Raw genomic sequence first — 53,969 nt, 5'->3', positions numbered from 1 at the left:
CACCTGGAACTCGACCAGCTCGTCGCGGTTCACGCGAACGGTCCAGGAGGAGTTGATCTGGGCGACGATGCCGCCTTCGAGCTCGAAGATCCCGTACGCGGCGTCGTCCGCGGTGGCCTGGTACGTGTTGCCCTGCTCGTCCACCCGGGCGGGGACGTGGGTCACGGCGCGGGCGTAGACGGACTGGACACGGCCGAACAGGTTCTCCATCACGTAGTGCCAGTGCGGGAACATGTCGAGCACGATGCCGCCGCCGTCCTCGGCCCGGTAGTTCCACGACGGGCGCTGCGCCTCCTGCCAGTCACCCTCGAACACCCAGTAGCCGAACTCCCCGCGCACCGACAGGATCCGGCCGAAGAAACCACCGTCGATCAGCCGCTTCAGCTTGAGCAGGCCGGGCAGGAAGAGCTTGTCCTGCACGACGCCGTTCTTGACGCCCTTGGCCGTGGCGGCCTCGGCCAGCGCCATCGCCTCCTGCGTCGACTCGGCGGTGGGCTTCTCGGCGTAGATGTGCTTGCCCGCCTCGATGGCCTTCAAGACGGCCTTGACGCGGGCGCTGGTGACCTGGGCGTCGAAGTAGATCAGGTTGTCGTCGTCGGCGAGGGCGGAGTCGAGCTCCGTAGTGAAATCCGAAATCCCATGCTTCGCCGCGATATCTGCCAATTTATCGGCATTTCTGCCGACAAGTACTGGCTTGATCTTCACCCTGCCGCCGTCCGAGAGCGTGACCCCGCCCTGCTCGTTGATGGCCAGGACGGAGCGGACCAGGTGCTGACGGTAGCCCATCCGCCCGGTGACGCCGTTCATCACGACGCCGATGGTGCGCACGCTCATTGAGGATCCCTTCAGGACAAACATGGGGAAAGCGCTTTCCCGAACCGTACGGCCGCCCCACCAACCCCGTCAAGTAGCCCCAACCCCCACACACCCGAAAACCCACCCCCCAGCCCGGCACCCGGGCCCGCAAGGGCACTCGGGCACGGTGCGTTCGGGCGCGGCGCCCGGCGGCGCAAGGGGCGCTTGGGCGCGGCGCTCAGCCCGGCGTTTGGGTGCGGTGGCCGGTCGGGCGGTCGGGCGGTCGGGCGCGAGGCGGGTGTCGGCGTCGTGGGTCGTTGGCGTCTTGCGGCGCGCCGGTGGGGCCGTGCGCGGGCCAGGCCGCGGGTGTGCGACGCGCCCCGACCCTCCCGGGTTCGGGTGGGTCGGGGCGCGTTGCGGTGAGGCGTGGGGCGCTAGAGGTCGCCGCGGGTCTCGAGGCGGCCCAGGGCCTTGGTGATGGGGTGGGCCGTCAGGGAGAGCTGCCACTCGCGGGCCCCGAGCTCGCGCAGCCGCTCCGTCACCGTCTCCTCGGTGATCTCCTCCGGCGGCTCCCAGGTGAGCCGCCGGACCGCGTCCGGCTGGAGCAGGTTCTCGGTCGGCATGTGGTGCTGCTCGGCCAGCCCCGCCACCACCGCTCGCGCGGCGGCGAGGCGTTTGGCGGCGGCCGGGTCGCGGTCGGCCCAGCGGTTGGGCGGTGGCGGTCCGTCGCCCGGGGTGCTCGGCTGCGGGAGCTGGTTGTCCGGCAGTCCGCGGGCCCGGGTGACGGCGGCGAGCCAGTCGCCCATGTAGCGGCGTGCGCTACGCCCGGTGAATGCTGATATTTCGGTCAAGGCCTTCTTGGTGCGGGGTCCCTCCAGCGCGGCGGTGACGATGGCCGCGTCGGGCAACACCCGCCCCGGCGCCAGGTCGGACTCCCGGGCGATCCTGTCGCGCATGGTCCACAACTCCCGCACGATCGCCAGCGCGCGTACGTTCCGGACCTTGTGGATGCCCGACGTACGCCGCCAGGGATCGGACCGCGGCACGGGCGGCGGCGTGTTGAGCACGGCGGCGAACTCCTCGCGCGCCCACTCCAGCTTCCCGCTGTCGGCCAGCTCCTGGTGGAGCACGTCGCGGAGCTCGACCAGCACTTCCACGTCGAGGGCCGCGTACCGCAGCCAGTCTTCCGGCAGCGGCCGGGTGGACCAGTCGGCGGCCGAGTGTCCCTTTTCCAGGCGCAGCCCGAGCACGGTCTCGACCATCGTGCCGAGTCCGACCCGCTCGTAGCCGAGCAGCCGCCCCGCCAGCTCCGTGTCGAACATCTCCCGCGGCCTGAACCCCACCTCGAGCAGGCACGGCAGGTCCTGGGAGGCGGCGTGCAGCACGATCTCCGCCTCGGCCACGGCCGCGTCGAGCGCGGACAGGTCGGGGCAGGCGATCGGGTCGATCAACGCGGTCCCGGCCCCGGCCCGGCGCAGCTGTACGAGGTAGGCGCGGTTGCCGTACCGATAGCCCGAGGCGCGTTCGGCGTCGACCGCCACGGGACCCTTGCCCGCCGCGAAACGCGAAACGATTTCAGTCAGCGCGTCGGCGTCCGCGATGACCGCTGGAATGCCCTCGCGCGGCTCCAGGAGCGGCACGACGGTATGTTCTTCTGTCACGAGTTCACCGACCTCATGACGCTTGTGCTGTCTTGACTGGTGCCCTCACTTCGTACGGTCACTCTCCGGATCATCGCGGCGGCGGGGAAGGGCGGCCACGTCGGGCGGGAGCGGCGGGATCCCCGCCGCCAGGCACATGAGGTCGCACCAGGCGGCGACGTGGCCGGAGAGATCCTCCTGCGCGGGTGACCAGGACGCCCGTAGCTCGAGCTCGGTCGTGACCGGGTCTTCGGCTTTGTTGCCGAACCCCTCTGACACGGCTCTTGTCACGGTACCGCCAGCGGCGGAGTAGTCGGCTTGGTGGGCCTCCAGAGCCTCCGTCAGCCAGCTCCAGACGACCGGCCCGAGCAGCGGGTCGGAGGTGATCTCCGGCTCCATGTCGGCCCTGACGTAGGCCACCAGCCGGAACGGGCCCTCCCACCCGCGCTGGCCGTCAGGGTCGTAGAGCAGGATCAGCCTGCCCACGGCGAGCTCTTCGTCGTCGCGGTAGACCGACGCGCCGATGGCCGACGAGTAGGGGGCCAGCCGCTGCGGCGCGGGCAGCTCCTCCAGCTCGATCTCCGGCCTGACCTCGGTCAACCGCATGCTCTCCGCCGCGCGCGTGAACGCCGCGGGCGGAGGAGGCTGGTCACTGAGTGTCATAGCGGAAGCGTAGGTCGAAGTCGGACGGAAGGGGACCACAGGGGTGCTCATCCTTCGTGATCAAGCCGCTGCCGTAACCAGCTGGCGAACCTGTCGGACGGACTCGGCGGTGCCGATGACGATCGCGTGACCGCACTCGACGCAGGCCCACTCCGGGCAGTGGCCGGGCTCGTGCCCGTCGAGGCACGGCGGCTGCTCGAACAGCCGCTCGCCGGCACAGGACAGGCAGCGCTCATTGCGGCGCTCTGGGGAAGTCCACAACGCGGTAGTCGCACGAGTCATCGAACCGGGGCCTTTCTTCGGGTCGTGGCTCCGACGTTGGCACGAGCCGCTGACATTTCCCCGCAACGCGCTCGGCGTGTCCCGAAAGTGGTCTCTGAATCGATGCCGCGCGGGGGGTTGGTGAACATTTGGCCCAGTCGAGACCGGCACTCTGGCCGGGCATGGGGTGTGTTCGACCCTCGTGCGATGCCGATGCCGAGCAGACCGGTAAACCTTCATCTGGCTATCTGATCATGACTTGGGGTGTTCGATCGATGTTTTTCCGACACCTCGCACCAGTGTCGGGACCGCCGCCCGGTCATGGCACCCTTGTGGAGTGAACCTCGCCGACTCAGCGTTCCTGCGTGCCTGCCGCCGCCAGCCCGTCCCGCACACCCCGGTCTGGTACATGCGCCAGGCCGGGCGGGCGCTGCCGGAATACCATAAGGTCCGCGGGGGCGTGCCGATGCTCACCGCCTGCGCGAGGCCCGATCTGATCGTCGAGATCACCATGCAGCCCGTGCGCCGCTACGGCGTGGACGCGGCCGTCTTCTTCAGCGACATCGTCGTCCCGCTCAAGGCCATCGGCGTCGACCTCGACATCAAGCCGGGCGTCGGCCCCGTCGTGGCCGACCCGATCCGCGACGCCAAGGGCGTCGACGCGCTGCGCCCGCTGGAGCCGGACGACGTGCCGTACGTCACCGAGGCCATCCGCGCGCTGACCGGCGAGCTGGGCGGCACGCCGCTGATCGGCTTCGCCGGGGCGCCGTTCACGCTCGGCTCCTACCTGATCGAGGGCGGCCCGTCCAAGAACCACGACCACACCAAGGCCATGATGTACGGCGAGCCGAAGCTGTGGCACGCGCTCATGGAGCGGCTGTCCACGATCGTGCTGGAGCACCTGCGCATCCAGATCGCGGCGGGGGCCTCGGCGGTGCAGCTCTTCGACTCCTGGGTGGGGGCGGTGGCGCCGGCCGACTACCGGGAGTTCGTCCTGCCGTACACGCGGCGGATCTTCGAGGGAGTGACGGACGTGCCGCGCATCCACTTCGGCGTCGGCACGGGCGAGCTGCTCGGCGTGCTCGGCGAGGCCGGGGCCGACGTGGTGGGCGTGGACTGGCGGGTGCCGCTCGACGAGGCGGCCCGCCGGGTCGGCCCCGGCAGGGCCCTCCAGGGCAACCTCGACCCGGCCGTGCTCCTGGCACCCTGGGAGGTCGTCGAGCGCAAGGCACGCGAGGTGCTGCGCCAGGGCCGGGCGGCCGAGGGGCACGTGTTCAACCTGGGGCACGGCGTGCTGCCCTCGACCGACCCCGACCAGCTCACTCGCCTCACCGACCTGGTCCACGAGGCGAGCGTCACCGGCTGACACCCGGCCGCAGATTCGAGGCCTGTCCCGCAGCGCGCGGGGCAGGCCTTTTCGCATGTCACGGAATGTTTCCCGGCGCGTCACTAGACTTGGATCGTTCGTTATCTTGTATAGTTCGTGTTTATGAAGACCACCGCCGAGGAGCTGCGCGGTGTAGGCCTGAGAGTGACGGCCGCCCGCGTCGCGCTGCTCGAGACCGTCCGGGAGGGCGATCACCTCGATGTCGAGGCGATCGCCTCCGGGGTGCGCGACCGTGTCGGCCATGTCTCCCTTCAAGCCGTGTACGAGGCCCTGCACGCGCTCACCGCAGCGGGACTCGTACGTCGCATCGAACCGGCCGGCAGCCCGGCCCGGTTCGAGGGGCGCATCGGCGACAACCACCACCACGTCGTGTGCCGCTCGTGCGGTGTCGTCGCCGACGTCGACTGCGCGGTGGGCGAGGTGCCCTGCCTGACCGCGTCCGACGCCCACGGCTTCACGATCGACGAGGCCGAGGTCATCTACTGGGGCCTGTGCCCCGAATGTTCCACCGCCCGCAGTGCCTGAGCACCGTGATCTAGTCCGGAAGGATTCCCATGTCTGAGAACCATGATGCAATCGTCACTGATGCGAAGGCGGAAGGCGCAGGCTGCCCGGTCGCGCACCAGCGCGCCCCGCATCCGACTCAGGGCGGCGGAAACCGCCAGTGGTGGCCGGAGCGGCTCAACCTGAGGATCCTCGCCAAGAACCCCGCCGAGACCAACCCCCTCGGTCAGGAGTTCGACTACGCCGAGGCGTTCAAGAGCCTGGACCTCCCGGCCGTCAAGCGGGACATCGCGGAGGTGCTGACGACCTCGCAGGACTGGTGGCCGGCCGACTTCGGTCACTACGGCCCGTTCATCATCCGGATGGCCTGGCACAGCGCGGGCACGTACCGGATCAGCGACGGCCGCGGCGGCGCCGGGGCCGGGCAGCAGCGCTTCGCCCCGCTCAACAGCTGGCCCGACAACGGCAACCTCGACAAGGCCCGCCGCCTGCTCTGGCCGGTCAAGAAGAAGTACGGCCAGAAGCTCTCGTGGGCCGACCTCATGATCCTCGCCGGCAACGTCGCCCTGGAGACGATGGGCTTCGAGACCTTCGGCTTCGCCGGCGGCCGCGCGGACGTCTGGGAGCCTGACGAGGACGTCTACTGGGGCCCGGAGACCACCTGGCTCGGCGACGAGCGCTACACCGGCGACCGCGAGCTGGAGAACCCGCTGGGCGCGGTCCAGATGGGCCTCATCTACGTCAACCCGGAGGGCCCGAACGGCAACCCCGACCCGCTGGCCGCGGCCCGCGACATCCGTGAGACGTTCCGCCGGATGGCGATGAACGACGAGGAGACGGTCGCCCTGATCGCCGGCGGTCACACCTTCGGCAAGACCCACGGCGCCGGCCCGGCCGACAGCGTCGGCGCCGACCCCGAGGCCGCCCCGATCGAGGCGCAGGGCTTCGGCTGGAAGAACAGCTTCGGCACCGGCAAGGGTGGCGACACGATCACCAGCGGTCTCGAGGGCATCTGGACGAACACCCCGATCACCTGGGACAACAGCTTCTTCGAGATCCTGTTCGGCTACGAGTGGGAGCTGTTCCAGAGCCCTGCCGGCGCCAACCAGTGGCGGCCGAAGGACGGCGCGGGCGCGGACACCGTCCCCGACGCCCACGACTCGTCGAAGAGCCACGCTCCGACGATGCTGACCACGGACCTCTCGCTCCGGTTCGACCCGGTCTACGAGCCGATCTCGCGGCGCTTCCTGGAGAACCCCGCCGAGTTCGCGGACGCCTTCGCCCGCGCGTGGTACAAGCTGACCCACCGCGACATGGGCCCGATCGTGCGCTACCTCGGCCCGGAGGTCCCGTCCGAGACGCTGCTGTGGCAGGACCCGCTGCCCGCGGTGACGCACGAGCTCGTCGACGCCGCCGACATCGCCGCCCTCAAGGACCAGGTCCTGGCCTCGGGCCTGTCGGTGTCGCAGCTCGTCTCCACCGCTTGGGCGTCGGCCGCGTCCTTCCGCGGCAGCGACAAGCGCGGCGGCGCCAACGGCGCGCGCATCCGCCTGCAGCCGCAGAGCGGGTGGGAGGTCAACGACCCCGACCAGCTGGCGGCGGTGCTGGGCACCCTTGAGGGGATCCAGAAGGCGTTCAACGGCGCCCAGACCGGCGGCAAGCAGGTCTCGCTGGCCGACGTGATCGTGCTGGCCGGTGCCGCGGCCGTGGAGAAGGCCGCCAAGGACGCCGGCTTCGACGTCCAGGTGCCCTTCACGCCGGGCCGCGTGGACGCCACGCAGGAGCAGACCGACGTCGAGTCGTTCGCCGCGCTCGAGCCGGCCGCCGACGGGTTCCGCAACTACCTCGGGAAGGGCAACCGGCTGCCGGCCGAGTACCTGCTCATCGACCGGGCCAACCTGCTGACCCTGAGCGCTCCCGAGCTGACGGTCCTCGTCGGCGGCCTGCGCGTCCTGGGCGCGAACTACCAGCAGTCGCAGCTCGGCGTCCTCACCGCGACCCCCGGGGCGCTGACCAACGACTTCTTCGTCAACCTGCTCGACCTGGGCACGACGTGGACGGCGACGTCCGAGGACGCGAACACGTTCGAGGCCAAGGACGACGTCACCGGTGCGGTCAAGTGGACCGGCAGCCGGGCCGACCTCGTCTTCGGGTCCAACTCCGAGCTGCGCGCGGTCGCGGAGGTCTACGCGAGCGACGACGCGAAGGAGAAGTTCGTGACGGACTTCGTCGCGGCGTGGGACAAGGTCATGAACCTCGACCGGTTCGACCTGGTCTGATGATCGACGTCCGGGTCGGCCCACGCCGGGCCGGCCCGGACGGCGTATCCAGCCTCAGGCCTCAGTACCCGGTCTCTGGGCGGTCAGGCCGCCTCGGGGCCGGGGCCCGGCGGGGGCGTGGGGACGGTGGGACGCCTGACGCGATTGCGCCGCGCCAGGTAGATCACCAGCGCGATCAGGGGCAGCGACGCGATCAGCCACGGCAGCAGCGCGCCGAGCACCGTCAGCGCGATCTTCGTGAACGACACCAGCGCCTTCCAGCCCGCCTTCAGCCCGCCCAGGAAGCCCGCGGGCTCCTCCTCGGGATCCTGGACCTCGGTGACCGGCCCGACCAGCCGGAGCGTCAGCGTGGCCATGGCCACCTGCGTGGTCAGCTCCTTCTGCTGCGCCTGCAGCGACTCCAGGTCCGCCTCGCGCGTGGAGATCTCCCGCTCCACCTGCAGGACCTGCCCGATCGTGTCGGCCTTCTTCAGCAGCGTACGCAGCGAGTCCAGCGACTGCTGCGCCGACTTGAGCCGGCTGTTGACGTCGGCCATCTGCATGGTGACGTCCTGGGTGCCCTGGTTCATGGACAGCTGCTTGCCCAGGTCCTTGCCGAGCCGGCCGAGCACCTCGGCGTACTTGTCCGGCGGGACCTTGAACTCCAGCATGGCCGTGTCCTCGCTGTCACTGGCCGAGCTGGTCTCCTCCTTGGACAGGTAGCCGCCCGCCGACGTCACGATCTGCTTGGCCTGCTGCACGGCGGCGGTGACCTGCTTGGCCCGCACGGTCATGCTGCCGGTGTAGATGACCTGGCGGTCCTGCTGGGTGAGCTTGACGTTCGAGACCAGCCCGCCGTCGTCCTTGCGCTGGGGTCTCGGCTGCTTGCCGACGTCCTGCTCCTGTGCCTGATCCGGCGCCGCGGAGGCCACGGCGGGTGCGGCCGCCCCGCCGCCCGCGTCGCTGGTGAGGACGTTCGAGCGGCTGCCGCCGCCGCAGCCGGCCAGGAGCAGGGCTGAGCAGGCGGTCGCGAGTGCGATTCCGTACCGGATTCTCCTCATGCCCATAAGACGGACGCGAGATAACCCCGGTTTGAGCGGATGAATCACGTTACGGTCACCCTGCTTATGGTCTCCACTCCGTGGAGACGGCGCTCCCTCGCACCCAAGGGGGGAGGCAGGGCGCTGAGGCGGTAGCGTCAGGAGGCGTGGAAGGGAATCGGGCCCACGTGGTCGTCATCGGCGGGGGGATCTCCGGTCTCGCCGCCGCGTGGTATCTCCGCCAGAGCGGGGGCAAGCGGGTCAAGGTGACCGTGCTGGAGGGCGCCTCGCGCATCGGCGGCAAGCTGTACGCCTCGGAGGTCGCCGGGGTGAGCGTGGACGCGGGCGCGGAGGCCATGCTGGCCAGGCGGCCCGAGGGCAAGGAGCTGGCCGGAGCGGTGGGGCTCGGCGACGACCTGGTCTTCCCCGGCACCGCCGGCTCGGCCATCTACAGCAGGGGCACGCTGCGGCCGATGCCGAAGGGCCAGGTCATGGGCGTGCCCGCCGACCTGACCGAGCTGGCCAAGTCCGGCATCGTCTCGCCCGGTGGCCTGCTGCGCGTGCCGCTCGACCAGATCCTGCCGGCGACGCTCGTCCGCACCGACGTGTCCGTGGCCGCGTACATCCGGGCCAGGATGGGCGCCGAGGTCGTGGAGCGGCTGGTCGAGCCGCTGCTCGGCGGCGTCTACGCGGGCCGGTCCGACATGTTGTCGCTGGAGGCCACGATGCCGCGGGTGGCGGCGGTGGCACGCTCCGAGCGCTCGCTGCTGACCGGGGCCAGGCAGCTCGTCGAGGAGGCGCCGAAGGACGCGGGGCCGGTCTTCACGACCCTCAAGAACGGCGTCGGCAGCCTGGCGGAGGCGGTCGCCAAGGCGTCGGGCGCGGACATCAGGACCGGCGTCACCGTACGCGAGCTGCGCAGGACCGGCGACGGCTGGCAGCTCGTCACCGGCCCGGTCCCGAGGCCCGAGGTCATCGAGGCGGACGCGGTGATCGTGGCCACGCCGGGGCCCGCGGCCTCCCGGCTGCTCAAGGCCGAGGTGCCCAAGGCGGCGAGCGAGCTGGCCAGGATCGAGTACGCCAGCATGGCCATCGTCACGCTCGCGTACCCGATCGACGCCTTCCCCGAGCCGCCCGCCTCCAGCGGCTACCTGGTGCCGCCCGTGGAGGGACGGGCGGTCAAGGCGGTCACGTTCAGCTCGGTCAAGTGGCCGCACCTGGCCAAGGACATGGTGATCCTGCGCTGCTCGATCGGCAGGGTCGGCGAGGAGCACCTGCTCCAGCGGGACGACACCGAGCTGGTGTCGCTGGCCTCCGCCGAGATGGCCGACGTGATGGGCACCAGCGGGCTGCCGCTGGACACCCGGGTCACGCGCTGGGGCGGCGCGCTGCCGCAGTACAACGTGGGTCACCTCGACCGGGTGGCCAGGGTGCACGCGGCGGTGGCCGTGCAGCCCGGGCTGGCCGTCTGCGGCGCCGCGTACGACGGGATCGGCATCCCGGCCTGCATCGGCACGGCGCGTACGGCCGCGGCCCGGATTCTGGACCACCTGTCCCCGAGAGGACAATAGAGGCTATGACAGAGGCAGCCCCGCGGCCCAAGGCCCGCGATCTCAACCAGGTGATCCGTTACACGATGTGGTCGGTCTTCCAGGTGACCGAGCCGTGTCCCACCGACCGCGAGGGCCTGGCGGGTGAGGTCGAGGAGCTGCTGGACCAGGCCGCCGGCAAGGGCGTCGTGACCAGGGGGGTCTACGACGTGGCCGGGCTGCGGGCCGACGCCGACTTCATGTTCTGGTGGCACGCGCCCACCGCCGAGGACCTGCAGGACGTCTACTCCAGGTTCCGGCGCACCGAGCTGGGCCGCCACAGCAGGCCCGTCTGGTCGGCCATGGCGCTGCACCGGCCGGCCGAGTTCAACAAGTCGCACATCCCGGCCTTCCTCGCGGAGGAGGAGCCGCGCGCCTACGTGAGCGTCTATCCGTTCGTGCGGTCGTACGAGTGGTATCTGCTCGAGGACTCCGAGCGCCGGGCCATGCTGGCCGAGCACGGCAGGATGGCGCGCGACTACCCCGACGTGCGGGCCAACACGGTGGCGTGCTTCTCGCTCAACGACTACGAGTGGATGCTGGCGTTCGAGGCCGACGAGCTGCACAGGATCGTCGACCTGATGCGTACGCTGCGGGGCGCCCAGGCCCGCCGCCACACGCGCGTGGAGATCCCGTTCTACACGGGCGCCCGCAAGCCGGTGCGGGAGCTGATCGCGGCCCTGCCCTAAGGCGCGGTGGTCGCGGTGCGGTAGAACTCCGCCGCGGTGACGGTGGCGGGGACGCCGAGTTCGGCGGCGACCGCGGTGATCGCGGTGGCGCCGATGGCGAGGTCGGCTTGGCCCTCGGTGGTGAAATACGGGGCGATGAACGTCTCGTAGTGGGCTCGGGCCTCGTCCGCGGTGTGCCGGCCGAGGAACGTCCGGAGGTGCCGCACCGCGGTGCCGGGTTCGTCGTGGATCACCCGCAGGGCGCGCCGGTGGGCTCGTACGACGGCCTGGACCGCGGGGTCGTCCGGAGGGATGTGGGTGGGATCGACGGCCACCCCGACGGTGGGGATCTGGAAATGGTCGCCGACCCAGGCCGGCACCCGCCAGCCGTTCTCGGCGGCCACCGCCTCCGGCGCCATGGTGCTGCCGACCAGGGCGGCGTCGATCCTGCCCTCGTGCAGCCGGCGCAGGTCCATGCCGTAGTCGCCGGGCTGGCGGACGACGGCGCGGATGTCGAGGTCCGGGTCGAGGCCGGCCCGGCGCAGCACGATCCGGGCGAAGCACCCCGGTGCGGTCTGCGGGGCGTGCACCGCGACCCGCCGACCGGCCAGCTCGGCCAGGGAGGTCAGACCGGCGCAGGCGAGGAACCAGAACAGCGGGCGGTGGGTGTTGACGTTGAGCGCGACCCAGGGCACGCCGTCGGCCAGCCGGGACAGCAGCGCCCGGCCGAGCCCGATGGTGGCGACGTGGCGCAGCCGCTCCTCGTCCCAGGAGCAGCCGTCGCGCAGCGCGACGTGGACGCCCTCGTCGGCGTAGTAGTCCTGCTGGTCGGCGATGTAGGCGACCAGTTCCTCGTGCAGGCCGCGCCCGACGTAGGCGAGATCGATCGTGTACATCAGTACATGGCCATCCCGCCGTTGACCGCGGCCGTGGTGCCGGTCATGAAGGCGTTGTCCTCGCTCGCGTAGAAGGCGACCACTTGGGCGACGTCGCCCGGGTGCGCCAGGCGGCCCAGCGGGGTGGCGGCCACCTGCCGCCGTACGAGCTCCTCGTCGAGCACGTTCGCCATCCGGGTGTCCGCGACCGGGCCGGGCTCGACGACGTTGACCGTGATGCCACGCGGGCCCAGTTCCTGGGCGAGGTAGCGGGCGAACTGCGCCAGTGCCGCCTTGGCCGTGCCCAGCGCGACCATGCCCTCCCGGGGCCGGCGGCTGAGGCCGGTGCCGAGATAGATGATGCGTCCCCAGCTCCGTTCGGTCATGGCGGGCAGGACGGCCTTGGTGATCGTGAACGCCGCACGCATCTCGTCGTCGAGCTTCCCGCCCAGCTCCTCCCATGTCATGTCCTGGAAATGCTTGATCACATATGGGGTGAGCGCGTTGTGCACGAGCACGTCGATGCCGCCCCATGCCGCCTCGACCTGCCGGATCATGCGCCCGACCGCCGTCGCCTCGCGTACGTCGGCCTGCGCGGCCATGGCCCGGCCGCCTGCGGCCTCGATGCCGGCCACGACCTCCTCGGCCGCCCTGGCGCTGCGGAGGTAGTTGACCACCACGCGCATCCCTCGCTCGGCCAGAAGGCGTGCGGTGGCCGCGCCGATTCCGCTGCCGGCCCCCGTCACCAACGCCACCCTGCCGGTTGCCTCAGCCACGGGCCCACCCCCTGCCCATCCAGCGGCCTGGACTGTCCCTGCTCTTCCTTGCTGCCCCCGGGGTTGTCCGGATAACGGCAGAAAGAGCGAGGCCGAAGTTGGCGATCCAGGCGACTTGATCTATCCGCTTTGTCACAATCAGGGAAATCCTCTGTTCGTACGGGCGGCTTGCGGTGGCACGTTCCAAGGCGCTCCGGGCGCTTGATGGCGGCGTCCCACGGTGGCGGGGAGGGCGGGGTGGTGGGTGGATCGGGAAAACGGGGGAGCCGGCGGCGCGGGGCAGGCCGTCATGTGGCGACGCGCTCGCGGCGGCGCGGTCTGGGCCGGCGGTGGGCGGTCGGGGCGGTCGGGGCCATGGCGCTGGCCGGCGGCGTGGCCGCGGTGCTCGGCGCGAACGGGACCTTCGGCGGGGCGCTGACCGCCGCCTCGTCCCAGCAGGCGCGAGCGGCGCCGCAGGCTCGGGTGGAGCCGGAGAACGGCTCCGCGGCACTGCCAGGAAAGGGCGGCGGCACCACCAGCGCGGAGGTGAGCGCGGAGGTCAGGACGCGTGAGCTGCCGAAGTCGGAGCCGCCGTCCCAGGCCGCTCCGAGCCCGGGTGCGGCTTCTCCCGGCACGGTCGAGCAGGGGCTGGTGCCGGGCACCACCGACGCGGAGGACCTGCTGGCGGGCGGTCCCGACCCCGGCGAGGCGGAGGGGTACAAGGCGAACGGCCCGTCGCGGCACACCGATCAGCAGGCGGCCGAGTATTTCCGTACGCACTGGGGCCCGGACGACAAGGCGCTGAAACGCCTCAAGGACATCCGCACGGTCGGAGGATATTTGCGCATTTACACGGATCTACCGGAAACGGCGGGGAACTCGTCCCAGGCGATCACGCTGTGCGAGCGCGGTCTGGCGTACCTGCGCGCGAGGGGCGTGGCCAATCCGGTCGTGTTCGTACAGGCCGAGTTCGGCGAGAACGGCAATCCCGTGCTCGCCAACATCCTCGGCCCGTCCGACACCAGCTGTCGCGTCACCCACCCCGCCCCTGACTAACGGACCCGGACGCGGGTCTTGGCGCACACCTCACACCGTTGCGTCACGACCCGCCCGATGGCCTCAATCGTCACCCAGCGATGGCGCAGATGGACAAAGCGCACACAAAACTCCTACCCGAGGCAGGTGATCAGTACGCGCTGTCGCTGGCCGATCACCCCTTGGGTTCAAGCCTAAGGGAGATCGAGTTGATGCAGTAACGATCGTCGGTCGGAGTGGGATATCCCTCTCCGTGGAACACGTGCCCCAGATGCGAGTCGCACCGCGCGCATCGCACCTCCGTACGCACCATTCCATGGCTGTGATCCTCGATCAGCCGGACCGCGTCGGAGTCGCCCGGCGCGAAGAAGCTCGGCCACCCGCAGTGCGACTCGAACTTCGTGTCCGACCGGAACAGCTCCGCCCCGCACGCGCGGCACGAGTAGACGCCCTCCGCCTTGGTGTCCACGTATTCGCCCGTGAACGGGCGCTCGGTCCCGGCCTCCCTGAGGACGTGGAACTCCTCAGGCGAGAGCTGGACCCGCCACTCGGCCTCGCTCTTGACCACCTTCTCCATGCGTCCAGCGTACGAGATCGGAGGCGATGAGAGATCAGGCAAAAAGAGATCTTCGCAGGCTGAAGCATCTGTTCTGGGGTGAATTCGCGTCTTTGTAGGCAAGGGGGTGTCATCGCCTCCTGTCAGGGGTGAGATCATCCGCAGATCCCGCCAGGCGGCACAGCCCACGCCCGTGCTGGAGCCGCTGGGGATCGCCACGGCCGGCCGGGTGGCGCGCCAGCGCCCGGAACGGCGGCGGGTGATCTAGCGGCCCGTCCCGTCGAGCCCTCGGTCCCGCCACCGAGGCGGCTCCGGGACGGGCCCACCTCGGCCATGGCACGCGAGCGCTCCTCCACGAGTGGAGAGTATGTTCGGTGCATGGCATCGCCGTACATCGAGCTGCAGGTGGGGGAGCGGACCGTCAAGGTCACCAACCCCGACAAGGTCTACTTCCCGGAGATCGGCGCCACCAAGCGGGAGCTGGTCGAGTACTACGTGAGCGTCGGCGAGGGCGCCCTGCGCGCGCTCAAGGACCGGCCCACCAACCTCAAGCGCCACCCCGACGGCGTACAGACCGAGGCGATCTATCAGAAGCGGATGCCGCCCAAGCACCCCGACTGGCTCCAGTCGGTGACGGTGCGGTTCCCGAGCGGCCGTACGGCGCAGTCGCTGCGGGTCACCGAGGTGGCGACCATCGCCTGGGGCGCGAACCTCGGCACCATCGACTTCCACCCCTGGCAGGTGCGGGCCTCCGACGTCGAGCATCCCGACGAGCTGCGCGTCGACCTGGACCCGCAGCCGGGCCTGGACTTCGACGCCGCCCGCAAGGCCGCGCTGCTCACCAGGGAGGTGCTGGGGGAGCTGGGGATGACCGGGTTCGTGAAGACGTCGGGCAACCGCGGCGTGCACATCGCCGTACGCATCGAGCCGCACTGGGACTTCATCCAGGTACGTCACGCCGGCATCGCCCTGGCCAGGGCCGTCGAGGACCGGGACCCGGGGCTGGTGACCACGGCGTGGTGGAAGGAGGAGCGCGGGGAGCGGGTGTTCATCGACTTCAACCAGAACGCCCGGGACCGTACGATCGCCAGCGCCTACTCCGTCAGGGCCCAGCCGCACGCCCCCGTCTCGGCCCCGCTGACCTGGGACGAGCTGGTCGACGCCGACCCGCGTGACTTCGACATCCGTACGGTGCCGGCCCGGTTCGCCGAGGTGGGCGACGTGCACGCGGCCATCGACGACGTGGCGTACTCGATCGAGCCGCTGCTGGAGCTCTACGCCAAGGACGACCGGGGCGACATGCCGTACCCGCCCAACTACCCGAAGATGCCGGGCGAGCCCATGCGCGTGCAGCCGAGCCGGGCCCGGAACGCCGACTAGCGGACGAGGTGGTGCGGGGCGAGTTCGCGGATCTCGCCTCGCCGCATGTAGACCACCCGGTCGGCCAGGCCGTTCTGCTCGATGTGGTGGCGGAAGTCCTCCAACGGTGAGCTGAAGGCGGCGTAGTCGTCGTAATGCACCGGTACGACCGCGTGCGGGTTGATCAGGTCGCACCACGACGCGCCCTGCTCGCCGTCCATCGTGACGAGCAGGAGGCCGAGCAGCCGGGTGCCGCCCAGGTGCACGATGGCCAGGTCGATGTCGGGGAAGCGGCGCGGGATCGCGTCCAGGCGGCGGTCGAGCAGCGTGTCGCCGCTGACGTGCACGGTCAGCTCCAGCCGTTCGTCCAGGTTGCGGAACTCCAGCATCGTGCCGATCACGGGCGGCAGCAGCGCCTCGGCCGGGCCCGGCGCGTGCTTGGCGGGCAGCGCGGTGATCCTGACCGTGCCGTGCGGGCCGCGTAGCTCGTGCGTGTGCCATTCCTCCAGCCCCACGCTGCGGCGGAAGCCCTGGAGCCGGAGTCTGCGGGCCGCCGCGGTCGTCGTGACGATCACCGTGCCCTTGTCCAGTTTCCTGCGGGCGACCCGGTCCCAGTGGTCACCGTGCAGGTGCGACAGCACCACCCCGTCGAGCGGCGGCAGGTCCTCGATCTCCAGGGCCGGGTCGGTGAGGCGGCATGAGGACAGGCCATAGCCCAGGTACGCCCGCTGGCCCCGGTGCAGGAAGTTGGGATCGGTCAGCAGCGTGAGGCCGTTGTAGCGGATCAGCGTGGTCGCGTTGCCGATGAACTGCAGGCTGCCTTTCACCTCGGCTCACCCCGGGTACGGTGAGCGCTGGTCGGGAGGCACGCCTCCGCCCTTGCCGCCCCCTTTGTTGCCCTTGTCCGTGGAGTGCGGGTTGTCGGCGCGCCTGGCGCCGCGCTGCTTGTCGGAGACGAGGTGGGTGGACTTGAACTCGGTGGGCGATTTGCCTGATCTGCGAATCTCGGGCTGCTGTGGATTGCTCATGGCATTTGTCCCCCTTTATGCGGTTATGTCCTGCCACATGGGGACGTGCTTAAACCCTCCGTGTCTGGCTGGTTTCACTTCGATCACATTACTTGACTCGTTATCTAATAATTCGCAAGGCTCTCTTGTGTATCGGGGGCGACAACCGATTCTGGAGCCTTCTCTCATGGCAAAAGCGCGACATCTCGCGGCGCTGGTGGCCGTCTTCGTGGTCGGAGGAGTGACCCTGGCGGCGGGCCCGTCCCATGCCTCCGCCCGCACCGGTCCTGACCTGCCGGTCGACCTACCGGTCGATCTGCCCACCTGCCTGCTTCCGCTGCCGCTGCTCTGCGACGAGCAGCCCGAACCCGAGCCTGAGGAGCCGAGCCCGCCGCCCTCCGCCGAGCCCGGTCCCGGCGAATCCTGGCCGGGGCCGGAGGAGTCCGCCCAGCCGTGGCGGCCCGCGGCCGAGAACGAGCACCGAGTGCCGAGGGGGCACCCGGAGACCGGTGGCGGCGGGCTCGCCCCGGACGACCCGATGTGGCCGTTCGCGCTGGGCGGGGTGGCGCTGCTGACGGGCGCGGGGCTGGCCGGAGCCGCGGTACGACGCCGCAGAGGTGTCGCCTAGCTTGGCCACAGCGGAAACCCCGAGCCGGGACCCATCCGCGCGCCGGGACCTGGGCGGTGGCCGGAGGTCCGGGCAGCGGGGGATGCTGGTCGTGGCCGGTGCGGTGTCGTTGGCCGGGGCGTTGCTGGTCGGGCTCGGGGTGAGCGGCATCGTGGGTGGGGAGCCCGAGCCGGAGCCCATCGCCGCCACGCGGCGCGGCCCCGTCGAGGGTGCTGCCCCGGTCACCGGCCTGCCGCTCGGCAAGGTGGCCGCGCCCATGCGGGCCGCCAAGCCGACCGCCGTCTACATCCCGTCCATCGGCGTGGCCGCCTCGCTCATGGAGCTGGGTCTGGACGCGGCGGGCGCCATCGAGAACCCGCCGTTCGACCCTCCGGACCTGGCCGGCTGGTACCGCTACGGCCCCGTGCCCGGCCAGCGCGGCGCCGCCGTGATCACCGGCCACCTGGACACCAGGTCCGGCCCCGCCGTCTTCGCCAACCTCAAGAACGTCAAGCGCGGCGACCAGGTGCAGGTGCTGCGTGCCGACCGATCGGTGGCCGTGTTCGTCGTCGACAAGGTCGAGCACACGCCGAAGCGCAGCTTTCCCGTCAAGAAGGTGTACGGCAGGCTCGCCTATCCCGGGCTGCGGCTGGTGACCTGCGGCGGGACGTTCGACCGGCAGGCGCACAGCTACCGGGACAACACGATCGTGTACGCGCACCTGGCGGCGCCGTACTACCCCAAGAGCTGATCACGGGTCGCGCGGCAGGCCGAGGGCGCGTTCGGCGATGATGTTGAGCTGCACCTCCGTGGTGCCGCCGCCGATCGTGAACGCCCGCGTCGCGAGGATCATGCGGTTCCAGCGGCGGCTCGCCGGGGCCAGCGACCAGCAGAACTCCGAGATCGCCTGAGCGTGCCGCATACCGAGCAACTTCCGCACGCTGGACGCGGTCGCGGCGTCCACGCCGGACAGCTTGGAGAGCGTCACGCGCAGGCCGAGTGCCGAGATGGCCTGGCCCTCGGCCCACAGCCGACCGGCCTGCTCGCGTTGCGACTGCCGGAGCGGGGGCAGCGTCGCGATCAGCTCGGCCATGTCGGTGTGCTGCGAGCCGGGGCCCCAGGAGTCGCCGAGCGCGACGCGTTCGTGGGAGAGCGTGTCGCGGGCCACCCGCCAGCCCTCGTCCACCGCGCCGACGACCAGGTCGTCCGGTACGAAGACGTCGTCGAGGAAGACCTCGTTGAACACCTCGTCCCCGTTGATCTCCTTGAGCGGCCTGACGGTGACCCCCTGGGACGCCATGTCCACCAGGAAGTACGTGATCCCGTTGTGTTTCGCTTTTTCGGGAGAAGTCCGGGCGAGGCAGATACCCCAATGGGCGAACTGCGCGAGGGACGTCCAGATCTTCTGACCCGTCAGCGACCAGCCGCCCTCCACCCTCGTGGCCTTCGTCGCCAGCCCGGCCAGGTCCGACCCGGCGCCGGGCTCGCTGAACAGCTGGCACCACACGATCTCCCCGGTGAACGTCCTCGGCAGCAACCGCTCCTGCTGCTCCCGCGTGCCGTACCGGACGATGGAGGGGACGGCCCAGGCCGCGATGCCCAGGTTCGGCCGCTTGAGGTCGCGGAACTCCTGGTGGATGATCACCTGCTCCAGCGGCGAGGCGTCCCTGCCCCAGGGCCTGGGCAGGTACGGCATGATCCACCCCTCCCTCGCGAACCTGCCCAGTCGCGCCAGTGGCTCCTCGGCCCGCAGTGACTCGGCCTCCGCCCTGATGGCGTCCCTGACGGCGGCCGCCTCCTCGGGCAGGTCCGGCTCCATCGCTCGCCGCACCCCGGCCACCGCCAGCCCGGCCACCTCCTCGGCCCACGGTCCCGGGTCGCCGGCCAGCATGCGGTCGGACAGGGCCCGGCGGTAGTAGCGGTGGGCGTCGTGCTCGAAGGTGTAGCCGATGCCGCCGAGCACCTGGATCGCGTCCGCCGCGCACCGCACGGCCGCCTCGGTCCCCAGCACCCCGGCCACCCCCACCGCCAGCCTGACCTCGCCCCCGAGCCCGCCCCCGGGTGTGGCGTCCAGGGCTCTGGCGGCGTCCCATACGGCGGCGCGTGCCTGTTCGAGGGTCACGAGCGCGGCAGCCACCCGATGCTTGACCCCTTGGAACTGCCCGATCGGCCGCCCGAACTGCTCGCGTACCTTGGCGTACTCGGCCGCCGTGCGCACGGCCCACGCCGCCACGCCGCACGCGTCCGCCCCCAGCAGTACGGCGGCGAGCTCCCGTACCGGCACCTCGCCGAGGACCCGGTCGGCGGGCACGGTGCGCGCTATGACGGAGCAGAGCGGCCGGTCGGGGTCGACGCCGTCGGCGGGTTCGGCGACGACGTCGGCACGGTCGAGCACCGCCCATCCCCGGGCGTTCACCGGCACGAGGAAGAGGTCGGCCTCCGGAGAGCCCAGCGCCAGGACGCGTCCCGGAGCGCCATCCTCGGCGGGGACCGCGACGGCTGCGGTCATGGACCCGTCGGCGAGCCCCGCGATCAGCGACGCTCCGACTGCGGACGACCGGCCCGCCCCCGGCCCGGCGACCGCAGCGCCTCCGGCCGGGCGGCCCGTTCCCGGCTGAGGGAGCGCGGTCGGGTGGGCCGGTCCGGGCCAGGTGAGCGCGGCCGAGGTCAGGACGGTCGGCAGGTACGCGCCCGGGACCCGCCGCTCACCCAGCGCCTCCAGCGCGACGCACAACTCCAGCAGCCCATACCCCTGCCCGCCGCACTCCTCGGGCAGATGCAGCCCCAGAATCCCCTGCCCCGCCAGAGCCGCGTGCTCGGTCGTGCGCGTGGCGAGCCCCCGTACGGAGTCGGCCAGCGCCTGGTGTTCCTCGGTGGTCCCGATGCCCATACGTCCGAACCTAGAAGATCATTCGGTCGATGGCCAGGAAAACCAGACAGCCAGGAAAACCATTGGCGGCCGCCGGACTCGCCCCGCTAATCTCCCTGATGTCCTGACGATGGAACTCATGATCTGGGGAGGGGTGGATTAATGCCTGGCACCGCGCCTTGCGCGCCTCGTCGTGCCGTGGGCGGATCCTGCCTCTGAAACACCACCTCTGACCGGCCGGACCGCCTGCCGTACCAGCATGCCCGCATACACTGCGAGGCTCGCTCGGCGCTCTCTTGCTGCCTTTCGACAAAGTCATTCCGGCAAGGAGTACCCAGGTTGTCCACCAACGGCAAACCTCGTTCCATCGTGAACACCGACACCTTCCCGTGCGTGCGCTGCGGCCTGACCGTGGCCGTGACCGCGCCGGACGGGACCCGCCGCAACCACTGTCCGAGTTGCCTGCACTCGCAGCACGTGCTCGACCGTGCGGAAGGCGGCCCCTCGGAGTGCGGGGCGCGGATGATCCCGATCTCGATCGCGGTCCTGCGCACCGGCGACTGGATGCTCATCCATCGCTGCACCCGGTGCGGTGAGCTGACGTCCAACCCCATCTGCGGGGACGACAACCAGCTCATCCTCATGCGCATGGCCGTACGGCCGCTGGCGCAGCCGCCGTTCCCGCTCGAGGCGTTCGGCGGTCTGTGACATGCCCAGGAGGAATCCGGTCCGGGACAGGGCCCGGCAACGCAAGAAAGCGCATCACCCGGACGCGTTCCGCTGTGTCTCCTGCAGGCTGGACGTCCCGATGATCGCGCCGGGCACCGCCCACCGTAACCACTGCCCGCACTGCCTGACGAGCCTGCACGTCGACCACCGGATCCCGGGGGATCGCCGCGCGGCCTGCCGGGGCAGGATGGCGGCGCTGAGCATCACCGTCCGGCCGGACGGGGAGTGGCTGATCATCCACCACTGCCAGTCCTGCGACGAGCTCAGCGCCAACCGCATCGCGGGCGACGACAACGCGCTGGCCCTGCTCCGCATCGCCATGCGCCCCCTGTCCGCGCCCCGCCTCCCCCTGCCCGCCTGGGCGGGGTAGGCGACCCGACGGCCGTCCGGGGTGACCCCCGGACGGCCCGATGTGCCCGGACGGACATCGGGTCAGCGCAGGCGGCCGTCCTGGTGGAGGTCGTCGAAGATGATCTGGTCCACGGGCGCCACGCGGTCGCGGTCGGCGTAGGTGAGCCAGACCACCTCCTCGATCTCGCTGCTGGGCGTCGGCGTCCCCTCGTGGTCGGCGGTGTAGCAGGTCATCTTCACGATCACGCCGTCGGCGTGGCTGTCCGCCTGAGCCTGGTACGTGCCCAGGTGGACGGCGGTGGAGGGGACGATGGCGACCGACAGCTCCTCGTCGATCTCGCGGACGAGGGTGTCGAGGTCGCTCTCGCCGGGTTCGCGCTTGCCACCGGGGAGGTAGTAGACGGTCTTGCCCCGTGACCGGGTACTGAGGATCTTGCCGTCCGCCAGGTGGATCCACGCGATCTTGTCAATCATGCCGACCATCATGCACATATCCATCCGCATTTATCCTCCTTGGAGAGTCATCGGATGGTTGGTCATTTCCTGCGACCGCGCGGCTTACATACGTCATCCCCGCAGAGATCTCTGGCACTCCCGAGACAGAGAAAACCACACCCAGCGCGTTCTCGCCGAGCCTCGCAATCTCGCGCTACCTGCGACGATGTCTCAGGGGAAGCGGAGATTCGCGTCATCGGGGCACGGAATCCCTTCCGAGTACATGCAAAGGCAGGAGTACGTGGACATTGAGGCGGAGATCCGCGCTTTGAAGCTCCGCATCGACGCGTTCGAAGCGATCGTGCGTTCCGGTGACGCAGATTCTGACGACTACAGCCATGCCCACCTGCGAACGGGGAGACGTACACGCGCGAAAGGCTCGAAGATCACCTCGGCGGACATCGCCGTCGCCGAGATGCGGGCCGAGATCGCGGATGTTCAGCTGGAGATCTCCCAGGACTTCGCGGCCCTGGGCGACGAACTGACAGGTCTTCGACGGCAGACCAACGATCAATTCATCTCCGCCCGCGCGGAGATCCTCGGGGTATTCGACTCCCTGCGGCACGACATGGTCGACCTCGGCCGCAGGCTCGACCGGTTGCTGGAGACCCGCAACGCATAGACGGGGGCGCGGCCAGGTCTTGCACCTGGCCGCCACGCCCGCCCGCGAGGTCAGTCCCCGAACTCCAGGTGCAGGGCCCGGGTGAAGTCGGAGATCGCCTCCTCGTGGCGGTCCGCCTCCTGCAGGATCTCCCCGCGTACGCGGAACGCCCAGATGTACTCGGGATCCAGCTCGATCGCCCGGTTCAGATCGCTCAGCGCCGCCTCGTTGTCGCCCAGCTCGCTCAGCACCGCCCCCCGGCTGCCATAGGCCCGGTCGTTCTCGGGGTCGAGCTCCACCGCGCGGCTCAGGTCCGCCAGCGCCTCCTCGTACCGGTCGATCATGCGGTACGCCTCGCCCCGCCGGCTCAGCGCGCGCACGTACTCCGGGTTCGCCTCCAGCGCCTTCGTGTAGTCATCGATGGCCTCGGCGTAGAGGTGCATGCGCTGGTACAGGTCGCCCCGGGCGGCCCAGGAGTAGGGCAGGTCCGCGTTCAGAGCGATGATCTTGGCGTGTTCCTCCAGGGCCTCGTCCAGGCGGTCCAGGTCCACCAGGACGTCGGCCTTCGCCTCCAGGATCCACAGGGAGTCGGGGGAGAGGGTGAGAGCGTGCTCGAAGTCGGTCATGGCCTCGTCCAGGCGGCCCATCGCGGCGTAGGTCTGGCCCCGGGAGCCCAGCGCGTACGCGCTGTCCGGCTCCAGCTTGAGCGCCTCGTCGAAGTCCTCCAGGGCGGTCTCGTAGCGTTCGATGACGCGATGGCTCTCGCCGCGCAGCCGCCAGGCGCGGGCGTTGTCCGGTACTAACGCGATCGATTCCGTCAGATCCGCGATCGCGGCGTCATACCTCGACAGGGCGATGTACGATTCGGCGCGACTGCGTAGTACGGACGCACGGGACTGCGCGGCTGCGTCCGGCAGCTCGGATTCGTCCTTGATCCCCTCGCTCATGAGGCGTAAATCTATCCGACTAAATCTGGATTATGGCCGCCTTTTCGCGGGTGTACTCGAGGACCGAATCGTGCCCGTACCCGCTGTCCTTGACGCCCCCGAACGGGAGGCCGGGCGGCATCTGCCGGAACGTGTTCACCCACACCGTCCCGCTCTGCAGATCGCGCACGAAACGGTGCGCCCGCCCCAGGTCACGTGTCCAGACGCCGGCCGCCAGGCCGTAGCGGGAGTCGTTCGCGATCTCCAGGGCCTCCTCGTCGGAGGAGAACGGCATGGCCACCGCCACCGGGCCGAAGATCTCCTCCTGGCAGAGCCGGAGCGAGTTGTCCGTGGTCGTGTAGAGGGTGGGGGAGACCCAGTAGCCGCCCGGCAGGCCGGGCACGACCTCCGCCCCCGTCCGTCCGCCGAAGAGCAGGCTCGCCCCCTCCTTCTCGGCCAGCTCCAGGTACGACCTCACGTGCTCGTACTGGGCCGAGGAGACGATCGGGCCCATGGTCGTCCGCAGGTCGAGCGGGTCGTCCAGGACCAGCTCGGCGCAGATGCGCGCGATGCGCTCCAGCAGCTCGTCCCAGATCGAGTGGTGGATGAGGATGCGGGAGCCCGCCACGCAGACCTGCCCGGCGTTGCCGGTGTAGACGGAGTTCACGGTGACGCCCTGGGCGGCCGCGTCCAGGTCGGCGTCGGGGAAGACGATGTTCGGGGACTTGCCCCCGAGTTCGAACGTCAGCGGTTTCAGCGCGTCCGCCGACGCCCGGGTGATGGCCTGGCCGGTGGCCGTCGAGCCGGTGAGGCTGATCTTGGCGACGTCGCGGTGCCGTACGAGCGCGTCCCCCACCTCCTCGCCCAGGCCGCTGACGATGTTCAGCACCCCGGGCGGGAACACCTCCGCCAGCAGCTCGCCCAGCCGCAGCACCGACGCGCTCGCCTGCTCGGCCGGCTTGACGATCACCGTGTTGCCGGCCGCCAGCGCGTACGCCGCCTTGGCCGAGAACGTGGAGACAGGTGAGTTCCACGGGATGATGCAGACCGCCACCCCGTACGGCTCCCGCCGCGTCAGCCCGAGCGTGTCCGGGCCGAGGATGACCGTGTCGCCCTTGGCCGCGTCCAGGCACTGCCCGGCGGCCAGCTGCCACAGGTACGCCATCCCGGGCAGGTCCTTCTTCAGCGTGTCGCGCAGGATGCGGCCGTTGTCGCGCGTCTCCAGCCTGGCCAGCTCCTCGGCGTTGCGGGCGAACACCTCCGACACCTTGCGCAGGTAACCCGCTCTGGCCAGGGCGGGCAGCGCCGACCAGGCGGGGAAGGCGCGCCGGGCCGCCGCCACGGCCGCCTCGGCGTCGGACGGCCCGCTCGCCGGGATCCGCGCCCACACCTCCCCGGTCGCCGGGTTGACCGAGTCGAGGGTTCTGCCGTCGCTTGCGGGGACCAGCTCGCCGCCGACGAGATTGCGATAGTCAGACACGGACCAAGCATATGCTTGCTTGTCATCATTCGCCATGAAGCCCTAAGATCACGTAAAGTGCCCGGATCTTCACGCATAGCGGTCCTTGGCGTCGGGGAAGACGCTTCGCATGGCATATCGACTGTTGAGCCGGTTGGTGTATGGCTCCCGATACGACCGCATTCCCTGGGCGCAGCGCGTGTACGTCCGTCCGGGGGAGCGCCTGGTGCGCGAGGCGCAGTGGCAGCTGCTGACCACGCGGGCCCCGGTCATGGAGCTGACGGACTACCGCAGGCTCAGGCCGCTGAAGGCGAACGAGGAGTTCCTGGCCTGCATGATGTGCGGGGAGTCGCGCCAGCAGCCGATGTTCGAGCCCTCCGGCAACGGCTGGCACTATCACGTCGTCCGCTGCCCCTCGTGCGGCTTCCTCTACCGCAACCCCAACATCCTGCCCGAACGCCTCGGCGACCTGTACGCCACCGGCTACAACACCTTCCTGACCGGCTCGTACGCCGCAAAACGGCAGCGCCGGTACGAGCTGACCATGGACGCGTTCTCGCCGGTGTTCGACGAGGGCAAGGAGCGCCGGCTGCTCGACTTCGGGTCTGGGACCGGGCTGTTCCTGGAGCTGGCCGAGCGGCGCGGGTTCGACGCCTGGGGCGTGGACCTGTCGCCGGAGTCCGTCGTCCAGGCCAACGAGCGGCTGAGCAGGGCACGCGCGTATCTGGGCGCCCCCGAGGACGTGCCGGAGATCGCCGCGGGCGGGTTCGACGTGATCACGCTCTGGTCGGTGCTCGCGCACCTGCCCAGGCCGCTGGACGACTTCCGAAGCTTCCGCCGCCTGCTGGCGCCCGGCGGCGTGCTGCTCATCCTGACCGTGAACGCCCAGTCGCTGCTGCTCAAGGCGTACGGGCCGGCGTGGAGCGGCTTCACCAGGAACCACCTGATGTTCTACTCCCCGTGGACCGTGCGCAGGCTGCTGAGCCGTACCGGCTTCGCGGGCGTCTCCTTCGCCCCGCACTACGGCGACACGGTCGAGGCCGGCACGACCGCCCTGCCCCGCCCGCTGCGGCGGAGGTTGCGCCGCAGCGTGGACCTCAGCGACGGCGGCAACATGATGCGCGTGCTGGCCTTCGCCGACGACGAGGCGATCGGCCGCTGGGGCGGCGGCCCGCTCACCGTCCACCGCCTCAGCCGTTGACCTCCTCGTCGTAGACCACTTCCGCGCGGCCGAGCGTGGTGCGGCGGCCCGTGTCGTCCTCGCCCCACAGCTCCAGCTCCGCCCGGTTGCCGTCGGTCGACACCACCCGGCCCCGGCACGTGTGGGCGCGGTCGCGGAAGTCCATGCCGCGGTAGCTGACCTCCAGCACGGCCAGCCGCCCCCGTCCGCCGAGCCAGCCGGTGACGAGCCTGCCCAGGTAGGCGGCCTTGAGCAGCCCGTGCACGGCCAGCTCGGGGTGGCCGAGCGAGCGGGCGAAGCCGAGGTCGTAGTGCATCTCGTAGAAGTCGCCCGACGCTCCGGCGTACTCGACGAGCCTCCGCAGCGTGGTCGTCTCCGTCAGTGGGGGAATGTCGGTCATTTCCTGATCCTGGTGCCGATGTGCCTGACCACCAGCTCGCCGTCCGGCCGGCGGAACTCCGTCTCGAACGTCAGCAGCGCCATCGGCCCCGCCGACCCGTTCTTCTCGACGACCCCGGTGAACCGGGGCCGCGACACGATCACGTCGCCCACGCGCAGCGGCGCGTGGTACTCGAACCGGTCGCCGCCGTTCAGCCAGCCGGACCCGTACGACGAGGCGGCCGGCAGCGACGGCGGCTCGTCGAGGAAGCACGCCGTGAACGTGGGCGGCACCTCGTCGCCCGACGCCCCGACGGCGCGCAGGTAGAAAGCCAGGTGCCGCCGCTCGACGACGTCCTCGCGCGGCGGCCCCGTCCAGCCCACCGCCTCCTGGAGAGCCTCGATCATGTGTTTCCTTCCCTGACCCGCTTCAGCCAGGCCAGCGACTCGGGGGAGTGTCCGCCGACCCGGTCCTCGATGCCGTCGAGGAACGCCATGTCACCGTGCCCGGCCAGCTCCCGGTGCACGGCCTCGGGCGAGCCGGCCTCGATCACCTCCAGCAGCCGCCGATGCCGCTCCCAGTCGTCGACGAGCGACTCGCCGGACGCCCTGACCTGCCGGTTCATGCCCATGCAGAGCAGCATCTGGAGCTGGATCGACCGGTAGGCCTCCTCCAGCCGCCGGTGCCCGGACAGCCCGATGACCGAGCTGTGGAACTCGACGGCCTGCTCCAGCACCCCCAGCCAGTCGCCGGATCGCGCGGCGGCCTCGTGCCGGTCGAGCGCGGCGTGGCAGCGCCGGAGCCGGGCGGGCTCGCGTACCGGGACGCCGAGGTCCACGGCCATCCGCTCCAGCTCCCGCCGCAGCGTGACGATCTCGTAGATGTCGTGCAGCGTGAGCTGCGTGACGAACGCGCCCCGCCGCGGCTGCTGGGTGATCAGCCCCTGCTGCTCCAGCACGCGCATGGCCTCGCGCAGCGGCGGCCTGCTGACGCCCAGCTCCTGGGTGAGCTGGTTCTCCACGACCCGGTCGCCCGGCTGCAGCTTGCCGCTGAGCAGCATGCGCATCAGCGCCTCGGTGGCGAGCTGAACCATGCTGGGGGGTGCCTCGATGCGCATCGTGGTCTCTCTTGTCGTAGGCGATCATCGTCTGCCGCCATAGTGCCGAAGAACTTCCGGCAGAACCCTTGTCTAGCTCACTTGTCTTCTGTAGACAATAGACCAATCCGGCCCGAAGTGAGGTTTTCGTAACACATGACCACTCCACTGTCCGGCATCCGGGTCGTCGAGGTCGGCGCGTTCATGGCGGCCCCCTTCGCGGCCATGCAGCTCGCCGACCTCGGCGCCACCGTCATCAAGGTCGAGAACCCCGACGGAGGCGACGGAGTGCGCGCCGTCGGCCCGTTCACGGCCGGGCACAGCTCCCCGTTCGCCCGGCTCAACAGGAACAAGCGGTCGGTCGCGCTGGACCTGAAGTCCGAGCTCGGCGTGGCGGCCTTCCGCCGCCTCGTCGAGGACGCCGACGTCCTGGTGGAGAACCTCCGCCCCGGCGCCATGCGCCGGCTCGGGCTCGGCTTCGCCGACCTGAAGGAGCTCAACCCCGGCCTCGTGTACGTCTCCGCCTCCGGCTGGGGCCAGGCCGGCCCGCTCGCGGACCTGCCCGGCCTGGACATCATGGCCCAGGCCAGGGGCGGCCTGATGAGCGTCACCGGCATGCCGGGCGGCGACCCGGTCAAGGTCGGCGTGCCCATCGCGGACCTGGTGTGCGGGCTCTACGGCGCGCTCGGAGCGATCTCCGCGCTGCACGCCCGCGCGCTGACCGGCCAGGGCCAGCACGTGGACGTGTCGCTGCTGGAGTCGGCCGTGTCGTTCGCCATCTGGGAGGCGGGCAAGTATTTCGCCACCGGCGAGGTGGGCGGGCCGCTCGGGTCCGCGCACCAGAGCACGGCGCCGTACCAGGCCGTCCGCACCTCCGACGGCTGGTGCACGGTCGGCGCCGTCACCCCCAAGACCTGGCGCGGCTTCTGCGTGGCGCTCGGCCTGACCGCCCTGCTCGACGACGAGCGCTACACCGACGCGCACGATCGGCACGGCCTGCGCCACGAGCTGATCCCGGCCATCGAGGCGGCCACCACCCGGCGCACCACGGCCGAGGTCGTGGCCGCGCTCGACGAGCACGGCGTCCCGTGCGCCCCCATTTCCGACTACTCCCAGGTGTTCGAAGACGAGCACCTGAACCAGCGCGGGTTCTTCTGGGATGCCGAGCATCCCGAGATGGGCCCCGTACGCCAGCTCGGCTCGGCCATGCGTTTCTCGGACACGCCGACGAGACGCGGCCCCGCCGGACCGTCGCTCGGCGCGGACACCGTGGAGGTGCTGCGCGAGTGCGGTCTGACCGAGCAGGAGATCGACCGGCTGCTCGCCGAAGGCGCGGCGGCCCAATCCCCCACCCCCTTGGAGAGTTCATGAGCGACCAGCTGACCCCGGGTGTGAGCGCCGGCCTCACCTGGGTCGTGACGGAGCGGCACTGCACCCGCCGCGGCGACCACGACATCTTCTCGACCCCCAACCTGGTCCACCTGATCGAGGACGCCGCCATCGAGGCGCTGGCCCCGTACCTGGCCGACGGCGAGGGCAGCGTCGGCAGCAAGGTCGAGATCGCGCACGTGGCGCCCACGCTCAAAGGGGGCGAGGTGACCGCGACCGCCACGGTGACCGAGGTGGACCGGCGGCGCGTCGTGTTCGCCGTGGTCGCCGAGGACGCCAACGGGAAGGTCGGCGAGGGTACTCACGAACGCTTCATCATCAACCTGGACAAGTTCGCCGCCAAGCTCGCGGAGCAGGCGTCATGAGGGGGGCGTGGGTCGCCGTGCTCCTGCTCGGGGTCGCCGCCTGCGGCACGAACGCCGACGCCGGGGGCGGCGCGTGGAAGCCGCGCGGCGACGTCCGCATGATCGTGCCGTTCTCGGCGGGCGGCGGCAGCGACCTGGCGGGCCGCGCCATCGCCGCCGCCCTGGAGAAGGCCCAGCCCGGGCTGAAGGTCACCGTGGAGAACCGCGAGGGCGGCTCGGGCGCGGTCGGCTACTCGGCCCTGCTCGGCAAGAAGGGTGACGGCAAGTACCTGCTCGCCACCGAGAACGCCATCCTGTCGCTGCCGCTCAGCGGCCAGGTGTCCTTCACCCGGCAGGACTTCACGCCGGTCGCCAAGCTGGCCGAGGACGGCGGCATCGTCGTGGTCAGGAAGGACTCGCCGCTCAAGACGTGCGCCGACGTGGTCGGCGCGGCCAGGAGCGGCCGGGTGAGCGTGGGCATGTCGGGTGCGTACGGCGTGGACAACGTGATCTTCACGATGATCGAGCAGAAGACCGGCGTGAAGTTCCAGCGGGTGCCGTTCGAGTCGGGCGGCGAGCTGGTGCCGGCCGTGCTCGGCGGCCAGATCCAGGTCGCCCTGCTCAACCCGGGCGAGGTGATCGGCCAGTTCAGGTCCGGCGACCTCCGGGGCCTGTGCGTCACCACGGACAAGCGCTACACCTACCCCGAGTTCGCCTCCCTGGGTACGGCCAAGGAGCAGGGCATCGACGTCTCGTACGTGCAGTTCAGAGGCTTCATCGGGCCGGGCGGGCTGGACGCGCGGGAGAAGGCGTACTGGGAGCAGGCGGCCAGGGGCGTGGCCAAGACCGCCGAGTTCCAGAAGTGGCTCAAGGACAACTACCTGCAGCAGGCCGAGCTGTACGGCGCCGACTTCGGCGAATACCTCGAACAGCTCGACACGGCGCTCGCGCCGGTGCTGAAGAAGTCGTCATGAGGCAACTGCTCCGCGGCGAGGCCGTCGTCTGGGCGGTGCTGGTCTGCCTGGCGACGGCCATGGCCGCCGTCTCGTTCGGCTACGGCATCACCAAGGACGGCGGGCAGGTGGGGCCCGGGTTCCTGCCGCTGGTGAGCGGCGTGGCGCTGGCCGTGCTCTCGGCCGCCTGCCTCCTGCAGTCCGTACGCCGTGCCGCGCCCGCCACCGAGGCGGACGACCCGCGGCGCGTCAGGACGCTGTGGACCGTGTTCGCCATGCTGCTGGTCGCGCTGCTGCTGGTGCCGCTGACCGGGTTCCTGGTGGCGTTCGGGCTGCTGGTCTTCGCCGTGTCGGCGTTCGTGGAGAAGCAGCGGGTCGTGCCGGCGGCGGGCGTGGCCGTGGCCGCCACGGTGGTGATCTACGCGGTGTTCGTGCTGTTCCTGGCCGTCCCGCTGCCCGGCGGGCTGCTGGGCGTCGGAGGTGACGGGTGATGCTGGACAACCTGGTCATGGGCTTCGGCGCGGCCCTCACGCCCGCCAACCTGCTGTGGTGCTTCGTCGGCGTGCTCGCCGGGACCGTCATCGGCCTGCTGCCGGGGCTGGGCTCGACGACCGGCGTGGCCGTGCTGCTGCCGCTGACGCTGTCGTTCGAGCCGCTGACCGCGCTCATCATGCTCGCCGGGATCTACTACGGCGCCCAGTACGGCGGCACGATCACCTCCGTGCTGATCTCCACGCCCGGCGAGGCGGCCAGCGTGGTGACCGCGATCGACGGCTACCAGATGGCCCGCAAGGGACGGGCCGGGGCGGCGCTGGCGATCGCGGCCATCGGGTCGTTCGCCGCCGCGATCGTCTCGCTGGTGCTGCTGGTGGCGATGGCGCCGCCGTTCGCCAAGCTGGCGCTCGACTTCGGCCCGCCCGAGAACCTCGCCGTCATGGTCCTCGGCCTGGCCACCATCGTGAGCTTCTCCGGCGGGGCGCGGCTGCGCGGCCTGGCGATGGCCGTGCTCGGCGTCCTGCTCGCGACCGTCGGCGTGGACGCGGCCACCGGGCTGCCCCGCTACACCTTCGGGGACGTGGACCTGCTGTCCGGGCTGCCGTTCGTCCAGGTGATGATCGGGCTGTTCGCGGTGGGGGAGGTGCTCTACCAGATCAGGCAGGGTGCGGCCGAGCCCATCCGGGCCCGCTTCAGGGACCTGGTGATCACCCGGGAGGAGCTGTCCCGCTCCAAGGGGGCGATCGCCCGGGGGAGCGTGATCGGCTACCTGCTCGGCTGCCTGCCCGGCGCCGGGTCCACGCTGGCGTCCTTCCTCGCGTACGGGGTGGAGAAGCGGGTCTCGCGGCACCGGGACGAGTTCGGGCAGGGTGCGATCGAGGGCGTCGCGGCGCCGGAGAGCGCCAACAACGCCGCCGCGAACGCCAACTTCGTGCCCACCCTCGCGCTGGGCATCCCGGGCGGCGCGACCACGGCCGTGCTGCTGGGGGCGTTCACGATGTACGGGATCCAGCCGGGGCCGCTGCTCTTCGACGAGCAGCCGGAGCTGGTGTGGGGGCTACTGGCCTCATTCTTCATCGGGAACGTGCTGCTGCTGGTGCTGAACCTGCCGCTGGCGCCGCTGTTCGCGCAGATGTTGCGGATCCCGTACGGGTACCTGTATCCGCTGATCCTGGTCACCAGCTTCGTCGGGGCCTATTCGATCGACAACAACATGTTCAGCGTGTGGATCGTGTTCGTTTCCGGACTGATCGGATATTTCATGAAAAAATTTGATCTGCCGATGGCGCCGCTCGTGCTCGGGCTGGTGATCGGGGCGCTGTTCGAGAAGGCGCTCGTGCAGACGTCCGCGATGGGGGACGGCGATCTGACGATCATCCTCACCCGGCCGATCGCGCTGGCGGTGCTCGTGTCGGCCGCCCTGCTGGCGGCCGGGCCCTCGCTGCTGAAGCTCATCCCACGAAGAGCCAAGGAGACGGTGTGACCGAGCTTGTCGTCGTCGCCGACGGGCCCGTGCTGCGGGTCACGTTCAACCGGCCGGAGCAGCACAACGCGCTGACCTGGGCGATGTGGGACGGCCTTTACGACGCTTGCGAGCGGGCCGACGCGGATCCCGCCATCAAGCTGCTCGTGTTGTCGGGGGCCGGTGGTCGGGCCTTCGTGGCGGGCACCGATATTTCGCAGTTTTCCACCTTTGTCGATGGGGACGACGGGATCGCGTACGAGCGCAAGGTCCAGCGGATCATCGACCGGCTCGAACGCGTCAAGGTGCCCACCGTGGCCGTCGTCCAGGGCTACTGCGTGGGCGGGGGGCTGGTCGTGGCCGCCGCCTGCGACCTGCGGCTGGCCGTGCCGGATGCCCGGTTCGGGGCTCCCATCGCCAGGACGCTGGGCAACTGCCTGTCGATGAACACGTACTCGCTGCTCGTCCACCACCTCGGCCCCGCCCGCACGCTGGACATGCTGCTGCGGGCCCGCATGTACACGGCCGAGGAGGCGCACGCCGCCGGGTTCGTGGCCGAGCTGTGCGCTCCCGACGACCTGCCCGCGCGGCAGGCGGAGGTGGAGGAGCGGCTGCTCTCCCACGCGCCGCTGTCGATGTGGGCGGCCAAGGAGGCGGTCAGGCGGCTGCGCGTGGCCGGCCTGCCGGACGGCGACGACATCGTGGCCACGGTCTTCGGCAGCGCCGACTTCCACGCCGCCGTGCCCGCCTTCCTCGCCAAGGAGCGGGCCACCTGGCAGGGCCGGTGAGTCTCGCGCTCTAAGATCGAGCCATGGAGCTGGCCCCTGGAGTGCGTGTCGCCGTCACCGATCGCCACGGAGGGATCAGCGTCCCGCCGTTCGGGTCGCGCAACCTCGGCGGGATGGTCGGCGACGACCCGGAGGCCGTGCGGGCCAACCGGGCGGGGGTGGCCGCCGAGCTGGGCGTGCGAGGCGTCGTGTTCATGCGCCAGGTCCACAGTGCCGACGTCGCGTACGTCAGCGAGCCCTTCGGGGACGATCCGCCCGCGCTCGACGGCGTGTTCACCACCGAGCCGGGGCTGGCGCTGGCCTCGCTCGGGGCCGACTGCCCGGCGGTGCTGGTGGCCGACCCGGTGGCGCGCATGGTGGGCGCCGCGCACTCCGGCCGCCCCGGCACCGAGGCGGGCATCGCGAGCGCCCTGGTGGCGGCCATGGCGGCCAAGGGTGCGGCGCCGGGCCGGATGGTCGCGCTGGTCGGGCCCGGCGCGTGCGGCCGCTGCTACGAGGTGCCCGCCGACCTGCGCGAGCGGGTGGCCTCCCGCGTCCCCGAGACGTGGTCCACGACGTCGTGGGAGACGCCCGCGCTCGACCTGCGGGCCGGGATCGAGGCCCAGCTCCGTGCCGCGGGGGTCCAGGACGTACGCCATGACGCCCGCTGCACGATCGAGTCGGCGGAGCTCTACTCGCACCGCAGGGAGCAGCCGGGCGGTCGTTTCGCCGGGCTCATCTGGCTCACATAGGCTCCTTTTTCCGCATTTCTTCGGTTAATGTCGCTCCATGCGCGTCGTCATCGCGGGGGCGGGCATCGCCGGGCTGACCGCGGCCCTGAGCCTGCACGCCGCGGGAGTCACCGATGTGGTCATCCACGAGGCGGTCGACGAGCTCCAGCCGCTGGGCGTGGGCATCAACATCCTGCCCCACGCCGTACGCGAGCTCATCGAACTCGGCCTGGCCGACCGCCTGGCGGAGATCGGCGTCGAGACCGCCGACCTCACCTTCGTCAACCGGTACGGCCAGCGCATCTGGTCCGAACCGCGCGGGCTGACGGCCGGCTACAAATGGCCCCAGTACTCGATACACCGGGGCCGGCTGCAGTTCATGCTCCTGCGGGCGGTCCAGGAGCGCCTCGGCGCGGAGGCGGTGGTGACCGGGTCGCCCGTCACCGAGCTCGACCACGACGCGGACCTGCTCATCGGCGCCGACGGCATCCGCTCCGGCGTCCGGCAGGCGCTGTTCCCCGAGGAGGGCGAGCCGTTATGGAGCGGTGACGTGCTGTGGCGCGGCACCTCGTACAGCACGCCGTTCATGACCGGCAAGTCCATGATCATGGCGGGTGACGGCGCACAGAAGATCGTCATCTATCCCATCGCGCCGCCGGACCCCGACGGCAGGCAGCTGATCAACTGGGGCATCCAGCACAGGGCCGCGGAGGCCACGCACCGGGGCGACTGGAACCGGCCGGTGAGCCTGGAGAAGGTCCTCCCGCACGTGGCGGACTGGCACTGCGACGAGCTCGACATCCCCGGGCTCATGGCGGCGGCGGAGAAGGTGTTCGAGTATCCGCTGGTGGACCGGGACCCGTTACCGTCCTGGTCGACGGAGAAGGTGACGCTGATGGGCGACGCCGCGCATCCGATGTACCCCACCGGCTCCAACGGCGGCACCCAGGCCATCATCGACGCCCGCGTCCTGGCCTACGCGCTGGCGACCGGCCGGGGGCTGGAGTTCTACGAGGAGCAGCGCCGGCCCGTCACGAACAACGTCGTGCTGGCCAACCGCAAGGACGGGCCCGAGGTCGTCCTGAAGCTGGCCCACCAGCGCGCCCCGCGAGGTTTCGCCGACGTCGAGGACGTCCTGCCGCTGGCCGAGCGCGAGGAGATCGCCCTGCGCTACAAGCAGCTGGCCGGCTTCGAGCCCGCCACGCTGAACGCACGCCGGAGCTGGTCGGTGGAGACCGACGCCTCCCCGGAGTGAAGGATCAGGCGCGGGCCGCCGGAGTCAGCCGCTCTTGTCGTTCGACCTCCCCGAGTTGAAGATCGCGTTGATGATGATGATCCCGAGCCAGATCGGCACCAGGTAGCCCGCCTTGTCGTCCCCCAGCAGGACCAGCAGGAGGGTGGAGATGGTGCCGAGGCTGAGCGAGACGATCGCCAGGGCGAGCCGCTGCCCGTCGGGCGCCCGGTCGCGTGCCGGCGCCTTCGACGCCCGCTGCGCGATGCGCTCGTCCACCCGCCGGTCGACCTCCTGCCCCATCTTGTCGAGGAAAGACTCGACCACGGCGTCCTCGAACTCCGGCCCGAGGTCCCGGCGGGCGGACACAGCTGCCTTTAACTCATCCCCTGTACTCATATGTCGAGATATAACGGGTGGCATGGCTACCGGGCAAGGATGTCGTCCAGGTTGTAACTCACGGGACGTTCGAGCTGCTCGTACGTGCATGACTCCGGCGTGCGGTCGGGCCGCCAGCGCCGCCACTGCGCCGTGTGCCGGAACCGGTCGCCTTCCATCTGGTCGTAGGCCACCTCGATCACCAGCTCCGGCCTGAGCGGGATGAACGACAGGTCCTTCTTGGCGTTCCACCGCGACACCGCGCCGGGCACCCGCTGCCCGCCCGTCGCGGGCCCGGCGGCGGGCTGGCCGACGTTGGCCGCCGCCTGCTGGGCCCAGTGGCCCCAGGGGTGCTCGCTCAGCTCCGCGAGGTACGGCTTGATCTCCTCGACCAGCTCGGCCCTGCGCGCCATCGGGAACGAGGCCGCCACGCCCACGTGGTGCAGCCGGCCGTCGTCACCGTAGAGGCCGAGCAGCAGCGACCCCACGATCGGGCCCGACTTGTGCTCGCGGTAGCCGCAGATCACCACGTCGGCCGTGCGCTCGTGCTTGACCTTGAACATCGTGCGCTTGTCGGGGATGTACGGCTGGTCGCCCGGCTTGACGATGATGCCGTCGAGCCCCGCGCCCTCGAACATCTCGAACCACTCGGCCGCCTGCTCGTCGTCGGTCGTGACCGGGGTCAGCCGAATGGACTCGCCCTTTTCCGAAAATATCCCCTCAAGTCGCGCGCGGCGCTCCGAGAACGGCGTCTCCATCAGCGACTCGTCGCCCAGCGCCAGCAGGTCGAACGCGACGAACTGGGCCGGCGTCTGCTCCGACAGCAGCTTCACCCGCGAGGCCGCCGGATGGATGCGCTGCTGCAGCGCGTCGAAGTCGAGCTGCGACCCCCTCGGCAGCACGATCTCGCCGTCCACCACGCACCTGTCCGGCAGCTCCGCCCTGACCGCCTCGACCAGCTCCGGGAAGTAGCGCGTGAACGGCCGCTCGTTGCGGCTGCCCAGATAGACCTCCTCGCCGTCGCGGAACACGATGCACCGGAAACCGTCCCACTTCGGCTCGTAGAACAGCGAGCCGTTCTGCTTGGGCATGGCCTTGACCGGCTTGGCCAGCATGGGCGGCACCGGCGGGCGCACCGGCAGGTTGGGCACCGGCTGCTCTTCGGCGGGCTCCGCGAGCCCGGTCGGCTCCGTGGGCTCAGTCGGCTCGGTCATGGCTCTGCTCCCTGTCGTATTTGCAGAAGAGGACCCCCTCCTCCTCCAGCACCTGGCTGAGGCGCAGCGAGACCTCCGAGGGCTCGCCGTTGAGTATGCGCGCCGCGTCGCCCCCCACCAGCAGCGGGCTGATGGACAGGCACATCTCGTCGACCAGGTCCTGGGCCGCGAGCTGGGCGTTGATCCTGGGGCCGCCCTCGCACAGGATCCTGGTCAGCCCGCGCCCGTGCAGCTCCGTGACGGCGGGCGCCAGGTCGACGCTCTCGCCCCCGGCCACGATGACGTCGGCGTGCCTGGCCGCCGCCTTGCGCCGCTCCTGCGGGGCGGCCTCGCAGGTGATCACGATCGTCCGGCTGGGCGCCTCGGTGAACAGCTCGGCGTCGAGGTCGAAGTCCAGGCTGCGGGTGATGACCGCGATGGGCGGCACCTCCGGCCTGCCCGCGCGGATCTCGCCCCACCAGTCACGCGGGGGGACGGGACCGTATCCCTCCTTGCGCACGGTCGCGGCGCCCGCGAGGACGACGTCGGCCAGGCCGCGCAGGGTCTGGAAGATCCGCTTGTCACCCGCGCTCGACAGCCCGCCCGAGCGGCCCTTCAGCCACGCCGCGCCGTCGGCGCTGGCCACCATGTTGAGCCGCAGCCACGGCCGCCCCTCGGGGTAGGCGTACGCCTGCACGATGTCCGGGTTGTCCTGTATGTCGGGATAGATGCGCCGCACTCCTCTACCTTGGCACACCCCACCGACAGTTGGCCCACGCGGGAGCTCGCGCTGGGGCGGGGCCCGCTCGTCGCGGGCCCCGCCCGGTTTCTGGGCTGGTCAGGCGGTGGTGAAGGAGATCCACGCGTCCGGGGGAACGTCGGGCCGGTTCGGCACGGCCAGGCGCTCCTCCGTCCACGCCTCACCGGCGATCTCGATGGCGACGCGCCGCCAGAACGCGACGGCCGCCGCGTTCGAGTCCTGGAAGGCGATCTTCCAGGGGCCGGGGTGCCGGGAGATCACCTCCCGTACGACCTCCATCCCGATCCCGGACCGGCGCGCGCCGCGTACCACGAAGAAGCTGTTCAGCACGCGCGCCGGGCCGGACAGCGCGCGCACGAACGAGAACCCGACGGGCCGGTCGTCGCTGGTGAACAGGTAGGCCGCCCAGTCGTCGTCCTCGAGCGCCGAGCGCAGCCGGTCGCTGTGATAGGTGGCGTCGGGGTTGGGCAGCCCGCCCTGGAACTCCGCCATGTCGTGGCGGAACATGAGCCAGAGCCGTTCGACGGTGGGGTGGTCGGCGGCGCACACGGGCCGCACGGTTGCCTGAGAAATGGTCATACAAACACGTTCCGGCCGGAATCAACATCCGACCGGAAAGGTAAAGCTAGCAGATGCGAGCGGGCATTTCGGGATATGGGGCGTATAGCACTTTTGTGTATCCAAGGACGCGCGGGCGTTCACGTGCTTACGTGGCGGAAGGGGATCGGGGGAGGGAGGCCCTGTGGGTCTGATCACCGCTGTGGCATGGGCGATCGCCGCGCTGGCCGGAGTGTACCTGCTCTACTTCTGGCTCTCCGGGGACGGGCTGCGCCGGGCCAAGGTCACCCGCTTCCCGGCCGCGCTGGTGTTCTCCCACCCGACGCTGGCCGTGTCGGCGCTGGTGTGCTGGGTGGGCGGGCTGGTCACGGGGAGCAGGGCGCTGGCGTGGGCCGCGTTCGGAGGGCTGGCGGTGGCCGCGCTGCTGGGGTTCACGATGTCCACGCGCTGGCTCGGGGCCGGGCGGCACACGACAGGCGGGCGCCGGTTCCCGGTGCTGGCGGTGACGCTGCACGGCCTGGCGGGGGTGGCGACGTTCGCGCTGATGCTGCTCACCGCGAGCGCGGCTGGCGCAGGACCTGGAGGGAACGGGCCGTGACGGCGACCAGGTCGCCGGCCTGCCAGCCCTCGTCCACGAACGCGTCCTCCATCGTCTCGTGGCTGGTGTCGAGCACGGGCACCCATCCGGTGCCGCACTCCTCGCCCGGCAGCGTGAACGACATGTTCTCGTGGTGGGCGTTGATGAGCAGCAGGAACGAGTCGTCCACGATCCGCTCGCCGCGCGGCCCGGGCTCGGTGATGGCCTCGCCGTTGAGGTAGACCATGAGCGACTTGGCGTAGCCGATGTGCCAGTCGCTCGCCGTCATCTCCGTGCCGCCCGGGGTGAGCCAGACCAGGTCGCGCTTGCCGTCCTTGGGATGGCGGCCGTGGAAGAAGCGGCGGCGCTGGAAGACCGGGTGCTCGCGGCGCAGCTTCGACAGCGCCCTGACGAACTCCAGCAGCTCCGGCTCCGTGTGCAGCATCGACCAGTCGACCCAGGCCAGCTCGTTGTCCTGGCAGTAGGCGTTGTTGTTGCCGCGCTGGGTGCGGCCGAGCTCGTCGCCGTGGGAGAGCATGGGCACCCCCTGCGACAGGAACAGGGTGACCAGGAAGTTGCGGCGCTGGCGGTGGCGGAGCTGGACGATGCCGGGGTCCTCCACGGGGCCCTCGGCGCCGCAGTTCCAGGAGCGGTTGTCGTTGGTGCCGTCGCGGTTGTCCTCGCCGTTGGCCTCGTTGTGCTTGTGGTCGTACGAGACCAGGTCGCTGAGGGTGAAACCGTCGTGGCAGGTCACGAAGTTGATCGAGGCGACCGGGCGGCGGCCGGAGGACTCGTACAGGTCGGCGGAGCCGGTCAGGCGGGAGGCGAACTCGGGGAGCGCGGAATGCGTGCCTCTCCAGAAATCGCGCACGATGTCGCGATATTTGCCGTTCCACTCCGTCCACAAAGGCGGGAAATTCCCGACCTGGTAGCCGCCGGGCCCCACGTCCCACGGCTCGGCGATCAGCTTGACCTGCGAGATCACCGGATCCTGCTGGATCAGGTCGAAGAACGCGCTCAGCCGGTCGACGTCGTGCAGCTCCCTGGCCAGCGCCGAGGCCAGGTCGAACCGGAACCCGTCCACGTGCATGTCGAGGACCCAGTAACGCAGCGAGTCCATGATCAGCTGCAGCGCGTGCGGCGAGCGTACGTTGAGGGAGTTTCCGCACCCGGTGTAGTCGAGGTAGTAGCGCCGGTCGCCGTCGTGCAGCCGGTAGTAGGCGGCGTTGTCGATCCCCCGGAACCCCAGCGTGGGCCCCATGTGGTCGCCCTCGGCCGTGTGGTTGTAGACGACGTCGAGGATGACCTCGATGCCCGCCTCGTGCAGCGCCCGCACCATCGCCTTGAACTCCAGCACCTGCTGCCCCCGCGTCCCCGCGCTGGAGTAGCCGCCGTGGGGAGCCAGGTAGGCCATGGTGTTGTAGCCCCAGTAGTTGGTCAGCCCGCGGGCGACCAGGAAGTGCTCGGGGATGTAGTGGTGGACCGGCATCAGCTCGACCGCCGTCACCCCCAGCGACAGCAGGTGGTCGATGATCGCCGGATGCCCCACGCCCGCGTACGTTCCGCGCAGGTCGGGCGGCACGTCGGGGTGGCGCATGGTGAGCCCGCGCACGTGGGCCTCGTAGATCACGGTCTGGTGGTACGGGATGCGCGGCGGCCGGTCGTTGCCCCACTCGAAGAACGGGTTGATGACCACGTTCTTCGGCATGTAGGGGGCGCTGTCCTCGGTGTTGCGCCGGGTCGGATCGGTGAAGTAATAGGGGAACAGCGCCTGGTTCCAGGTCAGCTCGCCGTCGATGGCCTTGGCGTAGGGATCGAGGAGCAGCTTGGCCGGGTTGCACCGGTGGCCCTGCGACGGGTCGTGCGGGCCGTGGACGCGGTAGCCGTAGCGCTGGCCCGGCTGGATGCCCGGCAGGTAGCCGTGCCAGACGAACCCGTCGACCTCGGGCAGGTCGACGCGCTCCTCGGTGCCGTCGTCATGAAATAGGCACAGCTCGACTCGCTCGGCGACCTCGGAGAACACCGCAAAGCTGGTGCCAACGCCATCCCAGGTGCCGCCGAGTGGATAGGGCTCGCCCGGCCAGACCTCGCGCATGTGGCCCAATTGTCGCACGCGAACACGCTCTTGGTCTCTCAATGCGCCGATCGCCCTCCGTACCGGGGTCTCCACGTGCCCGGCCTCCGGGCCGGGCAGGTCGCGGAGACCGTCAGAGCAGCTCGGCGTTGAGCGTGATCATGGTGCCCGTCAGGGCCTTGCTGACCGGGCAGTTGGCCTTGGCCGTCTCGGCGGCCTCCGCGAACTGCTCGGCCGAGATGCCGGGAACGTGGCCCTTCACCGTGAGCACGATGCCCGTGATGCCCTCACCCGGCTGGAACGTCACGTCGGCGCTGGTCTCCAGCGACTCCGGCGGGGTGCCGGCGCCGGCCAGCCCGTGCGAGAGCGCCATCGAGAAGCAGGAGGAGTGGGCGGCCGCGATGAGCTCCTCCGGGGACGTCTTGCCGCCGGCCTCCTGGGACCTGGACGGCCAGGAGACCTCGAACGTGCCCACGCCCGAGGTGTCGAGCGACACGGTGCCCGAACCGTTGATCAGGTTGCCCTTCCACTGGGTGGTGGCGGTGCGAGTGGTGGCCATGACGTGCTCCCTCCGTATTGGTCCTCCGACCTTATCGCGCGCCGGCAAACTCCCTGCCTCTCGGTCATCCAGCTCTACTTTTCCGGCGAATAATGACATGCTCGGGTCGCGGCGCACCCGCCGCCTTGGTCCGGATTACACGGGAGTGTGGTGCCAGTGGAGGCACCGTACGACGACCGCCTGCTGCACCAGCGGGTGGTCGGCGGCGATGAGTCCGCGCTGGGCGAGGTCTACGATCGGCTCTCCTCGCTGATCTTCGGGCTCGCGCTGCGGGTCACCAGGGACCGGGTGATCGCCGAGGACATCACGCAGGAGGTGTTCCTGGTCTTCTGGGAGCGCCCCCTGTCCTATGACCCGGAGCGCGGCACCTTACGCGCCTGGCTCGCGACGATCGCGCACCGCCGTGCGGTCGACCACGTGCGCGCCGAGGAGCGGCGGCGGGTGTCGGCACTCGGACCCAGGCTGTTCGAGCGCGAACCTGACAGACTGGAGGACACGGTCCTGGCCTCGGACGAGGCCAAACGGGTGCGGCAGGCGGTGACCTCGCTGCCCGACGGCCTCCGGGAGGCGGTGGAGCTCGCCTACTTCGGCGGCAGGACCTATCGGCAGGTGAGCGAGGAGCTGGGCGTGCCCGAGGGCACGGCCAAATCGCGCATCCGGCTGGCGCTGAGACGCCTGGCGGACGCGCTTGCGGAGGAAGAGGTGTAATGGACCCCATCGAGCGCCTCTATCTGGACGCGATGATGGAGGACCCGGAGGTGCCGGCCCGTTCGTTGCGGCCCCAGCTCCTGGCCGGGGCCAGGGCCCGGCGCAGGCCCGCGGCCCCCACCGCGGCCTGGGCGGAGCCGTACGCGGGCCGGGTGGCCGCGATGGACGCGCTGCTGACCTCGGCCGTGGACGACGACTGGTCACGCGTGATCGTCGAGGGCTGGACCCTCCAGGAGCTCGTCGCCCACCTGGCCGCCAAGGACGGCCTCCTGGCCGCCTCCGTCGGCGCCCCCGTGCTGGGGCCGCCCATGGGCGCGACCGATTCGACGGGACGGACGAGCGACGTTCAGGCGTACGAGCGCACCCGCAGCCCCGAGCAGACCAGAAGGGACTGGCGGGCCCAGGCCGACGCCCTCTGCCGCCACCTCGCCGACCTGCCGCCCACGACCCCGGCCACCCTGGACGGCATGGAGGTCCCGGTCCGCGACCAGCTCCTGGCGCGCTGCCTGGAGACCTGGATCCACACGGCCGACGCCGCCCGGACCGCCCGGCTGCGCCTGCCCGACCCCATCGCCGAGCACATCCACCCGACCGCCGACCTGTGCGCGCGCCTGCTGCCCTGGACGATGCTCCTGTCGGGCATGGACGGCTCCGGCCGCACCCTCCACCTCACCCTGACGGGCGCGGGCGGGGGCGAGTGGCAGGTGCCGCTGGGCGTGGAGGACACCCGGCCCGGCCCGCCGGACGCCCACATCACGGCGGACGTGGTCGCGTTCTGCTTCCTGCTGGGCGGCAGGGGAGAGCCCGCCGAGTTCCCGGCCGAGCTGGCCGGCGACCTGCCGCTGGCCAGGGACGTCCTGACCGCGGCCCCGGCGCTTTCCGGCCCCTGACCGGCGGCGCTGTCCATTCTGGGGGAATTGGGCGGGAAATGCCCTGGGATATAGCGCGAGGTCCTTTAAGTAACTCGCAAAACCATCGTTTAATGACCCCGCATGGTTTTGACAGGTTATTTGGGTTTACATAGTTAGGCGAGAATATTCACATGGGTACGTCTGCCCCTGTCTGAGTGCCTGCGGAGATAGTGGGCACTGGATTTCGGGCCGATCTACCCATGAACGGAAACGAATGCACGTGAACACTGAAAGTCGGCAATCGCGGACGCCTCGCCATGGGCGGGCCGCGACACTAACGCTGGCCGGCGCCATCGTCGGCTCCCTGCTCCTTCCCACGGGTCTGGCGGCCGCGGCGAGCGCGGTGCCGAGCAGCGCCGCGGGCGTCGGGGTCATCTCGAACGAGAAGCCGCCGCTCTGTGGGAAGCACTGCGGCCGTCGCGGATGGGGAGGCGGCTGCTGGCGCCCCTGGTGTGGCCCCTGGGGCTGGGGCGGCTGGGGACGTCGTCACCACCACCGTGATGACGACGAGATCATCCGCATCCGCACACCGCGCCGCGAGCACCACCGTCCGGTGCACCACACGCCGCCGACGGTGCAGACGCCTCCCGTCAAGGAGACGCCGGTCAAGCAGCCGATCAAGGACGACGACCAGTACGAGGCCCCCGAAGAGACGGGCCAGGAGACGGGCCAGAACGACAGCTGGTGGCCCAACGGGGACGACTGGCGGGATATCTTCGGGCCCGAGAATTAACCGGTGAGCTGAAACAGCTCCCGTTTTTGGAGAAACGGTCGATGACAAATGCCGTGGCCGGCGAAACGGCCACGGCATTTGCCGTAGGAGAGGAGGGTCCCCGTGATGGACGACGCGACGGGACTGGCGGGGCTGCTGTACGAGTTCGGGCTGCTCAAGCGCTACAAGCGGACCGGGTGGCTGGTGGCGGGCGTACGGGACCCGGAGAGCATCGCCGAGCACTCGTTCCGCGCGGCCGTCATAGCCGGCGTGATCGCGAGGCTCGAAGGCGCGAATCCGGAGCGGGCCGCGTTCATGAGTCTCTTCCACGACACCCAGGAGACCCGCATCACCGACATCCCGTACATCGGCAAGCGCTACCTCAAGGCGGCCTCCAACGAGGACGTCACCGCCGACCAGATGCGCGGCCTGCCCGCGGAGGTGGCGGACATGGTCGCCGACGCGGTGGGGGAGTACGAGGAGAAGGCCAGCCTCGAAGCCGTCTGCGCCCGGGACGCGGACAAGCTGGAATGCCTCATCCAGGCGCTCGAATACCGGGAGCAGGGGCACCAGAACGTCCAGGGCTGGATCGACAGCTCCCTGGACGCCCTGACGACCCCGACCGGGAAACGGCTGGCCGAGGAGGCCCTGCGCACCGGCACCCTGGAGTGGGTGACGCGCGTGCTCAACGGCGACTGAGCGCTCCCCGGTCCGGCGGGAGGGTGCGGGTCAGCCGGTGACGGGCTGGGTGACGAGGTCCCGCTCGTACTCGTCGTCGCTCTCCGCCAGCACCCGCTCCACCCCCCGCGAAGCGCGCTCGTCGCCCCGCGTCAGCAGCCCGCGCGTGGCCTCGGCCACCGTGCGCAGGTCGGCGTCGGCGAGGCGGGCGGCCAGGGCCTCACGGATGACGGGCGTGTCCTCGGACAGCCCGGCGAGCCCGGCGGTGGCCCAGTCGCGCACCTCCGTGTCCTCGTCCTCCGTCATCGCGATCAGCAGCGCCAGACCCTCCTCGTGGCCCGGCGGCAGCACGTCGGCCAGCGCGATCGCGTCCGTCATCGTGCGCTTGTGCCCCGGACGCCCGATGACGTCCAGCACGTACGGCAGCGCGCGGGCGTCCCCCTGGTGCCCGAGCGCGGCCAGGACCGACCGCAGCACCTGCGGGTTGCCCTCCGTGGTAACCATCTTCTGCAGCAGCGGCAGCGTCGTGTCGAGGTAGGGCTTCTCCCCCTCCGCGAACCCGAACTGGGCGATCGCGTCGACCCCGAACTCCCGCTCCCTGGCGTCCTCGCTCCCGCACAGCCGGACCAGCGCCTCGTACGTCTCGTCGTCCGCCCGCCTGCCCAGCGAGTCGGCCACGATCCACCAGGTCTCGGCGTCCTCGTCGATGTCGCGGTGCGCCACGGCCCGCGCCACGAGCTGCTCCACCGGCGTGTACGTGCCCGTCGCGTCCTCCAGCAGGGTCGCGACGGCGGCGTGGCCGCGCTGCGCCTGCACCTGCTCACTCTCCGAGCCGTCGGCCGCGCGTCCGGCCACCGTGACCAGCTCGGTGCCGTCCTTGGCGTACTGGCGGGCCACGACGTACTCCCAGCCCTCCTTCTCGATCTGGTCGAGCAGCGCGCTCTCCAGGTGCACGCCCACCCAGGAGGCGGCGATCTCGAGCGGCGTGTCGCCGTCGCCGTCGTACTTCTCGGCATCGGCGCCCGCTTCGAGCAGCACCTGCACCACGCTCAGCGCGCCGCGCCGGACGGCCAGCGTGAGCGGGGTGTCGCCGGACTCGTTGGCCGCGTCGACCTCCGCGCCAGCCTCGATCAACGCCTTGGCGGTGGCGGCGTGGCCGTTGGAGGCCGCCCAGTGCAGCGCCGTCCAGCCGCCCTCCTCCCGGCCGTTCACGTCGGCGCCGGCCGTCAGGAGCGCGCCGGCCACCTCCACGCGGTCCCAGGCGGCGGCCGCGCACAGCGGCAACCCCTCCTCACCTGGGCTGTTGGGATCGGCGCCGCCGGTGAGCAGCTTGCCCACGGTCTCGGTCTCGCCGTTCAACGCCGCGCGGTAGAGCTGTTCCTCATGCATGACAGGGACCCTAGCCTGGTCCGGCCGCGCCCCGGGCCAAGCCAGAGCCCCGTGTCATCGCTTGGTACGCGCCAAAGCGGCGTCTAGGTTCAAACACCTACAAGGGATGACATGTTTTCCTTCTCGGGGAGGAGTCGCATTCCCGGCAAGACGCGATATGTTGCGAGTATGACTGATCCCGGTGGGCTCCGCGCCTCGGACGCCGAGCGCGAGGCCGTCGTCGAGCAGCTGCGTGTCGCATCGGTGGAGGGCAGGCTGACGCTCGCCGAGCTGACCGACCGTACCGAGGCCGCCTATTCCGCGACCACGCACGCCGAGCTGGCCCTGCTCACCCAGGACCTGCCGGGGGGAGCCACGCCCGCGCCGGCGCCGGCGCCCGCCCCGGTGCCCGCGGGCAGGAAGCGGCGGTGGTTCGTGGGCTTCATGGGCGACTCCAAGCGGCGCGGGACCTGGCGGATCGACCAGGAGCTCGGCGCGGTCGCCGTGATGGGCGACGTGGTGCTCGACCTGCGCGAGGCCGAGGTGCGCACGGACATGGTGGACATCATGGCCGTCTCCGTGATGGGCGACGTCAAGATCATCGTCCCTGACGGCGTGAACGTGGACCTCGACGGCGTGGCCGTCATGGGCGACAAGCGGGTGGACGTCCTCCAGGCGGCCCCCGGCATGAACGTCCCCGTGGTGCGCGTGCGCGCGTACGCCGTGATGGGGGACGTCAAGGTGATCGGCGACTCGCGGGCGCAGCCGGTGCAGCGCGCGTTCGCGGCCTGGCGGGAGCACTGGCGGCGGCTGCACGGCGAGGACTGGCGGGCGCTGGGCCGGCAGATGCGGGAGGAGACCCGCGAGCTGAACCGGCAGGCCCGTGAGCTGGGCAGGCAGGCGCGCGGGGACCGCGGCGACCGGTGGGGCTACTGACCCCGGCTCAGCCGACCAGGGAGGACACCGGCTGCCGCTGGGCCGCCTCGTAACGCTCCAGGAGCACCTCCACCAGCTCCGGCGCCGGGCCGAGCACGTCCGAAACGACCGCGGCCCCGGCCTCCAGGCTCGTCTGCCGTACCTTGTCCGCGAAGTAGCCGGGCGCCAGCAGGTACGGGGCGACGACGACCTTCGGCGCGCCAGCCCGCCTGAGCGCGGCCACGGCCTCGGCGGGCGACGGATCGGCGGCCGACGCGTAGCCGGCGGACACCGTCCACCAGCCGGAACGCCGCCACGCCCGCGCCTGCCCCGCGATCACCGCGTTGGCCCTGGCGTCGCTCGAACCCGCCGACACCAGCACGACCGCGGTCTCCGGGTCCCCGGCGCGCACGCCCGCCTCGGCCAGGCGCCGCTCCAGCGCCGTCAGCAGCAGCGGGTGCGGCCCCAGCGTGCTGCCGTAGTGCACGCGCAGGCGCGGCTCGCGCGCCCGGACCTCGTTCAGCGCCGCCGGCAGGTCCACCCGGCTGTGGTAGGCCTCGGTGAGCAGCAGCGGCAGCACAACGGCCTCCTGGAGGCCGCTCAGCGCCTGTCCCAGTGCGGGAGTGCAGTGGTCGAGGTACGCCACCCGTACGGGCACCTCAGGGCGCGCCAGGCGTACCCGGTCGAGCAGCGCGGCCACGGTGGCGGCGGCACGCGGATCTCGCGACCCGTGCGCCACCGCCACCAGTGGCACGCGGCCGGGGGCCGCCCCGCCTGCCAACGGGACGGGTCCCCTGCTGGGGATCACAGGTGAATGCCGCATTCGACCTTCCCCAGGCCCGCCCAGCGTCCGCTGCGCGGATCCTCTCCCTCCGCGACCTGCCGCGTGCACGGCGCGCAGCCGATCGAGGGGTAGTTGTCGTAGTGCAACGGGTTGATCAGCACCCCGTTGTCGGCGATGTAGTTGTCGACGTCCTCCTGGGTCCAGGCCGCGATCGGGTTGACCTTGACCATCTGCCGCTTGGCGTCCCACTCGACGACCTTGGAGCCGGCGCGGCTGGAGGACTCGTCGCGGCGGATGCCGGAGATCCACGCCAGGTACGGCTCCAGCGCCCGGTTGAGCGGCTCGACCTTGCGCAGGAAGCAGCACAGGTCGGGGTTGCGGCCGAACAGGCGCGGGCCGAGGTCGCGATCCTGCTCCTCGACCGTCCGCGACGGCTTGATGTCGATCACGTTGACGTCATAGACCTGGCGCACCGCGTCACGCGTGCCGATCGTCTCGGCGAAGTGGTAGCCGGTGTCGATGAACAGCACGTCCACGCCGGGCTTGACCCTGCTCACCAGGTCGATCAGGAGGGCGTCGCTCATCGAGGAGGTCAGGCACAGCCGGTCGCCGAACGTCGCCGCCGCCCAGCGGATGATCTCGCGGGCGGGGGCGCCCTCGAGGAACGTCGCGGCGGACTCGACGATGTCCTGCAGGTCAAGGGCGCCGCGCTGCTGTTTCAGGCCGACCTCGATGTCCACGAGCGTCATATCTTCACTCCGATCCCGAGAAACTTGAGCTTGAAGGCGCGGGCGCAGGCGCGGCAGTACCAGCCGCCGTCCCCCTCGTAGGGTTCGAGGTCCTCGTCGCCGCAGTACGGGCAGTGGAACGGGACCGCTCGCTCGCTCATTTGAGGTCCGCCTCGTCGGCCCGCTGCACCCAGTCGGCGAACGACTCGCCTTCCTTCTTCTGGGCGTCGAAGTGCTTGACGACGCGCTCCACGTAGTCGGGCAGCGCCTTGGCGGTGGTCTTGAGGCCGCGCACCTTGCGCCCGAAGCCGGCGTTGACGCCGAGGGAGCCGCCCAGGTGGATCTGGAAGCCCTCGACCTGGTCGCCGTTCTCGTCCACCACGAGCTGGCCCTTGAGGCCGATGTCGGCGACCTGGATGCGGGCGCAGGAGTTGGGGCAGCCGTTGACGTTGATCGTCAGCGGCTCCTCGAACGCCGGCAGCCGCCGCTCCAGCTCGTCGATCAGGTCGGCGGCCGCGGCCTTGGTCTCGACGATGGCCAGCTTGCAGTACTCGATGCCGGTGCAGGCCATCGTCTGGCGGCGGAACGTGGACGGCCGGACCCGCAGGTCGTTGGCCTCCAGCTCGGCCACGATCGAGTCGACCTGGTCGGGCGCGACGTCGAGGATGACCATCTTCTGCTCGACGGTCGTGCGGACCCGGCCGGAGCCGTGCCGCTCGGCGATGTCGGCGATCAGGTGCAGCCTGTCGCCGTCGAGCCGGCCCACCTTGGGCGCGAAGCCGACGTAGAAGTTGCCGTCCTTCTGCGGGAAGACGCCCACGTGATCGCGGCGGCTGCCGCGCGGCAGCGCGGGGGCGGGCCCGTCGGGCAGCGGCTCCTTGAGGTACTCCTGTTCGAGAACTTCGCGGAACTTCTCGACTCCCCAGTCGTTGACCAGGAACTTGATGCGGGCCCGGTGCCGCAGCCGCCGGTAGCCGTAGTCGCGGAAGATCCCGACCACGCCCTCGAAGACGTCGACCGCCTGCTCCGGCCGGACGAACACGCCGATCCGCTTGCCCAGCATCGGGTTGGTCGACAGGCCGCCGCCCACCCACAGGTCGTAGCCGACCTCACCCTGCTCGTTGACCACGCCGACGAACGCGATGTCGTTGATCTCGTGCACCGTGCAGTGGGCGGTGCAGCCGCTCAGCGCCGACTTGAACTTGCGGGGCAGGTTGGAGTACGCCGGGTTGCCCACGATCCGGTCCTGCACCTCGTGGATCTGCTCGGTCGCGTCGAGCACCTCGTCGGCGTCGATCCCGGCCAGCGGGCAGCCCAGGATCACGCGGGGGGTGTCGCCGCACGCCTCGGTGGTGGACAGGCCCACGGCCTCCAGGCGCTCCCAGATGTCCGGCACCGACTCGATCTCGATCCAGTGGAGCTGGATGTTCTGGCGGTCGGTCAGGTCGGCGGTGCCGCGGCCGTACTCGTTGGAGATGTCGGCGATCGTGCGCAGCTGGGCGAGGTCGAGCTGGCCACCGTCGATGCGCACCCGCAGCATGAAGTAGCGGTCGTCGAGCTCCTCCGGCTCCAGGATGGCGGTCTTGCCGCCGTCGATGCCGGGCTTGCGCTGGGTGTAGAGGCCGTACCAGCGCATGCGGCCGCGCAGGTCGGCCGGGTCGATCGAGTCGAAGCCCCGCTTGGAGTAGATGTCGATGATGCGCTGGCGGACGTTGAGGCCGTCGTCGTTCTTCTTGTTCTCTTCGTTCTTGTTGAGCGGCTCACGGTAACCGAGAGCCCACTGGCCTTCGCCGCGCGGGCGTTTGTGGTGCCGGCTGGCAGGAGTGCGGCTGGCAGGGGTGCTCATTGCGCGTCCTTCGGTTCATGGGCGCGCGCAGGGTTCCTCCTGCCTCGTCATCGAGGGCAGGGGTGGAGAGGAGGTGTGCGACGCGCTCAGCGGTGAAAAGGATGGGGTTACAGGCGGGCGTCGCAACAGATGGCACTGCGGACACGCTGAAGATCGACGTGGCGTCGACCGACGAGCATGGGGTCCGCTGGCATACCTAGAAGATACTCTGGCCGTCCCGTTTGTCCAAGACAGGGTCCAGAGTGTGGGACTGTCCAGCTCGCTCAGCCCTGGCTCTTCCAGCTGAGGTCGGGCTCATGGGGCTTCTCCTGGACCTGGTGCTGGCAATCGCACCAGGAGCCCCCGCGGCAGTCCTCGTGGCGTTTGTCCTTGCAGCTCTCACAGATCACATGACGATTATTCTCCTAGAACGTTGTTCGGGTTAGGCTGGCGGGCGTGGATCTCATGGCCGAGCTGCTCGACGACCTGCGTGCCGAGACCGCGTCCCTCGAAGCCCTGCTCGATCCTCTGAGGGACGAGGACTGGGAGCGGCCCACACCCGCCGAGGGCTGGGCGATCCGTGACCAGGTGAGCCATCTGGCCTGGTTCGACGAGGCCGCCGTGCGCGCGGCCACCGACCCCGGCGGCTTCCAGGCCTCGCTGGCGGGCTTCACGTCCGTGGACGGCCTCGCCCTCGAGTCGCGCGGGATGCCGCCGGCGGAGCTGCGCGCGTGGTTCCGCGCGGCCCGCTCCCGCAGCCTGGAGGTGTTCGCGACGCTGGACGCGCGCGAACGGGTGCCGTGGTTCGGCCCCGCCATGTCGGCCGCCTCCTTCGTGACCGCGCGGCTGATGGAGACGTGGGCGCACGGCCAGGACGTGGCCGACGCGCTCGGCGTCACCCGTGAGCCGACGGCCCGGCTGCGCCACGTGGCCATGATGGGCTTCCGCGCCCGGCCCTTCAGCTTCGCCGTGCGCGGCCTGCCGGTGCCCGAGGAGACCGTACGCGCCGAGCTGGCCATGCCGGACGGGACCACGTGGACGGCGGGGCCCGAGGGAGCCGACGGCCTCGTCCGCGGCACCGTCCTCGACTTCTGCCTGGCCGTCACCCAGCGCGTCCACCTGTCCGACACCGCGCTGGAGCTGACCGGCGAGCCCGCGCGGGCCTGGATGGAGATCGCGCAGGCATTCGCCGGGCCGCCCGGCAAGGGGCGGGCGCCCAGGTCAGGGTGAAGTCAGGGTCTTGCCGGATGACGCGGGCGGACCGGCCGGTGAGATCCTTCAGGTATGCGCACGATTCTGAACGTCATCTGGCTGATCTTCGCGGGACTCTGGCTGGCCGCCGGCTACGCGCTGGCCGGGATCATCTGCTGCATCCTGATCGTCACGATCCCGTTCGGCGTCGCGTCGTTCCGGATCGCGGCGTACGCGCTGTGGCCGTTCGGCAGGACCGTGGTGCGCGACCCCGACGCGGGCGCGTTCTCCCTGATCGGCAACGTCATCTGGTGCGTGGTCGCCGGCGTCTGGCTGGCCATCGGGCACGTCGTGACGTCGATCCCGCTGTTCCTGTCGATCATCGGCATCCCGATGGGCATCGCGAACCTCAAGCTCGTCCCCGTTTCCCTGCTTCCGCTGGGCGCACGCATCGTTGACAACGACTAGGGCAGTCTCCGGGACGTAAGCTGTCCCGAAGAGTCACTGCGAATACCGTTGGGTGCCATGACGTCCACCGATGCGCCTCCCCGGCCGAAGAGAGGGCTCGTCTCCAACGCCAGGGCCAGGCTGAGCTGGGTGCTCGACACGAAGTCGTGGGCGATCGTCCGCGCGGCCACCAACGCCGGCGTCACCTACCGGGTCACCGGCCTGGCAGGTGAGGCGGCGTTCTTCGCGCTGCTGTCGCTGCCGCCGTTCGTGCTGGGCCTCATCGGCGTGCTGGCCAAGCTCGGCACCTGGCTGGGCTCCAGCGTGGTCGCTCAGGTCAAGGCGTGGGTGATCGCGCAGGCGGGGGTGCTGTTCACGGAAGAGGCCGTGAACAAGGTGATCAACCCGCTCCTCACCGACGTCCTCAGCGACGACGCCAGCAAGGTGTCGATCATCTCGGTCGGCTTCCTGCTGTCGCTCTGGTCCGGCTCCCGAGCTCTTTACGTGTACGTCGACCTCATCTCCGTGGCCTACGGGCTCGGCGAGGAGCGCGGCATCATCCGCACCAGGCTGATGTCGTTCGGCCTCTACGTCGTCGGCCTGATCATCGGCATCATCGTCATGCCGATCCTGGTCATCGGGCCGACCCTGCTCAGGGACGCCCTGCCCGCCCAGTACGGCGTCCTCATCGACATCCTCTACTGGCCGGTCGTGATCATCGGCTCGGTCCTGTTCCTGACCGTGCTCTACCACGTCAGCGTGCCGGTGCGGACCAAGTGGTACCGGGAGCTGCCCGGCGCGATCCTGGCGCTCTTCCTGTGGATCGTGTGCGCGGCGGTGCTGCGGGCCGTGCTGGCCGCCTGGTTCTCGCCCGTCTCCGTCTACGGGTCCCTGGCCGCGCCCATCGCCGTGCTCCTCTGGCTCTACATCACCGCCCTGGCCGTGCTCATCGGGGCCATCCTGAACGCCGAGGTGGACCGGCTCTGGCCGGGCGTCAGCCGTACCAAATAGAGTCCCCCCGATATGGAGGCGCAGCGGTCGCCGTGAAGACGATGCGGCCCGAGCCGGCCGCGCGGGAGGAGTTCAGGCGCAGGTTCGGCAAGGAAGCCGAGGCCGCGCGGCGGGTCGCCAGGTTCCGCTGGCCGCCATCCACGCGCCCGTGCTCGACGGGCTCGACGAGCGGATCAGGCCGCTGGTGGAGCGGGCGCTCGACAAGGACCCGGCCCGCCGTCCCACCGCCCAGCAGCTCATGGACCGGATGCTCGGCCGCGCCGAGGTGGCGGCCGTCACGCTTGCCGTGGTGCGCCGAACGCGCCCCTGGCCGGCAAACTCGGCGGCGGCGCCCTCGACTCCACCGTCTCGCGGGTGAACCTCATCCCGCCCGGCGTCGGCCGGCCGATCTACCCCGCCTGGAAGGACAAGACCTGCGCGTGCACGGACCTGCCGATGCCGCCGTTCCCCGCGGGAGCGCGGCTCCGGATGTACGCGATCTTCGAGGGCGTGCCGCAGGACGCCGACCGGGTCGACGTCGATCTGGTGCTGCTCGGGGTCATCAGGAACGTGGCGGTCAGCTCATCGTGACACGACGGATGGGCCCCGTGACATCCGCTATCGTCTACGAGGAGACGCGACTGGCGCATTTTGGTGGGATCGACCACCGGGGAGCGAAAGGAGCGGAGGCCGTGCGCCTGGGTCTTCGCAATTGTCAACGATGACAGGAGAATCATGAGTTCTCTCGCGAGCGTCGACCCGCAGATCGCCGAGCTCATCAAGGCGGAAGAGCGCCGCCAGGCCGACACCGTCAAGCTCATCGCGTCCGAAAACTACGTGTCCAAGGCCGTGCTCGAGGCCACCGGCACCGTCCTCACCAACAAATACTCCGAGGGCTACGCGGGCAAGCGCTACTACGAGGGCCAGCAGGTCATCGACCAGATCGAGACCGTGGCCATCGAGCGGGCCAAGTCGCTGTTCGGCGTCAACCACGCCAACGTCCAGCCCTACTCCGGCTCGCCCGCCAACCTCGCCATCTACATGGCGTTCCTGCAGCCGGGCGACACCGTCATGGGCATGGGCCTGCCGTTCGGCGGCCACCTCACCCACGGCTGGTCCGTCTCCGCGACCGGCAAGTGGTTCAACCCGGTCCGCTACGGCGTACGCAAGGACACCGGCCGCATCGACCTCGACGAGGTGCGCCGGCTCGCCCTCGAGCACCGGCCGAAGCTGATCTTCTGTGGCGGCACCGCGATCCCGCGCACCATCGACTTCGAGGGCTTCGCCTCGATCGCCCGCGAGGTCGGGGCCGTGCTGGCCGCCGACATCGCCCACATCGCCGGCCTGGTGGCGGGCGGCGCGCACCCGTCCCCGGTGGGCCACGCCGACGTGATCTCCACGACCACGCACAAGACGCTGCGCGGGCCGCGCGGCGCCATGCTGATGGCCACGGCCGACGAGCACGCCACGGCGCTCAACAAGGCCGTCTTCCCCGGCCTGCAGGGCGGCCCGCACAACCACACCACCGCCGCCATCGCCGTCGCGCTCCACGAGGCCGCCCAGCCGTCGTTCCGCGACTACGCCCACCAGGTCGTCGCCAACGCCAGGACCCTGGCCGACGAGCTCGCCTCCCGCGGGTTCGACCTGGTCTCCGGCGGCACCGACAACCACCTGATCCTGCTCGACCTCACGCCCAAGGGCATCGGCGGCAAGCCCGCCGCCCAGGCGCTCGACCGGGCGGGGCTGGAGACCAACTACAACACGGTCCCCTTCGACCCCCGCAAGCCGTTCGACCCGTCGGGCATCCGCATCGGCACCCCGTCCGTCACCTCCCGGGGCATGGGCGAGGCCGAGATGCGCCAGATCGGCGCCTGGATGGACGAGGTCGTCACGGCCCTGGCCAAGGGGGACGCGGAGGACGTCATCACGCGCGTGCACCACGAGGTCAGCGAGCTCACCGCCCAGTTCCCGGCCCCGGGCCTGTAACCGACCCACCTCCCGCCGGGCCCACCCGGCCGCTCCGGGCCGGCGTCTCCTCCGGGGCGACGCCACCGGCCGGCGCACGGCTTCCGGGTGCTCCCGCCCGACGTCAACGACTCCCAACTCGACTTCGTCGCGGTCGGGGACACGCAGGTCCGGTTCGGGATGGGCGCGGTC

62 protein-coding genes and 1 riboswitch (1 of these 63 running past the window's edge) are annotated in these 53,969 nt (G+C 70.6%); of the genes, 34 read left to right on the top strand and 28 right to left on the bottom strand.

The annotated features are described in order from the left end of the window. The 3 genes from ACWEPL_RS36490 to ACWEPL_RS36480 form a co-directional block, all read right to left on the bottom strand. Positions 1–834, bottom strand: the 5' portion of a protein-coding gene (locus ACWEPL_RS36490) for a Gfo/Idh/MocA family protein (RefSeq protein ID WP_192786504.1). 312 nt of this gene lie to the left of the window's left edge; only the first 834 of its 1,146 coding nucleotides appear in the window; the start codon lies at positions 832–834; the stop codon falls past the left edge of the window. Between the two features lie 395 nt (positions 835–1,229). After that, positions 1,230–2,456 (bottom strand): ribonuclease D, encoded by a 1,227-nt coding sequence (locus ACWEPL_RS36485; protein WP_363965844.1) that lies wholly within the window; start codon positions 2,454–2,456, stop codon positions 1,230–1,232. Between the two features lie 45 nt (positions 2,457–2,501). Beyond that, positions 2,502–3,098 (bottom strand): DUF3000 domain-containing protein, encoded by a 597-nt coding sequence (locus ACWEPL_RS36480; protein ID WP_350722757.1) that lies wholly within the window; start codon positions 3,096–3,098, stop codon positions 2,502–2,504. 622 nt (positions 3,099–3,720) lie between these two features. Here ACWEPL_RS36480 and hemE point away from each other — a divergent pair. The 3 genes from hemE (at position 3,721) to katG (ending at position 7,529) form a co-directional block, all read left to right on the top strand. Then, positions 3,721–4,725, top strand: a complete 1,005-nt coding sequence (gene hemE / locus ACWEPL_RS36475) for a uroporphyrinogen decarboxylase (RefSeq protein WP_363966604.1) — start codon at positions 3,721–3,723, stop codon at positions 4,723–4,725. Between the two features lie 123 nt (positions 4,726–4,848). Continuing rightward, positions 4,849–5,271: a Fur family transcriptional regulator gene (locus ACWEPL_RS36470; RefSeq protein WP_363965841.1), complete on the top strand. Its 423-nt coding sequence runs from the start codon at positions 4,849–4,851 to the stop codon at positions 5,269–5,271. Positions 5,272–5,300: 29 nt separating this feature from the next. Then, a complete protein-coding gene (gene katG / locus ACWEPL_RS36465) occupies positions 5,301–7,529 on the top strand; it encodes a catalase/peroxidase HPI (protein ID WP_363965839.1) in 2,229 nt (742 codons plus the stop codon). 83 nt (positions 7,530–7,612) lie between these two features. Here katG and ACWEPL_RS36460 read toward each other — a convergent pair whose 3' ends face one another. Then, entirely contained in the window at positions 7,613–8,569 is a 957-nt protein-coding gene (locus tag ACWEPL_RS36460) for a DUF4349 domain-containing protein (RefSeq protein ID WP_363965838.1), read from the bottom strand. Positions 8,570–8,715: 146 nt separating this feature from the next. Between ACWEPL_RS36460 and hemG the strand changes: the two genes are divergently transcribed. Both hemG and hemQ read left to right on the top strand, forming a co-directional pair. Continuing rightward, positions 8,716–10,119, top strand: a complete 1,404-nt coding sequence (gene hemG, locus ACWEPL_RS36455) for a protoporphyrinogen oxidase (RefSeq protein WP_363965836.1) — start codon at positions 8,716–8,718, stop codon at positions 10,117–10,119. 5 nt (positions 10,120–10,124) lie between these two features. Beyond that, positions 10,125–10,826: a hydrogen peroxide-dependent heme synthase gene (hemQ, locus tag ACWEPL_RS36450; protein WP_363965834.1), complete on the top strand. Its 702-nt coding sequence runs from the start codon at positions 10,125–10,127 to the stop codon at positions 10,824–10,826. Here the strand turns inward: hemQ and ACWEPL_RS36445 are convergent. Both ACWEPL_RS36445 and ACWEPL_RS36440 read right to left on the bottom strand, forming a co-directional pair. Beyond that, complete coding sequence (locus ACWEPL_RS36445; protein ID WP_452438879.1) at positions 10,823–11,701, bottom strand: ABC transporter substrate-binding protein; 879 nt, start codon at positions 11,699–11,701, stop codon at positions 10,823–10,825. The two genes, hemQ and ACWEPL_RS36445, sit on opposite strands and share 4 nt — an antisense overlap. Beyond that, the gene (locus ACWEPL_RS36440; RefSeq protein ID WP_363965830.1) at positions 11,701–12,456 is read right to left on the bottom strand and encodes an SDR family NAD(P)-dependent oxidoreductase; all 756 of its coding nucleotides are present in this window, start codon (positions 12,454–12,456) and stop codon (positions 11,701–11,703) included. The genes ACWEPL_RS36445 and ACWEPL_RS36440 overlap by 1 nt, the downstream gene beginning before the upstream one ends. A gap of 291 nt (positions 12,457–12,747) precedes the next feature. On the opposite strand from ACWEPL_RS36440, the gene ACWEPL_RS36435 reads away from it, so the two are divergent. Then, a complete protein-coding gene (locus ACWEPL_RS36435) occupies positions 12,748–13,491 on the top strand; it encodes a hypothetical protein (protein WP_452438878.1) in 744 nt (247 codons plus the stop codon). Between the two features lie 154 nt (positions 13,492–13,645). Here the strand turns inward: ACWEPL_RS36435 and msrB are convergent, their stop codons facing one another. Then, positions 13,646–14,047: a peptide-methionine (R)-S-oxide reductase MsrB gene (gene msrB / locus ACWEPL_RS36430; protein WP_350722740.1), complete on the bottom strand. Its 402-nt coding sequence runs from the start codon at positions 14,045–14,047 to the stop codon at positions 13,646–13,648. A gap of 106 nt (positions 14,048–14,153) precedes the next feature. On the opposite strand from msrB, the gene ACWEPL_RS36425 reads away from it, so the two are divergent. Both ACWEPL_RS36425 and ligD read left to right on the top strand, forming a co-directional pair. Beyond that, entirely contained in the window at positions 14,154–14,294 is a 141-nt protein-coding gene (locus tag ACWEPL_RS36425; protein ID WP_350722739.1) for a hypothetical protein, read from the top strand. A 110-nt stretch (positions 14,295–14,404) separates the two neighbouring features. Beyond that, positions 14,405–15,406, top strand: coding sequence for a non-homologous end-joining DNA ligase (gene ligD, locus ACWEPL_RS36420; protein WP_452438877.1), 1,002 nt, complete (start codon positions 14,405–14,407; stop codon positions 15,404–15,406). Here ligD and ACWEPL_RS36415 read toward each other — a convergent pair. After that, entirely contained in the window at positions 15,403–16,212 is an 810-nt protein-coding gene (locus ACWEPL_RS36415; RefSeq protein WP_363965823.1) for an MBL fold metallo-hydrolase, read from the bottom strand. The two genes, ligD and ACWEPL_RS36415, sit on opposite strands and share 4 nt — an antisense overlap. A 6-nt stretch (positions 16,213–16,218) precedes the next feature. After that, on the bottom strand, positions 16,219–16,413 hold the full coding sequence (locus ACWEPL_RS36410; RefSeq protein WP_363965821.1) for a hypothetical protein: 195 nt from the start codon (positions 16,411–16,413) through the stop codon (positions 16,219–16,221). Positions 16,414–16,579: 166 nt separating this feature from the next. On the opposite strand from ACWEPL_RS36410, the gene ACWEPL_RS36405 reads away from it, so the two are divergent. Continuing rightward, the gene (locus ACWEPL_RS36405) at positions 16,580–17,020 is read left to right on the top strand and encodes a hypothetical protein (RefSeq protein ID WP_363965819.1); all 441 of its coding nucleotides are present in this window, start codon (positions 16,580–16,582) and stop codon (positions 17,018–17,020) included. Position 17,021: 1 nt separating this feature from the next. Beyond that, positions 17,022–17,750 carry a class F sortase gene (locus tag ACWEPL_RS36400; RefSeq protein WP_452438876.1) on the top strand — a complete coding sequence of 243 codons (729 nt, stop codon included), beginning with the start codon at positions 17,022–17,024 and terminating at the stop codon, positions 17,748–17,750. On the opposite strand, the gene ACWEPL_RS36395 is transcribed toward ACWEPL_RS36400, so the two are convergent. Beyond that, positions 17,751–19,889, bottom strand: coding sequence for an acyl-CoA dehydrogenase (locus ACWEPL_RS36395; RefSeq protein ID WP_452438875.1), 2,139 nt, complete (start codon positions 19,887–19,889; stop codon positions 17,751–17,753). Positions 19,890–20,234: 345 nt separating this feature from the next. Between ACWEPL_RS36395 and ACWEPL_RS36390 the strand changes: the two genes are divergently transcribed. Together ACWEPL_RS36390 and ACWEPL_RS36385 are read left to right on the top strand one after the other, a co-directional pair. Continuing rightward, positions 20,235–20,576 (top strand): RNHCP domain-containing protein, encoded by a 342-nt coding sequence (locus tag ACWEPL_RS36390; protein ID WP_397365467.1) that lies wholly within the window; start codon positions 20,235–20,237, stop codon positions 20,574–20,576. Position 20,577: 1 nt separating this feature from the next. Continuing rightward, positions 20,578–20,967 carry an RNHCP domain-containing protein gene (locus ACWEPL_RS36385; protein ID WP_449891558.1) on the top strand — a complete coding sequence of 130 codons (390 nt, stop codon included), beginning with the start codon at positions 20,578–20,580 and terminating at the stop codon, positions 20,965–20,967. 62 nt (positions 20,968–21,029) lie between these two features. Here ACWEPL_RS36385 and ACWEPL_RS36380 read toward each other — a convergent pair whose 3' ends face one another. Continuing rightward, positions 21,030–21,422, bottom strand: a complete 393-nt coding sequence (locus tag ACWEPL_RS36380) for an NUDIX hydrolase (RefSeq protein WP_350722724.1) — start codon at positions 21,420–21,422, stop codon at positions 21,030–21,032. A gap of 262 nt (positions 21,423–21,684) precedes the next feature. On the opposite strand from ACWEPL_RS36380, the gene ACWEPL_RS36375 reads away from it, so the two are divergent. After that, on the top strand, positions 21,685–22,065 hold the full coding sequence (locus tag ACWEPL_RS36375; protein WP_350722722.1) for a hypothetical protein: 381 nt from the start codon (positions 21,685–21,687) through the stop codon (positions 22,063–22,065). 50 nt (positions 22,066–22,115) lie between these two features. Here the strand turns inward: ACWEPL_RS36375 and ACWEPL_RS36370 are convergent, their stop codons facing one another. Further along, the gene (locus ACWEPL_RS36370) at positions 22,116–22,991 is read right to left on the bottom strand and encodes a tetratricopeptide repeat protein (RefSeq protein WP_363965810.1); all 876 of its coding nucleotides are present in this window, start codon (positions 22,989–22,991) and stop codon (positions 22,116–22,118) included. A 19-nt stretch (positions 22,992–23,010) separates the two neighbouring features. Then, positions 23,011–24,450: an aldehyde dehydrogenase family protein gene (locus tag ACWEPL_RS36365; protein WP_452438874.1), complete on the bottom strand. Its 1,440-nt coding sequence runs from the start codon at positions 24,448–24,450 to the stop codon at positions 23,011–23,013. A 136-nt stretch (positions 24,451–24,586) separates the two neighbouring features. Here ACWEPL_RS36365 and ACWEPL_RS36360 point away from each other — a divergent pair, with 136 nt between their 5' ends. Further along, on the top strand, positions 24,587–25,630 hold the full coding sequence (locus tag ACWEPL_RS36360; RefSeq protein WP_350722717.1) for a class I SAM-dependent methyltransferase: 1,044 nt from the start codon (positions 24,587–24,589) through the stop codon (positions 25,628–25,630). Here the strand turns inward: ACWEPL_RS36360 and ACWEPL_RS36355 are convergent. Genes ACWEPL_RS36355 through ACWEPL_RS36345 form a run of 3 tightly spaced genes read right to left on the bottom strand, consistent with a single transcriptional unit; the run spans position 25,620 to position 27,105 of the window. Further along, a complete protein-coding gene (locus ACWEPL_RS36355; protein WP_363965804.1) occupies positions 25,620–26,009 on the bottom strand; it encodes a MaoC/PaaZ C-terminal domain-containing protein in 390 nt (129 codons plus the stop codon). The genes ACWEPL_RS36360 and ACWEPL_RS36355 overlap by 11 nt on opposite strands. Next, positions 26,006–26,395: an FAS1-like dehydratase domain-containing protein gene (locus ACWEPL_RS36350; protein WP_363965802.1), complete on the bottom strand. Its 390-nt coding sequence runs from the start codon at positions 26,393–26,395 to the stop codon at positions 26,006–26,008. Before ACWEPL_RS36350 ends, ACWEPL_RS36355 begins: the two co-directional genes overlap by 4 nt. Then, on the bottom strand, positions 26,392–27,105 hold the full coding sequence (locus ACWEPL_RS36345; RefSeq protein ID WP_363965800.1) for a GntR family transcriptional regulator: 714 nt from the start codon (positions 27,103–27,105) through the stop codon (positions 26,392–26,394). The genes ACWEPL_RS36350 and ACWEPL_RS36345 overlap by 4 nt, the downstream gene beginning before the upstream one ends. A gap of 135 nt (positions 27,106–27,240) precedes the next feature. Between ACWEPL_RS36345 and ACWEPL_RS36340 the strand changes: the two genes are divergently transcribed. The 8 genes from ACWEPL_RS36340 to ACWEPL_RS36305 are packed head-to-tail and all read left to right on the top strand — an operon-like array spanning position 27,241 to position 34,480. Next, positions 27,241–28,455 (top strand): CaiB/BaiF CoA transferase family protein, encoded by a 1,215-nt coding sequence (locus tag ACWEPL_RS36340; RefSeq protein WP_452438873.1) that lies wholly within the window; start codon positions 27,241–27,243, stop codon positions 28,453–28,455. Beyond that, complete coding sequence (locus ACWEPL_RS36335; RefSeq protein ID WP_350722707.1) at positions 28,452–28,838, top strand: thioesterase family protein; 387 nt, start codon at positions 28,452–28,454, stop codon at positions 28,836–28,838. The genes ACWEPL_RS36340 and ACWEPL_RS36335 overlap by 4 nt, the downstream gene beginning before the upstream one ends. Further along, a complete protein-coding gene (locus tag ACWEPL_RS36330) occupies positions 28,835–29,791 on the top strand; it encodes a tripartite tricarboxylate transporter substrate binding protein (RefSeq protein ID WP_363965796.1) in 957 nt (318 codons plus the stop codon). Before ACWEPL_RS36335 ends, ACWEPL_RS36330 begins: the two co-directional genes overlap by 4 nt. Further along, entirely contained in the window at positions 29,788–30,261 is a 474-nt protein-coding gene (locus ACWEPL_RS36325; RefSeq protein WP_350722704.1) for a tripartite tricarboxylate transporter TctB family protein, read from the top strand. Before ACWEPL_RS36330 ends, ACWEPL_RS36325 begins: the two co-directional genes overlap by 4 nt. Continuing rightward, on the top strand, positions 30,261–31,748 hold the full coding sequence (locus ACWEPL_RS36320; protein WP_452438872.1) for a tripartite tricarboxylate transporter permease: 1,488 nt from the start codon (positions 30,261–30,263) through the stop codon (positions 31,746–31,748). The genes ACWEPL_RS36325 and ACWEPL_RS36320 overlap by 1 nt, the downstream gene beginning before the upstream one ends. Then, the gene (locus tag ACWEPL_RS36315; protein ID WP_397365172.1) at positions 31,745–32,515 is read left to right on the top strand and encodes an enoyl-CoA hydratase/isomerase family protein; all 771 of its coding nucleotides are present in this window, start codon (positions 31,745–31,747) and stop codon (positions 32,513–32,515) included. Before ACWEPL_RS36320 ends, ACWEPL_RS36315 begins: the two co-directional genes overlap by 4 nt. 23 nt (positions 32,516–32,538) lie before the next feature. Then, positions 32,539–33,246 carry a peptidoglycan editing factor PgeF gene (pgeF, locus tag ACWEPL_RS36310; RefSeq protein WP_355194539.1) on the top strand — a complete coding sequence of 236 codons (708 nt, stop codon included), beginning with the start codon at positions 32,539–32,541 and terminating at the stop codon, positions 33,244–33,246. Between the two features lie 37 nt (positions 33,247–33,283). Beyond that, positions 33,284–34,480, top strand: coding sequence for a flavin-dependent oxidoreductase (locus tag ACWEPL_RS36305; protein ID WP_452438871.1), 1,197 nt, complete (start codon positions 33,284–33,286; stop codon positions 34,478–34,480). A 24-nt stretch (positions 34,481–34,504) separates the two neighbouring features. On the opposite strand, the gene ACWEPL_RS36300 is transcribed toward ACWEPL_RS36305, so the two are convergent. From ACWEPL_RS36300 to ACWEPL_RS36285, 4 genes are all read right to left on the bottom strand, one after another. Beyond that, positions 34,505–34,825, bottom strand: a complete 321-nt coding sequence (locus tag ACWEPL_RS36300; RefSeq protein ID WP_363965784.1) for a hypothetical protein — start codon at positions 34,823–34,825, stop codon at positions 34,505–34,507. Between the two features lie 56 nt (positions 34,826–34,881). Continuing rightward, complete coding sequence (locus ACWEPL_RS36295; RefSeq protein ID WP_452438870.1) at positions 34,882–36,048, bottom strand: ATP-dependent DNA ligase; 1,167 nt, start codon at positions 36,046–36,048, stop codon at positions 34,882–34,884. Then, positions 36,032–36,766 (bottom strand): pyrimidine reductase family protein, encoded by a 735-nt coding sequence (locus ACWEPL_RS36290; RefSeq protein WP_452438869.1) that lies wholly within the window; start codon positions 36,764–36,766, stop codon positions 36,032–36,034. The genes ACWEPL_RS36295 and ACWEPL_RS36290 overlap by 17 nt, the downstream gene beginning before the upstream one ends. Before the next feature lie 99 nt (positions 36,767–36,865). Further along, positions 36,866–37,366: a GNAT family N-acetyltransferase gene (locus ACWEPL_RS36285; protein ID WP_363965778.1), complete on the bottom strand. Its 501-nt coding sequence runs from the start codon at positions 37,364–37,366 to the stop codon at positions 36,866–36,868. A gap of 163 nt (positions 37,367–37,529) precedes the next feature. Between ACWEPL_RS36285 and ACWEPL_RS36280 the strand changes: the two genes are divergently transcribed. After that, complete coding sequence (locus ACWEPL_RS36280; RefSeq protein ID WP_363965776.1) at positions 37,530–37,943, top strand: hypothetical protein; 414 nt, start codon at positions 37,530–37,532, stop codon at positions 37,941–37,943. Here ACWEPL_RS36280 and glgX read toward each other — a convergent pair. Then, positions 37,897–40,017 (bottom strand): glycogen debranching protein GlgX, encoded by a 2,121-nt coding sequence (gene glgX, locus ACWEPL_RS36275; protein ID WP_363966602.1) that lies wholly within the window; start codon positions 40,015–40,017, stop codon positions 37,897–37,899. The two genes, ACWEPL_RS36280 and glgX, sit on opposite strands and share 47 nt — an antisense overlap. Positions 40,018–40,129: 112 nt before the next feature. Then, a complete protein-coding gene (locus tag ACWEPL_RS36270) occupies positions 40,130–40,555 on the bottom strand; it encodes an OsmC family protein (protein WP_363965774.1) in 426 nt (141 codons plus the stop codon). A 150-nt stretch (positions 40,556–40,705) separates the two neighbouring features. On the opposite strand from ACWEPL_RS36270, the gene ACWEPL_RS36265 reads away from it, so the two are divergent. From ACWEPL_RS36265 to ACWEPL_RS36250, 4 genes are all read left to right on the top strand, one after another. Beyond that, the gene (locus tag ACWEPL_RS36265; RefSeq protein ID WP_350722683.1) at positions 40,706–41,263 is read left to right on the top strand and encodes a sigma-70 family RNA polymerase sigma factor; all 558 of its coding nucleotides are present in this window, start codon (positions 40,706–40,708) and stop codon (positions 41,261–41,263) included. After that, the gene (locus ACWEPL_RS36260; protein WP_452438868.1) at positions 41,263–42,153 is read left to right on the top strand and encodes a maleylpyruvate isomerase family mycothiol-dependent enzyme; all 891 of its coding nucleotides are present in this window, start codon (positions 41,263–41,265) and stop codon (positions 42,151–42,153) included. The genes ACWEPL_RS36265 and ACWEPL_RS36260 overlap by 1 nt, the downstream gene beginning before the upstream one ends. A gap of 241 nt (positions 42,154–42,394) precedes the next feature. Next, on the top strand, positions 42,395–42,907 hold the full coding sequence (locus ACWEPL_RS36255) for a hypothetical protein (protein ID WP_363965770.1): 513 nt from the start codon (positions 42,395–42,397) through the stop codon (positions 42,905–42,907). Between the two features lie 105 nt (positions 42,908–43,012). Then, a complete protein-coding gene (locus ACWEPL_RS36250) occupies positions 43,013–43,585 on the top strand; it encodes an HD domain-containing protein (protein WP_363966600.1) in 573 nt (190 codons plus the stop codon). A 30-nt stretch (positions 43,586–43,615) separates the two neighbouring features. On the opposite strand, the gene ACWEPL_RS36245 is transcribed toward ACWEPL_RS36250, so the two are convergent. Then, the gene (locus ACWEPL_RS36245; RefSeq protein WP_452438867.1) at positions 43,616–44,953 is read right to left on the bottom strand and encodes an ankyrin repeat domain-containing protein; all 1,338 of its coding nucleotides are present in this window, start codon (positions 44,951–44,953) and stop codon (positions 43,616–43,618) included. 168 nt (positions 44,954–45,121) lie between these two features. Between ACWEPL_RS36245 and ACWEPL_RS36240 the strand changes: the two genes are divergently transcribed. Beyond that, entirely contained in the window at positions 45,122–45,868 is a 747-nt protein-coding gene (locus tag ACWEPL_RS36240; protein ID WP_350722677.1) for a DUF1707 SHOCT-like domain-containing protein, read from the top strand. 7 nt (positions 45,869–45,875) lie between these two features. Here the strand turns inward: ACWEPL_RS36240 and ACWEPL_RS36235 are convergent, their stop codons facing one another. The 5 genes from ACWEPL_RS36235 to ACWEPL_RS36215 form a co-directional block, all read right to left on the bottom strand. Then, positions 45,876–46,670, bottom strand: coding sequence for a sirohydrochlorin chelatase (locus ACWEPL_RS36235; protein WP_363965766.1), 795 nt, complete (start codon positions 46,668–46,670; stop codon positions 45,876–45,878). Then, the gene (locus ACWEPL_RS36230) at positions 46,652–47,380 is read right to left on the bottom strand and encodes a phosphoadenylyl-sulfate reductase (RefSeq protein WP_363965764.1); all 729 of its coding nucleotides are present in this window, start codon (positions 47,378–47,380) and stop codon (positions 46,652–46,654) included. Before ACWEPL_RS36230 ends, ACWEPL_RS36235 begins: the two co-directional genes overlap by 19 nt. Next, complete coding sequence (locus ACWEPL_RS36225; protein ID WP_185077756.1) at positions 47,377–47,520, bottom strand: Insertion element protein; 144 nt, start codon at positions 47,518–47,520, stop codon at positions 47,377–47,379. The genes ACWEPL_RS36230 and ACWEPL_RS36225 overlap by 4 nt, the downstream gene beginning before the upstream one ends. Then, a complete protein-coding gene (locus ACWEPL_RS36220) occupies positions 47,517–49,205 on the bottom strand; it encodes a nitrite/sulfite reductase (RefSeq protein ID WP_363965762.1) in 1,689 nt (562 codons plus the stop codon). Before ACWEPL_RS36220 ends, ACWEPL_RS36225 begins: the two co-directional genes overlap by 4 nt. Positions 49,206–49,312: 107 nt before the next feature. Then, positions 49,313–49,399, bottom strand: a complete 87-nt coding sequence (locus ACWEPL_RS36215) for a putative leader peptide (RefSeq protein WP_350723228.1) — start codon at positions 49,397–49,399, stop codon at positions 49,313–49,315. 250 nt (positions 49,400–49,649) lie between these two features. Between ACWEPL_RS36215 and ACWEPL_RS36210 the strand changes: the two genes are divergently transcribed. From ACWEPL_RS36210 to glyA, 6 genes are all read left to right on the top strand, one after another. Beyond that, a complete protein-coding gene (locus ACWEPL_RS36210) occupies positions 49,650–50,414 on the top strand; it encodes a TIGR03084 family metal-binding protein (protein ID WP_452438892.1) in 765 nt (254 codons plus the stop codon). A 54-nt stretch (positions 50,415–50,468) separates the two neighbouring features. Next, the gene (locus ACWEPL_RS36205; RefSeq protein WP_350722670.1) at positions 50,469–50,843 is read left to right on the top strand and encodes a YccF domain-containing protein; all 375 of its coding nucleotides are present in this window, start codon (positions 50,469–50,471) and stop codon (positions 50,841–50,843) included. Between the two features lie 57 nt (positions 50,844–50,900). After that, the gene (locus ACWEPL_RS36200; protein WP_350722668.1) at positions 50,901–51,833 is read left to right on the top strand and encodes a YihY/virulence factor BrkB family protein; all 933 of its coding nucleotides are present in this window, start codon (positions 50,901–50,903) and stop codon (positions 51,831–51,833) included. A gap of 148 nt (positions 51,834–51,981) precedes the next feature. After that, positions 51,982–52,191, top strand: coding sequence for a hypothetical protein (locus ACWEPL_RS36195; RefSeq protein ID WP_452438866.1), 210 nt, complete (start codon positions 51,982–51,984; stop codon positions 52,189–52,191). Next, positions 52,188–52,403, top strand: a complete 216-nt coding sequence (locus ACWEPL_RS36190; RefSeq protein ID WP_452438865.1) for a hypothetical protein — start codon at positions 52,188–52,190, stop codon at positions 52,401–52,403. The genes ACWEPL_RS36195 and ACWEPL_RS36190 overlap by 4 nt, the downstream gene beginning before the upstream one ends. Before the next feature lie 42 nt (positions 52,404–52,445). Further along, positions 52,446–52,523: riboswitch (ZMP/ZTP riboswitch) on the top strand. Next, the gene (glyA, locus tag ACWEPL_RS36185; protein ID WP_435054209.1) at positions 52,524–53,798 is read left to right on the top strand and encodes a serine hydroxymethyltransferase; all 1,275 of its coding nucleotides are present in this window, start codon (positions 52,524–52,526) and stop codon (positions 53,796–53,798) included. Positions 53,799–53,969 lie beyond the last annotated feature (171 nt).

Source organism: Nonomuraea sp. NPDC004186, from assembly GCF_053603495.1.
Note: the sequence above shows the minus strand (reverse complement) of the source record. Positions and strands in the feature narration are given on the sequence as shown.

Excerpts from the sequence above, each read along its gene's own strand:
- ACWEPL_RS36370 (WP_363965810.1), bottom strand. The coding sequence starts at position 22,991 with ATGAGCGAGGGGATCAAGGACGAATCCGAGCTGCCGGACGCAGCCGCG.
- ACWEPL_RS36260 (WP_452438868.1), top strand. The coding sequence starts at position 41,263 with ATGGACCCCATCGAGCGCCTCTATCTGGACGCGATGATGGAGGACCCG.
- ligD (WP_452438877.1), top strand. The coding sequence starts at position 14,405 with ATGGCATCGCCGTACATCGAGCTGCAGGTGGGGGAGCGGACCGTCAAG.
- ACWEPL_RS36335 (WP_350722707.1), top strand. The coding sequence starts at position 28,452 with ATGAGCGACCAGCTGACCCCGGGTGTGAGCGCCGGCCTCACCTGGGTC.
- ACWEPL_RS36325 (WP_350722704.1), top strand. The coding sequence starts at position 29,788 with ATGAGGCAACTGCTCCGCGGCGAGGCCGTCGTCTGGGCGGTGCTGGTC.
- katG (WP_363965839.1), top strand. The coding sequence starts at position 5,301 with ATGTCTGAGAACCATGATGCAATCGTCACTGATGCGAAGGCGGAAGGC.
- ACWEPL_RS36340 (WP_452438873.1), top strand. The coding sequence starts at position 27,241 with ATGACCACTCCACTGTCCGGCATCCGGGTCGTCGAGGTCGGCGCGTTC.
- pgeF (WP_355194539.1), top strand. The coding sequence starts at position 32,539 with ATGGAGCTGGCCCCTGGAGTGCGTGTCGCCGTCACCGATCGCCACGGA.
- msrB (WP_350722740.1), bottom strand. The coding sequence starts at position 14,047 with ATGGAGAAGGTGGTCAAGAGCGAGGCCGAGTGGCGGGTCCAGCTCTCG.
- ACWEPL_RS36250 (WP_363966600.1), top strand. The coding sequence starts at position 43,013 with ATGGACGACGCGACGGGACTGGCGGGGCTGCTGTACGAGTTCGGGCTG.
- ACWEPL_RS36205 (WP_350722670.1), top strand. The coding sequence starts at position 50,469 with ATGCGCACGATTCTGAACGTCATCTGGCTGATCTTCGCGGGACTCTGG.
- ACWEPL_RS36320 (WP_452438872.1), top strand. The coding sequence starts at position 30,261 with ATGCTGGACAACCTGGTCATGGGCTTCGGCGCGGCCCTCACGCCCGCC.
- ACWEPL_RS36225 (WP_185077756.1), bottom strand. The coding sequence starts at position 47,520 with ATGAGCGAGCGAGCGGTCCCGTTCCACTGCCCGTACTGCGGCGACGAG.
- ACWEPL_RS36385 (WP_449891558.1), top strand. The coding sequence starts at position 20,578 with ATGCCCAGGAGGAATCCGGTCCGGGACAGGGCCCGGCAACGCAAGAAA.
- ACWEPL_RS36235 (WP_363965766.1), bottom strand. The coding sequence starts at position 46,670 with ATGCGGCATTCACCTGTGATCCCCAGCAGGGGACCCGTCCCGTTGGCA.
- ACWEPL_RS36305 (WP_452438871.1), top strand. The coding sequence starts at position 33,284 with ATGCGCGTCGTCATCGCGGGGGCGGGCATCGCCGGGCTGACCGCGGCC.
- ACWEPL_RS36470 (WP_363965841.1), top strand. The coding sequence starts at position 4,849 with ATGAAGACCACCGCCGAGGAGCTGCGCGGTGTAGGCCTGAGAGTGACG.
- ACWEPL_RS36295 (WP_452438870.1), bottom strand. The coding sequence starts at position 36,048 with ATGACCGAGCCGACTGAGCCCACGGAGCCGACCGGGCTCGCGGAGCCC.
- ACWEPL_RS36460 (WP_363965838.1), bottom strand. The coding sequence starts at position 8,569 with ATGAGGAGAATCCGGTACGGAATCGCACTCGCGACCGCCTGCTCAGCC.
- hemQ (WP_363965834.1), top strand. The coding sequence starts at position 10,125 with ATGACAGAGGCAGCCCCGCGGCCCAAGGCCCGCGATCTCAACCAGGTG.
- glgX (WP_363966602.1), bottom strand. The coding sequence starts at position 40,017 with ATGCGCGAGGTCTGGCCGGGCGAGCCCTATCCACTCGGCGGCACCTGG.
- ACWEPL_RS36395 (WP_452438875.1), bottom strand. The coding sequence starts at position 19,889 with ATGGGCATCGGGACCACCGAGGAACACCAGGCGCTGGCCGACTCCGTA.
- ACWEPL_RS36380 (WP_350722724.1), bottom strand. The coding sequence starts at position 21,422 with ATGATTGACAAGATCGCGTGGATCCACCTGGCGGACGGCAAGATCCTC.
- ACWEPL_RS36245 (WP_452438867.1), bottom strand. The coding sequence starts at position 44,953 with ATGCATGAGGAACAGCTCTACCGCGCGGCGTTGAACGGCGAGACCGAG.
- ACWEPL_RS36410 (WP_363965821.1), bottom strand. The coding sequence starts at position 16,413 with ATGAGCAATCCACAGCAGCCCGAGATTCGCAGATCAGGCAAATCGCCC.
- ACWEPL_RS36480 (WP_350722757.1), bottom strand. The coding sequence starts at position 3,098 with ATGACACTCAGTGACCAGCCTCCTCCGCCCGCGGCGTTCACGCGCGCG.
- ACWEPL_RS36355 (WP_363965804.1), bottom strand. The coding sequence starts at position 26,009 with ATGACCGACATTCCCCCACTGACGGAGACGACCACGCTGCGGAGGCTC.
- ACWEPL_RS36445 (WP_452438879.1), bottom strand. The coding sequence starts at position 11,701 with ATGTACACGATCGATCTCGCCTACGTCGGGCGCGGCCTGCACGAGGAA.
- ACWEPL_RS36220 (WP_363965762.1), bottom strand. The coding sequence starts at position 49,205 with ATGAGCACCCCTGCCAGCCGCACTCCTGCCAGCCGGCACCACAAACGC.
- ACWEPL_RS36200 (WP_350722668.1), top strand. The coding sequence starts at position 50,901 with ATGACGTCCACCGATGCGCCTCCCCGGCCGAAGAGAGGGCTCGTCTCC.
- ACWEPL_RS36350 (WP_363965802.1), bottom strand. The coding sequence starts at position 26,395 with ATGATCGAGGCTCTCCAGGAGGCGGTGGGCTGGACGGGGCCGCCGCGC.
- ACWEPL_RS36285 (WP_363965778.1), bottom strand. The coding sequence starts at position 37,366 with ATGACCATTTCTCAGGCAACCGTGCGGCCCGTGTGCGCCGCCGACCAC.
- ACWEPL_RS36210 (WP_452438892.1), top strand. The coding sequence starts at position 49,650 with ATGGCCGAGCTGCTCGACGACCTGCGTGCCGAGACCGCGTCCCTCGAA.
- ACWEPL_RS36230 (WP_363965764.1), bottom strand. The coding sequence starts at position 47,380 with ATGACGCTCGTGGACATCGAGGTCGGCCTGAAACAGCAGCGCGGCGCC.
- ACWEPL_RS36215 (WP_350723228.1), bottom strand. The coding sequence starts at position 49,399 with ATGCCAGCGGACCCCATGCTCGTCGGTCGACGCCACGTCGATCTTCAG.
- ACWEPL_RS36405 (WP_363965819.1), top strand. The coding sequence starts at position 16,580 with ATGGCAAAAGCGCGACATCTCGCGGCGCTGGTGGCCGTCTTCGTGGTC.
- ACWEPL_RS36270 (WP_363965774.1), bottom strand. The coding sequence starts at position 40,555 with ATGGCCACCACTCGCACCGCCACCACCCAGTGGAAGGGCAACCTGATC.
- ACWEPL_RS36345 (WP_363965800.1), bottom strand. The coding sequence starts at position 27,105 with ATGCGCATCGAGGCACCCCCCAGCATGGTTCAGCTCGCCACCGAGGCG.
- ACWEPL_RS36240 (WP_350722677.1), top strand. The coding sequence starts at position 45,122 with ATGACTGATCCCGGTGGGCTCCGCGCCTCGGACGCCGAGCGCGAGGCC.
- ACWEPL_RS36330 (WP_363965796.1), top strand. The coding sequence starts at position 28,835 with ATGAGGGGGGCGTGGGTCGCCGTGCTCCTGCTCGGGGTCGCCGCCTGC.